Source organism: Ensifer sp. NM-2 (assembly GCF_003024455.1).
Taxonomy (GTDB): domain Bacteria; phylum Pseudomonadota; class Alphaproteobacteria; order Rhizobiales; family Rhizobiaceae; genus Ensifer; species Ensifer canadensis.
In genome coordinates this window covers 284,772-341,057 of sequence record NZ_PVZR01000005.1, presented here as the reverse complement: position 1 = coordinate 341,057, position 56,286 = coordinate 284,772, and the positions used below count along the sequence as shown (strand labels likewise).

Genomic DNA, 56,286 nt, shown 5'->3' with positions numbered 1-56,286 from the left:
CCGGCGAGCGTCTTCACGAGGTGCTGGAAACCCGAAAGGCTGAAGCTCTTAGAGTCCTTCACCTTGCCCTCGGCATCTCGCTCAAACACACGTTGCCATTTCCCTTGACCATTCGGCTTCTGACGGAGCGCTTCGGACGCGATCCGCATCGCGAGCCCTTCCTTGAGCTCAATTTCCAGTTCGTACCGGTAAGTGCCTTGCTCGACCTTTTCGCCGTCCAAAGCACGCTGATGGACCTCGGGTGTCAGGTTCATCGCGCCACTAAGCTCGATCGCGAACTTAATCGGCCGATTGGCGGAAGCCGCATCGTTGAAACGCTCGATGCCAGTAAAGCCTGGGACCGTACGCACCACGCTGTCGCGGATCATCGTCACTACGAATTCGAGCGCGCGCAGCACCGTCGTCTTGCCCGACGCATTCGCGCCGTACAAGGCGACGACTTTCGGCACGCGTGCGACCGCGCCATCGAACAGGGGGCTATAACGACCCTCAGGATCAGGCACTTTTGCATCCACTGTCAGGTCCAGAATCTGCAGATCACGGATGGAAAAGAAGTTTTCGACTTCAAGCTTATACAGCATAGCGCGCCTCATTTGGCGCTAAAATAACATTATTGACGATTATTCGTCAATGATCGGATTTAAGGCTGCTTGAACTGCCCCCACTTTTGACCAGCATAAGCAGGAAGGCTCAAAGCACAGACTTGAGGATGAGGTTATGTCTCACGAGTTTCGACAGGTTGACTTGATGATCGTTGACGTCCGGCGGCGACGCTGGACAACGGAACGCAAACTGCAAACCATCGAGGACAGCTATGCCCCAGGGGAGACGGTTTCCTCTGCGGCTCGGCGGCATGGAGTTGCACCAAACCTTCTCTATCGCTGGCGTCGGCTCTTGAGCGAAGGAGGTGCGGTGGCGGTGGACTCCGACGAGTCCGGTATTCGGCAATTCCGAAGCGAACAAGGTGGAAGATCGAGTGCCCTCCCCCAACAAAAACGCCTTCGGCAGCCTATCATTACACTGGTTTATGCCTGACTGGTACTGATATAGCGGTGCAATTAGCAGTTTTAGCGCTGGGGGCGTTATGTCATTCAATCGTATTATCAGGGGACTTGGTTGGCCGGAGGCCCCGCAGGGCGATGTGGAATATCCATCTGACCGTGGGCCCACCCACAACGATTTTCTAGTCGATGGACGCACCGACTATGCGGCGTTGACTATGCTTCCTACGTTGTTCATGTCCGAGGGTCAAAACAGCGAAGATTTCGCTCGAGTCGGATTAGTTCAAGTTCTAGGGCAGGGACCGTCAACACTTTCCGTGCGATACCAATATGACCTCGCGGTACCGCCCATCAGCCAAGATCGCCTTCATACCGTCGCTGCAGAGCTTGGGTTGTCGACGCATGGTAGGCAGTTCGACTGGACGCGAACCCATTGGAGCGTCCAGGATGGCGACCTGTATCGAGCTTTCTTCCGATTAGCCGCAACCACTCGCAATGAACCAACCGTCTTCACCTTTAACTCGCCACCACGGATCGACAATCGACAGGTCTCTGCGATGATGCCGTTCGATGCGGGATTTGCTTCCGTTTACCGAGCGATTGAAGCGGCTGCGGTCGAGGCCGGGATGAGATGCAACCGTGCGGACAACATATGGGAGCACCATACCGTAATCCAAGACGTGGTGTCGTTGATCGACAGGTCCCGCATTGTCGTGTGTGATTTGTCTGGTCGAAATCCGAACGTGTTCTATGAAGCGGGAATCGCGCACTCTTTGGGTCGCGAGGTCATCCTCATTACTCGCCAACCAGAGGACGTGCCGTTCGATCTCCGGCACATCCGGTACATCCACTACCTCAACAACGAGCAGGGATTGGCCACGCTCCAACAACAGCTCGCTGCCAGGATGAGGCATTTACAATGAATTGCCCGGCCACGGGTGCCGTCTACTTCAACGAAAATGCAGGGCGACATCCGGAAATTTCCGGCCTATGCGCGACAGATACGCCGGCAGCACGCCTGTCTTTGCCGGATAGACGGTTCCGATCCTGATCGTGCGAGCCACCTCGGCCAACAGTCCGACATCGCCGATGATCCTGACCGCTCGATCGTAGGACACCCTCTGCCCGTGTCAGCTCCACCCGCCGCGTCGAGCGCTCGAACAGGTTGACACCCAACCGCGACGTAGAAACGGCGCCTTTCTTCGGCGTACGCGAATGTTTCGGGGCGGGGGCTCACAAGGTTGAGCAGCTCGTCGTCTTCGATTCGGCTCGGCACGCCGTAGTTGCCTCGCTGACATACTCTGGTCTCTCCGCCAAGGTGTCTACCCAGTTTACAAGCTGGGGCGGGCAAGGCGGCCAGCGAAATAGCGGTTGGGGCTGTATTTTTCCGCCCCTGTAAGCGAACCAAATTTTGCAAAAGCTGCGGCCGTTTGGCGTTTCGGATCTGACTTTCTCGTGGGTCCGGATTACTTTCCCTTGCGTTTACCGCGGCGGTGTTTGGGCGGCGAGAGCCGCGATGGAGCGACGTAAGGCGGCGCCTGAGGCGCAACTATCACCATGTTGCTGCGCGGACGCATTCGGTGACGACGCACCACCTCAACTGTGCTCTCGCTGCTTAGAATTTGCGCGACAGCATAGCGGGACCCATAGATGTTCAACGAGCGGGCGGCGAGAAGCATATCGTCCACGGGCAGAAAATGCCCCTTTACCCAGTCCAGGATGTAGCTACGTTGCGTCGAACCGACGTTGTTGAACACGAATGCGACCGTGATGTTCCAGTATCTTGGTTCGTAACGGATGAGTTTTTCCAGAAGAAGCCCCAGTGCGCTCTCAACGAGGCCGGGCCGCCTGCCGTTCCGGGAACGTGCGATCTTCGTAAAATTGATCACCACCTCAGCGTGGGCGACAATATCCGCGTCAGGGGTGCCGATGAAGTCAGCCGCGGCCTCGAAATCTTGAAGCGAGTCGTCCTTTGCAAGGGACAGGAGTTCGGCAAACAAAGGTCCATTGACGGTCAGATGACCGTGGCGAAGCCGGGCAAGATCGACGGTCTTCGCAACGTAGCGCTCGCTCGTAAGCGCTCCAGTGCCGACCGAGTCCACGAGAACGCTTTGAAGCCAGACGCCTGGAACCGACCATGCATTCGCTGCAATCTGCCGGAAGTACATGTCTTCAGATAGAAGGACGTGCCCGCGATTTGCTAGTACGGCCGCATCCATAACGTTTGAGCCGAAATTCGCGATGAATACCTCGGCAATGGGATTTCGCTGATTTGGGGCAGTAACGGCCTCTACGATACAGTTGGCTTCTATCTTGTCACGTTGTGCGCGGATGTAGGTTTGCCACTCCGCGAAACGTTCTCGCGGGACTTCGTCTCTGTAGAATTCCCCGTCGCGCCAGGATAGCGAAAACTCCCGTTCAGAGAACTCATCGTCGCCCTTCAGAACGACTAGGTCGTCGAATACGGACTGGGAAACGTAGAGGCTCCCGAACGTCTCCTTCAGGACATCGAAGATATCCATAGATGCGGCGGTCCACGCCGCATAGGTGTCCAGCACCGCCCCCCGGCCTCGATACTCGTCGATGATTTCCTGAGCTTGTGATTGCTCGAGATCCTGCCCGACACATGAACGGATTTTCTCGCCGATGGCCCTGAGGTAATCTGCGAAGGCAATTGGCGATCGCTCGAACTTTCGGGCAACCATATGGAAAGGAACATGGTGCTTCAGGTACAAGTCTGCGCGAGCTCGCTCGCTCTCCGCCTGAGACCTAATCTGGTCCAGGATGGGCCCGAGATCGTCCCCCTTGGTCGTAAAGGCATAGAGACCGCCTGCATCAGGGAATCGCGTCTGGTAGTTCTCCAATATGTCGTGGAGCGCGTGAAGATACTTGTGCTTTAACTCCTCGATCTTCCAGACAGGCTGATCTCCTAAAGAACGTTCTTCGCTAAACGTTTCTCCCACTTGCTTCCCGATGGCGAGGCTGGCGAGGGCGTGGCGAGGCGAGACATACCCACCAGTTGGGTCGTCTTCTCCATTCTCGATAACCCAGGCAAGGCCCCTGTGGTCCTCTCTGCTGAGCCGCACCCATGTATCGAGGGCGACAACCGGGCTGGGCGGGATCGATATCCGGTCCTCAGAACCAAGGATTAGGATTGCGTACTTCCGTGCGACTTCCGCGTTATTGGGATTTGAGCGCAATACACCGTATGCGTACTTCAAAGCCTCCTCGCCTCGCCCCACGCGACTGAGCTCGTGCGCAATATCAAGCATTTCCCCCGGTTCGCCTGGCATCGTCATGAGCTTGTTGATCGAAAGGGCCGCAGCAATTTCGCTAGCGCGCTCCTGCCTCCGCAAGAGCACGATTAATGTGAGGACAGCGTCAATGTCCGGCTTCGTGTTGAGGAGGCGTCGTGTAAGCTCTTCAGCTTGGGCAAGCGCACCGTGGTTAAAGTGCATCCTTCCTTCAGCGCGCAGATAGAAGGGCTTGGTGCGTATCTCGGTCGGGAGGCGATCGAAAAACGCAATCGCTCTTTGCCGGGTTGGTCTCTCGTTCACAAGACCCAGGGTAAGTGATCGCAGTTCCGCCGAGTCGTGGTCTTCGTCTATCCGTCCGTCAAGCAAGTCAGCTGCATCACTCCAGTGCCCCTTCCTCGCTGCGTAAGTCCCCGTCATTATCCGCCCGGAATGGTGCGTGGTGTCATTCACCGCATTGATGGCATTTTCCCACGCTTCCTCCGCCAGTCCGTCCATTTTCAGAGTGTCGCAATACTGCGCTGCCAGGATACTCAGTCTGGGATCGTCCGATGCGTCTCGCACCAAGTCTTTCACAGCCGTTTCGAGGTCGGCAGGGGGACATAGGGCGAGCTTGGCAAAACGCAGCGCCAGATCGCAAATACGCCTCTCCGACTGGGGAACAGTTTCAAGCGCCAACGGATCGATCGCCGACAGCGTTTGCCAGTCATTGCTCGCGACAGCAGACTGAAAAATCATCAGTGTTTTATCAGGGCCCTCAGTCAGCTTCGGCAGAAGCTCGTCGATGATCCGATCGCCAGTCTCATGAGCGGCGCCGGCTGCACGGAGAATAAAGGCACTATCATTACCAAAAAGCGGGATGCCCTCCCTGATCAGCTCCATCGCCGATTTACGATCTCCGATAATGCGGTAGGCCAGCAGGAGGTTGCAGCAGACTGCGCTGTCTGCATCGTCGACCTCGCCCTCGGCGGTCTTTATCCGTTTCCATACATCAGAGAGCTTCGTGATCGCTTCCTCCAATTCGATCCGCTGACTCTCGTTGAGTCTGCCGGAATGGAGGTACTCCTTGTCCTCGCAGATCGCATCGATGACGGCTTCCGCGGAAAGCCGCTTGGCGAACGGATCATCAGGAAAGCGGTTGCCAGCATCGACCGCTACGCTCCTCCACTTCAGCGACAACCGGTGTCGATAGAAATGAGCCAGGGAATTCAAAACACCCGGCGTTTCGCGGTCGCTTTCGGGAATGAGTGATAGCGGGTCATCGATAGTGTCATCGAACCTGGCAGCCTGAAGGACGTGCGCCGACAGGTGTTCGTCGGCCGCCCTGGAGAGCAGGTTCTCCCGCCCCATTGCAAGGACACCAGGATAGTCGCCTTGCAGCAGCAGGGCAAAAGCCTTGTTTGCGATCGCCTTCGGCTCGGTCGGCGCGTGGGAATGGGCTTCCAACAGAAGCTCCACAGCTTCTTCGCTCTTTCCCGATGCTAGCAGACAATTCGCGATGTTTGCCTTGATCCTAAAAAGGATGCGCCCCGAAGCCGTGCCTTCAACACGCTCCAGCAAACGCTGGAACTGGGCCAGGGCGGTTATTGCTTTTCCGTCGTTTGCGATTGTCCGGTAGCCGTCTATCTCCGCGTCCAACTGAACTTCGACGGCAGCTACGCTGCCCTGTGTACTCTCCGCAATGGCAGCCAGTATCTGTTTGTTGGATTCTCGCAAATCGTTCCCGACCTGCACAAATCCGCTCGCCACCTCCCCACGGGTCAAGTCCTGTACCGAGCGTACCTCTGTGATCTCCGCTCGAATTTCGGCCGAGTACACACCGTAACTCGGGTCAAACGCGCGCATCGCGTCCGGGAACTGGGCAACCTTCTCCGAGATGGTCCCCCACCCCCAAACGTAGAAGAGGATGTTGCGGCCATTATCGGCCTGTTCGACTGCGAGTTCGTCGGCTAGTACCTGCAGGTCATTGTCGTCCGGCGCGGTGGTGAGGATGAAGTATTCCGTTAGAGCCGGTTTGAAGGCCAGAGCTTTTCTAAACTCATCTCGGACCTCCGTATCTGTAAGCTTCGTACGGTCGCTCTTGAGTTTGCATTGTATGCCGACGGGTTTTCTGAGGTTTTGTTTTCGATACCCGCGAAGGTCGACACCATTCTGGGCCTGCCCACGGCGACCAACCTTGATGACATTGGGATCGTCTAGGATGCATTGCCACAAGATCAGGCAATTGCTTTCGAAGTCCTGTTCGTTCGCCGGTTTCGGTATCTGGGTTCCTGCTGTCGATGCCATGCTTCTGTGTCAGTTCGAACGAGACGGGAGCTTCCGCACCTAGAGATTGCACGATTGTTTATTTACTTCCAGCGAATGCTCCACTTGCGTTCGCGCCTTCCACAAACGGTATTGGGGTTCCAAGTAGCCGCTTTCTCGCGCAAGGTCGGACTCGACACTTCGAAGGCGAAATGGGCGCGCCCGGCCGAAATAGATTACCGCATTTATGCTGCGCCGCGACCGAACACCTCCATCCGCAAGAATTGCGGATGGTTTCCCTCGTATGCGCCCTATCCAATTAGCCGATACCCTTGAGCATCCGGGATTGGCGAAGCCGAACTGCGAATGCCCATCGTTTCCCATCATCTGCATGCTCTCAGGGGGGAATGTGGGTTTTACTTTACCGTTTCAAATCGAAAATTGTCATGTGTCGGTTGGGTTTAGACGCTAAACGCCGTACGATTTCCCGCCAACGATTTCAGCGCTCCACTTTTTTTCAGGCCATTGCAATATCGAACATCAACGGCAGCTTAGGACTTTGCGAGCAGCGATAATCGATGAGCGTTGATTCTGGAGCTCGGGCGTGACAGTGCGACTCAAACCGCAACGTCGGCCGCCGCTTCCGGCGCAATTTCCCCAAGGTACCCAGGCTTTGAAAGCTCCCTCCCCTTGCTCGGCCTGAAGTCGTTACGTGAAAGTTCGGCGTCGTATTTACCGCTGAGCCCTTCAATTAAAATCGTAAAGCAAAAGCCACACCCAATCTGCCCCATTTACGATTTTTGGTAACCGGGGCAGATTTGGTGGCGGACTTTTCGCCGGATTGCTGACGGAAGTGTGCATAAGTGAAGAGTGGCCTTGTCGAGTGGCGCCCAGGGGATTCCGTGCCGGGGGCAAATCATGATTCCCTTCAACCATGGCCAAGAAGCGACTTGCCTCGCCCGAACATGCCGACACGCTTTCGCTGAAGGCGTTGCGCGAGCTCGTGACGGGTCTGGTCGATGAGGTCAGCAAGCTGTCAGCGGAGGTCACGACCCTTCGCGCCGAGAACGCCGCCCTTCGCGAAGACAATGCGGCGCTGCGGCTGGAAAACACCCGGCTTAAGGTCGACAACCAGCTTTTGCGCGACGAGATCGCGCGGCTGAAGAACCTGCCGCCCCGACCGCCGTTTCGACCGTCGGGCATGGACAAGGCGACGGATGACAAACGCGACGCGCCGCAGGCAGCCAGGAAGAAGCCACGCGGCCCGAAGCTCGATCTAAAGCGGGTGAGCCGCGAGGAAATCCTGCGCGTCGGTGTTCCGCCCGGCTCGCGCTTCAAAGGCTACAAAAGCTGCCATGTGCGAGAACTGATTGTCACAGCCGAGCTCGTGCATTACCGGCGCGAATGCTGGATCACGCCGGACGGCGAGACAGTGCTCGCGCCGTTGCCGCCAGGGGTCGTCGGCGGCTACGGCCCAAACCTCAGGCGGTTTTGCCTGATGCTGCACGCGCAGGGGCAGGTGACGATGGAGCGGCTGACGACGTTATTGAACGATGTCGGCGTCAGCGTCTCCAAGCGCCAGGTCGTGCGACATTTGACCCAGGGACTGGACGGCTTTGCTGCCGAGGATGCGGCGGTGCTGCATGCCGGCCTTGTCTCGGCCCCCTACATCACCGTCGATGACACTGGCGCCCGGCATCAATGCGATAACGGCCACACCACCCAGATCGGGGCCGAGCACTTCACCGTCTTCCGCACCACCGCTTCAAAATCCCGGCTGAACTTTCTGTCGCTGCTGAGAGGCAGCTATCACGACTATGTCTTGAACGACGCCGCCTTCGACTATCTGGACAACCGCCGCGCCGATCCGGCACTCGCGGCCAAACTCCGCAGCCATGAAACGCGGCGCTTTTCCAACCAGGTACCGTTCCTCGAATACCTGGCCGGCAAGGGTATCGACATCTTCGACAGGCAGGCGGTCCGCGTGCTCGCGGAAGCCGGCATCTGGGGATCCATTCGCCATCACGGTCTTCTTGGCGACACCGTGATCGTCTCCGACGATGCCGGCCAGTTCCGGGTCGGCAACCACGCCCTGTGCTGGGTTCACGCCGAGCGGCTGCTGCAAAAACTGATGCCGGCAACACCGCGGCAGGTCCGGAAGGTCGAGACGGTGCGGGATCTCGTCTGGCGGTTCTACCGGACGCTCAAGAGCGTCAGGCGAAAGGCCCCGCCCGGCCTTGCCGCCGCATTCCACAAACGCTTCGCGCGGATCTTCTCGCTGCGCACCGGCTATCAAGAGCTCGATAAGCTTCTGGCTCGTCTCTCGCGCCGGAAGGACGAACTGCTCAAGGTGTTGGAACGGCCGGGTATCCCGCTGCACACCAATGCCTCGGAGAACGATCTGCGCAGCTTCGTCACCAAACGAAAAATCTCCGGCGGCACGATGAGCCGGGATGGTCGCGTCGCGCGCGACACCATGCTTGGGTTGATGAAGACCTGCCGGAAGCTCGGCCTGTCGTTCTGGCACTATCTAGGCGACCGTCTCGGCCTCGAGGGCCAGGCTATTCCGCCGCTGGCTGCCCTGGTCGCAGCAAGAGCCTAGGCGTCCCTCCCCTACGATCGACTGGGCGTTGCCCCACCACCGCCGACGCCGGCGTCTTTGCTCTTCTTCACCCTATGGTATGATCCACATCGCGACGCGCTTCGCCCATCAAAGCGGCACGGCCACCAAATTTGCCCCGGTTACGATTTTTGCGCCTCGATTGGGGTATTCATCGTCGGTTAACCATATGAATTAACGTCTTAAATTTCGCCAACGGAAGTGAATTTCCTTCATGTTTCCGTCATCCGGACACCGAACTTCGCAGCCTCTCACTATCGATAGGTTTCAAGTATCGATAGTGAACCATCTGAAGACGTTCTCTTGGCATTTCAGTCGTCATGGCTCACTGAAAATGCCTGGTTTTCCGGGATTCTGGGGCGATTTCGCCCAGGATGGCCGGACTCCCAACACAGACTCTCGAGATCAACTGACCAGACTTTATATCCAAATTTTGGTCAGTAAGTGGATCGTTTCACCCAGCGTTTCCAGTTGTGCGGAGCCTTGCCCCATTGTCGCAATGGTGAGCCGCAAAGGCGCCGGTGTCTGGTTGCCGAGGGCGATCACCCCGCAGAGCGCGAGGATATTGGTAGCTGGGTCTCGGGGTGTTACTCGTCCGTGTCGGCCGAGGAAAACAGCTCGTCGATGTCACGGTGTCCCTCGATGATGTTGACCACCTCGAAACGTTCGTCGACATAGCGGAAGAAGATAACATATCCCTTGAACGCCGAGCTGCGGATATCGGCACGTAATTCTGGCCGTGATCGGCCGAGCGTGCCGGGGAGGTCGGCCAGTGTCCGACATTTTTGTCGGAGTTCCCCGATAAAGCGACGGCCCACGACCAAGCTGCCGCTTCGAGAATATTGAGCAGGTCAGTGAGTGCCGAAGGCAGCATGCGAAGCTGCGGCACGCTTAGAAGCCTTCCTTGGTCAGCTGGGCGGCCTTTGCCTCCAGCGCAGCATCAATTTCTGCATCCGACGCTTCACCGCCATCGGAAATCGACTTATTGAGCAGGGTAGTCAAAGCCCTCAGCTTCTGTTCCCGTTCCTCGACCAGGCGCAGACCTTCGCGCACAACTTCGCTGGCGGAACCGTAACGACCGTCCTTCACGATGGTGGATACAAAGGCTTCCCAGCGGTCACCAATAGATACGTTCATGTCGCACCTCCTATTGCTTGGTAGGATGCCACAATAACGATCTTTGCGCAATTACTGACATTGCGGCAATACCTCCGATGCAAATGATCAAACCTAGATTCGGGTGGCGTGACGGTTAATCTCGTTCATGAGCTTGACGAAAAGGGTGCGTCACTCCGTGTTCTTGAGCCCGAAGTCACGACAGCCGGAAGCATGGGTCGAATGGTCATCACCATCCTCGGCATGGTCGCCGACATGGAACTCAAGTTCATCAAGGACCGGCAAAGAGCTGGTATCGACGCGGCGAAAGCTGGCGGCGTCTACAAGGGGCGGAAGAAGAACGTTGACGATGACGAAATCCGCAAACGGATAGCTGCTGGCGCGAGCAAGACGGCGGTCGCTCGTGATCTGAAGGTTTCCAGGATGACTGTCTACCGAGCCTTGGAAGGTCAAGCCTCGCCGTCAGACTCTATGTGATCACGAGATCGCTATCTGTTCTTTGAGTTGGCCAAAATCGCAGCTTCGAGCCGCCTGGGCCTAATTGGTGGCTGAACGGTAGAACAGGACCCGGCCATTCGGCATCAGTTGCAGCAGGTAATCGAAATCGCTCACATTGGCCGTCAGAACGGTAAGACCAAGCTTTTGCGCCTGCAGGAACAGGACGCAGTCGTGAAGAGCGCGCAGCCGAGCATCGCGGTGGTAGCCCTGCAGACGACACAGCATGCCGGACAGTAAAGCGGCCCGCCCCAGAACATCGACATCGGGTGCAAACACACGATGGGCCGGCATCGCCTTAACTGTAGTCCTGATTTGTTGAATGGCTGTTTTCGTGCCTTTGTGCACCGGATCGAGCACGCCGACGGTGTGCATCAACTCCTGGATGGCGACGGTGGAGTGATTGCTGTGGCGGATATCAAGCAAGCTCGCCACAACTTCTGGCGCTCGCCCTTGCAAGCCATCGATGTAGACACACGTGTCGAGTAGCAGTTCCAGGCCGGCTTCGGCCGGCTCCTCGAGGAAAGGCAGCTCTCTGTCTTGGCGCCTTGAAAGGGTCCGGCCAGGATCAAATCTTGCCCAGCGAAAGGCGGCATCGAAATCAAAATCGGACAAGTCAGAATCCGAGTTTCAAGTCAGGGTCAACCGTGCCGCGAGTCTTGCGAAAAACAGATCCGAAATCGTCGTCAAGTGCTACCGCCGCCAATGCGAACTCGATCAGATCAGTGTCGGTTTCGATGCCGGTGTGCCTCTTTGCCTGTTCGATGAGAGCGGGACTGATCCTCCCGCCGATCCTTTTGCTCTTTTCGCCCAGGAGACCGGAATGTTCAGCCGCTTTCATGACCGCATCAACACGCTCCTTGCTGCTAGCAGCGAACCTGCCGGCCTTCACTTTGCCCACGACCTTTTCCAGCACCGCCTTTTTTTCCGCCGCCCGCTCTTCGGCACTGCTATGTTTTCCCATGACGAAGCCTCGTGTCTGACAAAATCAAATTTCGTCTAACATAATGCTGTTCATCCTCGATTTCAAGCCGGAGCCAACGAGGGATACCGGTAATCAATAGCCCGCAAGGAGTTCGGCGGTGACCAAAATGAAAGCCACTGACGCGGTGTTGGTTCGGGCTGAGCAGCTCGATGCGCTCGATGCAATCCTGCCCTTTGACCGCCGTGACCAGCTCGCTTCCCTGCTCACGGACGACGATGTTGCGACGCTGAAACACCTTGCCCAGGACGGCATGGGGAACAATACCCTGAGGGCGCTTGCTTCTGACCTCGGCTATCTCGAGGCCTGGTGCCAGCTCGCCACTGGCACTCCCCTCCCCTGGCCGGCGCCCGAAAGCCTGCTGTTGAAATTCATCGCCCATCACCTCTGGGACCCGGCTAAGCGGGCCGAGGATCCAGGCCATGGCATGCCGGCAGAGGTGGAAAGCGGCTTGCGTTCTCAACGCCTCTTGCGCGCCGACGGGCCACACGCCCCGCAAACCGTTCGACGCCGGCTAACAAGCTGGTCGATCCTCACCCGTTGGATCGTGCGCTGCTTCTGGCCGCGTTCGCCTCCGGCGGACGCCGCCGATCTGAAGTGGCAGCGATGCGCGTTGAGGATCTCAACGATGAGGACCCGGTTCGGACCGATCCAAACGACGAGAAATCCCCTCCCCTCCCCTGCCTGTCGATCCGGCTCGGCCGCACGAAGACGACGACGAGTGATGACGACGAACATGTACTGTTGATCGGCCGGCCAGTGGTTGCGCTGAAACGTTGGCTGGAGGCAGCCAATATCGAAGACGGGCCGGTGTTCCGACGCATTGACCAATGGGGGAATATCGACCAGCGGGCGCTGACGCCGCAGTCGGTCAACCTGATCCTGAAGGGCCGCTGCAAACATGCCGGGCTCGACCCGACGCTATTTTCCGCGCATGGCTTGCGGTCAGGTTATCTGACCGAGGCTGCCAATCGGGGCATCCCGCTCCCTGAAGCCATGCAGCAGTCGCTGCACAAATCGGTGACGCAAGCGGCGCGCTATTACAACGACGCAGAGCGCAAACACGGACGGGCAGCGCGGTTGATTACGTAGCAAAACTTCGGAAGCCGAAGCGTTCTGTGGCTCAGAAAGATGTCCATTGTTGCAGGAAATGGTCCTATCGGCTGTCAACGCCGGCTGAGCAACTAGCGTGCAAGATATCAGACCCAGCCAGCGCTCTCTCTTTCGATGCCTCGGCCTTTTCCTTCTTTTCGGAGGTACACTAAAACCTGCAGGTCCTGTTCCTCGACGAGATGCACGTAGATCCGACCACAGCCTTGGATGTGGCACAAAAATTCTCCGCCCTTGCCGGGTATCCGCTTCCGTTGGCGCGCTCTGGAGTCGCCGCCAGATAATGGCCGAGCTGAAAATAGTCAAAGCTAGATACGGTTGACGTGACGGAACATTATCGATTGAAAGCAGTCAAATATGTCGATAAAATCCGATTTCATCGACACGTTTAGGCGACGTGTCGTCGCCAACGACATATCCGGAGACAAGTTCAGCCGGACCAAAGGAAGTTAGTATGCCGTTCTGGCCCGACCGCCCCTACAACGATCTGCCAGCATTGCCGCCAGGCCAAGACATTGAAACGAAAGTTGTCCTCAAAGCCTGCATTGCCGCGCGCGCAGCTCTGGCGGAACTCAAGGTAGCCGGAGAACTCATTCCAAACCAGTCGGTGCTGATCAATTCTATCCCGTTGCTCGAGGCACAAGCGAGCTCAGAGATCGAAAACATCGTTACGACGACGGATCGCATGTTCCGCTTTGCCGGAGATGCGGGACACTCGCCCGACTCCGCAACAAAAGAGGCTCTGCGTTACCGCACCGCGCTGCACCAAGGCTATCAGTTGCTTAAAGAGCGGCCAGTTTCAACCGCGATGGCAATCGAAGTCTGCCGGACGATCAAGGGAATTGACCTCGACATACGCGCCACGCCAGGAACCGCGCTCTACAACGAGGCCACGGGAAAAGTCATCTACACGCCTCCTGAAGGTCGCGATCTCTTGAGGGAAAAGCTTTCGAATTGGGAGCGTTACATCCACGAGGCCGAAGACATCGATCCTTTGGTCCGGCTCGCAGTCATGCACTACCAGTTTGAGGCGATTCACCCCTTTATCGATGGCAACGGTCGAACCGGGCGTGTCCTCAATCTCCTTTACCTCGTCGACCAGGGTTTGCTTAACATACCCGTGCTCTATCTCAGCCGCTACATCATTGGGAACAAGCGAGCCTACTACGATCGGCTCCAGCGGGTGACGACCGAAGGCGCCTGGGAGGATTGGATCCTCTATATACTCGCGGGCATCCGCGAAACTGCGGAATGGTCAAACGAGAAGATCCATGCGATCCGCGATCTCCTCGATGAGACAGGCGCGCGTATGCGTCGCGATCTGCCCAAGATCTATTCCCGCGAGCTGGCGGAGGTGATTTTCGTCAACCCCTATTGCCGAATCTCAGACGTCGTTTCAGCCGGTATAGCAAAGCGTCAAGCCGCAGCGCTCTACCTGAAGGCCTTGGTCGATGCCGGAATTCTCACAGAGGTAAAATCTGGCCGCGAGAACCTTTACATCAATCCGGCTCTGCTCGAACTCCTCACCGGAAACGACCGCAATGAAGTCTGATGCTCGTGTCCGGATGCAGGGTAAGGTTCGGCACAGCTGAAAGTGCCGCCTCCCCAAAAGGTGGAATCCACCCGATCCAATCTGGACGATTCGTTCACTTTCTGCGTCACGACGCCTTGCGCCCCGGGGCGCTGTTCGCCCGCATCAACGCCATCAGCACCGGTCCGAGCGAAAACTCCCCTCGCCGCGCCTTTTCCGTCAGGTTTCGCAGATATCCGCCGGCGGAATTAATGTGCCCTGCCTTTTCGAGAATGGAGGCCATCGTCGCGGCCGCATTCTCCGGCCCCATGCTTACAAAATCGGCCTCTTGAAACGAACTCCGACGCCGCTTCCATTCTCCGGGATGAATTCGATACCAGCGGATTCTAGCGCCTGCCGAATAGCTCTCAAGTTAGCACTCGTGAGAGAGGTCGCTCCATCCTCCACCTCCGCGCGGCTCACCGTTGCCACCCCAACGCCGGCTTCTTTTGCAAGATCCTTTGCGCTCCAACGAAGTAGCGCGCGCGCTGCGCGGACCTGGGCTCCGGTGATTTCGTTCACATCATCTGATTTCGAATTGATCAATTTGATCTCGTGTGCTACCTAAGCGTTACTTGAGGCTGAGTTCACTCTCGAATGCTGTCATCAAGTGAACTGCGGCTGGGTTCGGTGCGGGAACACCGAACACAGCCTGACCACAACCTAAGCTGTAGGGAGCTCGGATCATGGCTGATTCCGACAATAGCAGAACTTTATCTGCGGTCACGATGGAAGACTTCCCTTCCCTCGGATCGACGGCCCCTTTACCCACATATCAAGAGCTTTCCGCGACCAAGACCCCGACCTTGGGACCGTTCGATGACGATCCCGTACTCGCGGTTTGGCATCAATGGCGCATTGCGTGGCAGCGTCTGGACGAATCACAGTTGCATCAGCAGCGACTCGAAACGTCACTCCTCTCGGTAGCCTCGACAATCCGGGACGCATCCGGATCCGCGCCAACGGCGGCTTCGCGGGCTTACGACGAGGCCCTCGAAGCAGAGGACCGGGCGTCTATTGCAGAGGACCGGGCAGCGGAGGACTTGTGGAATACTCCGGCGCAATCTGTTGCCGGTGCAACGGCCAAGCTCCAAGCCGTTGTCATCAGGTCGCAACCGTCCCCCACAAGCCAAGAAGATCCATGGCCACAAATCCGCTCCGTCATCGCCGATCTCCTGAAGATCAATAGCGCCTCGGCCGGGAGACCGGCGCATTCAGCTTTTGTCGTCCCAGCGCCTGTCGATGTTTCAGGGCGGCGGAACAGTGATGTCCCAAGTGCGCGTGTGATCCCCGGTTCGCCGTCAGTCTGACCGCGCGACTACGCCTTGCATGCATTTCGCGCTGGAAGCCACGCGTTGGGGAGTACTCCAACGCGGCGTTCCGACTCTATCAAGATCCAAAACAAGGAACCGCACATGAAACTGGGAAGCCCTATTCGCCAACGCCTATTTTCGACACTGGTGATCTCGGTCATGCTCGGAAGTGCTCCTTAACGCCGGTCCAGGCACAAGACCTCGGAGAGCTGCGGATCGCCACGTCCTACAAGCTGATGACGCTCGATCCGCAATACGCCTATCTCAACGAGAACACCTCGCTGCTGTCGAACATCTACGAGCGGCTCGTCGATCAGGAGAGAAGCTGGAGCTGAAGCCTGGCCTTGCTAGGCGACCACTGTCTGGCACCCAGTGGGAGTTCAAGCTCCGCGACGACGTCCGCTTTCATGACGGCTCAACCTTCACTTCGGACGATGTCGTCTACACGATCGAGCGCATCCGGGACTTTCTCAAACCGCTAAGCGGCGGCTTTCTCTCCTATGTGAGCGCCATCAAATCGGTCTCGGCACCGGACCCTCTCACCGTCATCATCGAGACCAATGGCGCCGTTCCCAACCTACCCCTCGTTTTCTCCTCCATGTTCGTGATCAACCGGCCTCCGAGGGTTTTCAGACGACGGAAGACTTGAACGCAGGTCGTAGCCCTGTTGGCACAGGACCGTACAGCTTCGAAAGCTGGGCTCGGGCGAAACGTTGCAACTCATGCGAAACGACAGCTACTGGGGCGGCAAGCCTGACTGGGCGAAGGTAGCGTGGCGGCGCTCAGCACTGGTGAAGTCGATGTAGCCGATCCCATCCGGCTCGCGATGTTGCTTCCGTGAAACAGCGCAACGCGAAGGTTGCGAGTGTGGAAGCTGCCCGCGTCAACTTCGTGCAGTTCGATGTCGCACGAGAGGTGCTTCTCGGTGTGACCCCTAAGTCGGGCGAGCAGATCCCCAATCCATTCAAGAACCCCTTGGTCCGGCCGGCGCTTGCGCTGGCTGTCGACCGGGGCATTCTGATCGACAAGATCCTGGCGGGCTATGGTACGGCGGCGGCACAAGTGTTCCCACTGGCCTGCCGGGCACGTCGGCGAAACTGCAGCCACAGGAGCCGAACTACGACGAGGCAAGGGCCGCTTCTGGCCAAGGCCGGCTTCCCTGATGGCTCAATCTTATCCTCGCCGGACCCGCCGGCCGCTATCCCGGCGACGCCGAAAGCCTTCAGGCTGTCGCACAAAGCTGGGCCGGAATTGGCGTGATCGCCCAGCCGGCAGCAGCACCCTTCTCGGTGTTCAACACGAAACGGGCGCCCGGCGACTATGCCGTCTGATACGACGGCACCTCCCGCGAGGCGGCCGACTTCATTCTGCACGCGCTTCTGGCGTCGCCGAGTCCGACGAGCGGGACCGGTGCCTTGAACTTCGGAAAGTATCGCAACGACACTTTCGACCAGATGCTCGCAAAGGCGGAGGGCATTGAGGTGGGGCCGGAGCGAAACGCGGCGCGGCTTGAGCAACCGAACTGGTGATGGCCGACCAGGTGAGACGAACAAGTCCTACATGGATGCGGCCAGATTGCTGCGGCTACCGACCTTCCGGATCATCTTCCGGGCATTTGCTGCCCAACAGCATCGCGCCGCCGGTCACCCTGATCCCGATCGAGGTCGGTCACGCTGTAGCGCTTGAGGCAACGCTCTCCTTCCTTCGATGGAATCGAGTTTGATGTATCGAAGAGCGGCCGCCGCGGCCACCTGCTTGGTCGCGTGCAGATGATCTTCCAGGATCCCTCCGTATCCTTGAACCCCAGGATGAGCATCGACGAGACGCTTGGCGAGAGAATTCGGTTTGGCGCAAGGAAAGGCCCCAGGGGAGCGCCATCCGCATCAGCGCTCCGGCGGACAAAAGCAGCGCGTTTGTATCGCCCGTTCCTGGCTACCTCAGATCACTGTCGCGGATGAGCGACATCAGCGCTCGATGTGTCCGTTCGGGCCGAATTCGTCGCGCTTCGAAAGACACGATCGCCGAGCGGGACATGACGATGATCGTCATCTCCCATTATCTGGCGGTCGTCCAGGAGGTCTGCAGCACCGTCTACATCTTCAAGGATGGTCGGGTGGAAGACTTCGGGCCCGCCGCGAAAGTCTCTGGATGTCGCCTTTGAGGTTTGTCTACTAGCAGCGGCCAACCCACCGCCCCCTCGACAGGGGCAGGTTCTCGACACCGCTGGCGCCGGCCCCCTGGCTTGCTGACAGATGCTCGCCGGTTCGACAGCTCTGGCGGGGCGGGGTCAGAGATCCCATGCTCTAGAAACCCTGACAGCTGTCAGGGTTTTGTGTGAAGTCATGGTACCGCTCCGTGATCATGAACGCTGCGAGAGCTAATACCTTTCGCCCTCAACAACGACATCAAAACTGGCCCCAGCGAAAATTGCCCTCGTTTTGATTTCGAAGTTAGAGCCCGCATGTATCCGCCTGCCGAGTTTATGTGCCCTGCCCGCTCGAGGATGCAGGCGATCATGACAGCCGCATTTTGCGGTCCGATCGCATCGCACGCTTCCTGATAAGCCGATGGAGTAACACCAAGCATCGACCTGACGATGACGGATGCCGACGTCAGATCCCGCCAGCTGGCTACCCGCCCATTCGGGCCGTATGCAACGATTTCAGGGCATGCCCGCAACACCATGTCCAACGGAAACACCTTCAGCGCTACGTTAGCCGGTTCCCTGTTTTGGCCAGGCATAGCTCGCTCTTCGACATCAGAGCCCGGTTCAAGTTCATAGAGGGATTCGGTATTTGAACTCTGTTTGTGGTGCTCATTCTGATCATCATTGGCGCTCAAAAATTCCGCTTTTTGCTTTATATCCAATACGTTGAGGACTTCTTCACGCAGCATCTCCATTTCCTCGAGAAGGCCATGAAGATCGGACAAGAGGGGTGCACGTGGGATTCGGCGCACGAGCTCGAGGTAAACGGCCTCCAGCTTCTGCCAGTGGCCGTCGGCCCCCTCTCCGATTGCTGCGGAGATGAGCTTGCGGACGTCACGCCGGCATATCGTGAGATCTTCCTTGGCCCTGCGGTATGCGATCCTGTCAGCGCAAACCCGCTGTGCCATCTGGGCGAGCTCCTCTGCGCGCATGAGCAGCGGCGATAAATCGAATCCAAAGGCACTCTCGACCGAGCCGCTCTTGTTTTTGCGTGCGTAGCGCTTGCCGTTGGCACTGTCCCTTCGGACAATCAGCCCAGCTTCGACGAGCTGCGCTAAGTGCCGACGAAGCGTCGCGCCCGCGATACCGTGGGCTCTGAGGGTCAGTTGAGCGTTCGATGGAAAAACGACAAGTTGGGAACCCTGCCTTAATTCATTCTCGGGATAGAAGCTGAGGAGCGCTTCCAGGACCGCCAAACTGCGATCCTGGACGCCGAGGAATTTCCGCGCCTCGGATGCATCCCGGAAGACCTTCCACTTGTCTGTCGTTTTGTCGGATCTGATTTCTTTCGTCGCTATCTGCCGGCTCACCAAGGCAAGCGTTATCGGCCGCCGCCCAAAGGGCGTCGTCACATGTCTGCTCTCCATTTTCTTTCACCTTTCAAGAGGCAAAAGAAATCCGCTCACCAAATTAACGGTGCCAAGACTCTTGACTGGGATTCGGGGAAATGCGATTCTCGAGTTGTCACACTTTGAGAGAGGCTTCCACGACGGCAACGTTTAGGGGGCCTTTTTCTTTTGCAGCGCTTCCTTTCCTGTTACGTCTCGAAAACCCTGACAGCTGTCAGGATTTCTCCTGTTCATGTTCACTGGCAAAGCGCTCAGCAAGGCTGGGCAACTCCGCCTGTAGAAACTTCAGAAACTCAGTCCCCAGCGATCCCTCGGCTGCAATTCGGACCTCTTTTGGAGACGCCACCAAGGTGGCAAGCAGCCTACCGCGTTTATCCGATATCGCCGGCGGATCCCTCCTTGGAGGGACGGGCTTGACGGTGTTCAGAAGACGCTGGAAACGCTGATCGGAGGTTTCAGTCGCGTCTAATTTCTCCACCAGCGCGGCCCGGAGTGTTTCGATGGCCGTCGGGACATCGCTAACCATCTTGGCAAGTTCGAGCCAACGTGGCCGTCCGATCTTTGGGGCACGGCCGATAGCCTCGATGATCTCGGCAGGAACGGCCCTGTATACGTTCCGCATTCGCGCCAATTCGGCATCTTCTATCGCCAGAGCAGCGTAGATATAGCGCGGTTTGATTCCTGCCTGGTCCATCCGCGATGCAAACAACGCCCGCTCGATCCAGGTGAGATCCTGGCGGTTCGCATTTTCGATGCCTTGCGCGAGGACAAGATCGAGATCCGAAATTTCGACTTCGAGGGCCAGCAGGGGCCTGCCAAGCTGTCGAGCAGCAAGCCAACGGCGATGGCCGTAGACAATCTGAAAGCGATCGGGACTGGAGGGATGCTTGCGGACCTGAACCGGAACCTTCTGTCCCTCTGTTTCGATCGAGCGCTTAAATGCCTCGAAGGTCGCCCCATCATCATCATCAGGCAGTCTGTCCGGGTACGGGGAGGGATCAACGTGTGAGGGATCCAAGTGCCGAACAGCGGCTGCACCCGAGTCAATGAGGGCTTTCAGCCGGTCTCGTTCTGATCGGATGTCGTCGATTGCACGGTGCGCGGCGGCGACGACACCGGCTCCGACACGGTTGCCGCCTAACGGCACCGGGGTAGCCGGCTTTTGCCCGACCAATTCGGTTTCCAGCTCCGATGATAGCAGCCCAAAACTGGCGACGATTGATTTGCGAGGAGATTTGCTCATGTCCGTCCCCAGCTGTCATTGATCAGGCGAACGATTGCCTCATTAACTGCGTCAACAGCTTCGCGGGCACGCTTTTGCGTATCGCGTCCAATCTGTCCCATCTCGAGTTCATAGAGGGAGCGCTTTGCAAGCCCGGCGGCCTCGACCGCAGTACTCTCAATGGCAGTCGGCAACAGTACGTCGGAGCCGAACAGGTGCCTCAGCATCGCGACGACCTGGGATTGCGGGGCGTCATTGGGGTCGTGCCGTGTTATCAGGTATCGAATGAAATCCTGATCCAGCTGGGCTCCGCTCTCGTTCAGAACGCTGATGAGATCGCCCATCATTAGGAGGAACTGGTTCATCGATGCGACATCGAGCATTGCTGGATGGACAGTTATGATCATGCTGGTCGCGGCGTATATCGCGCTCAGCGTGAGAAACCCGAGCGACGGCGGCGTATCCAGAATAACGACGTCGTAATCGGCCTCGACCTCGGAGAGTGCAAGCTTCAATCGCTCGAAGAAGATAGCGCCAGAACCCGATTTGTTTGCCAGAACACGGGGTGTCTCATGCTCATACTCCATGACTTCCAGATTTCCCGGAATCAGGTCGATGCCATCGAAGTATGACTTGCGGATAATATCGCGGATAGGTCGACGTTCCGCCTCATCATAGCGAAGCGCGGCGTAAATTGTTTCGTTTGGCCCAACATCGACCTCCGGCTGCGCGCCAAACATGGCGGACAGGGACGCCTGAGGGTCCAAGTCGAGCGCGAGGACGCGATAGCCGTGGAGAGCGAGATAATGACATAGGTGGACGCAGGTCGTCGTCTTTGCGCTGCCGCCTTTGAAGTTGGCAATCGCAACAACTTGGAGATGCTCCCCGGCACGGCGGCGTGGGAGGAACCGCAAGGCCTCTGCGGGTTTCTGCTTGGCGAACAATTCCCGCAGCTCATTGATCTGGGACAGAGTGTAGACGCGATGATTGTTCTCGAGCCGATTGGGCACGGGTCCACGTCCTTCGGTGGACAGGAGCTTGAGGGTGGAATCCGGTATGGACGTCAGTTTCGACACTTCATTGGTCAGGAACGAACGCAGGGCCTTTTCCGACTTTGGCGGATACATGCGAGTTCTGAGCTGCTGCAATTGCCCAGACAGAATCCCGGCATGCCGCATGATTTTGTCGCCGGCATCTTCCTTGGTGCCCACGACGGGTTCTACTCGGTTTGCTATCGCCATTTTTACCTCTTGGCGGCCTTCGGTCGGTTTGAAGGCCGTTACCCGCCAAGGATAGACATGTTTCTCCGAGGCGGTCCAGAAGTTTAGGGTTAACAAAAGGTTAACGACACCGGCCTTCTGGCACAGGACTGCAGGTGGACTTTCTGGTCTTTTCCTAATCTTTTCCGTTTGTTAGCGCGAATACGCTGCCAATTGTTCTACTGTGAATCATGCACGAGCGAAGGTCATCATCGAGCAGCGACAGAGATCTCTTCGCACCGCATTGGGACCCGAACACCTGTTTGGAGCCTGTATAATCCAACCACAGCGCAGCGATTCTATTTCGTGCTCATCTCCACCGCGATTTCCGTAGTCCAGAAAGGCATGCGGGTCATCGCGATTTCGGAAGAGCAGGGCACCAACAACTCCCTCGACCCCATCAGCGGACATGATCAACAGCATCGGGGAGAACCGGTTCCATTCACCGGCCAGCGGCGATCGGCACGCCGTCTTTCGCTGAAGGAACTTCAGCAGAGCACGGAGCTAGCGAGGGAAGTCTATGGAGGCCGCAAGCTTGATCTTTCCATAGCCTTGGGCTGACAAAGAGAGTACCCGGCGGTTTTGGTCACCGAGTTCTCAGCTGCGGCTCAGAAGGGAATGCCATCGCCGTCAATGGAGCGGTCGTGGCTTTCGTACTTGTCGGCACGGCTGAGGAAGTCCACCGTCTCTGCGATAATCTCGCAGCCATAGCGCTCGTTGCCCTGCTGGTCGGTCCATTTGGTGTAGTGGATGCGGCCGCGAACCAGGACCTTCATGCCCTTCTCGCAGTATTTCTGGATTGTCTTGCCGAGGCCGTTGAAGGCGGTGATGCGATGCCATTCGGTATCCTGAACCCGATAGCCGTTCTCGTCTCTGACGGCCTGCCCTTCAATGTGGCGGAAGCGCGAGGTGGCAAGCGTGAAGTGGGTGATGCTGTTGCCGCCTTGGCTGGTGCGGGTTTCGGGCTCCTGACCGATGTTGCCGGCGAGAATGACGATATTCTGCATTTGATGTCTCCGTTGCTTCTGTCCGAGGGACCGTCCCTCCGACGAGACCCGACCAAGTCCCGTCGGATGGCGCCTGCACCGACGCAGTAGTTAGCGGAGGCCGACCCCCAGGAGCCCGGAGTGGTGCGGGCAGGCGCTTGCGCCAACTCGGTCCGAAGCCTGGGGGTTGCGGGCGGAAGCCGAACGGGCTTAGGGGATCAGTCAGGTTGGAGGGATTGTCCTTCGGCAGAGTCAATCCGGACGTTCAGCGGAATCTTCGTTCTTGCCGGCATCCGCCGCGACATGCTGGAAAAGGCTCACCCTACCGCAGCGGAGATTACTGCCCTTACGATCCGCGCTCCGGTTCTTGCTAAAGGCGGAGTGATGTGGGGTGAAGCTTTCAGGGTAGTCAGAGCCATTTCTATCGGGCGACGGAATTGGACGCGGGCCTTTCTCGCGAAGCGATATTGCAGAATGCGCCAAATAGTCGAGGCAACCGAATTGCTGGTGTCAGCCGACTTTGAGGATGAATTTAGATCAGATCCGGCTTCCGCGACTTGACGATTTCCCAAGCGTCAGACGTTGGTCTCGTCGGCGGCTCGAAGCCGGTCGGGTCAGGCCCACGAATGCGCATTGAGGCAACAGTTGCTGCGGATTTCTGCAGGCCACGTGCGCAATGGCAACCTGGTGGTGGTCGGGCGCGTGGTCAGCGCGAAACTATGATTGGTTGCGACGGGGCGGGGAGGGCGGCGCGCAAGTGCCGGTAGAACCGTTTGTCAGCTCGCCCGGCCGAAGTCGAAGCAGGCCGAGCCGAGGCAAATTGAAACTTCGTCTCAGCCGCCGCGCTTTGCATAGGGCGTCGGCCTATCGAACACCCGATCCATCTCGCGCTGCACTTCGAGCCGACCACCCTTGGCCGTTTCGTTCAGCGTCAGCATGATGGCATAAGGCAACTGCTTGCGCTCGATATCGCGCAACGACCGCTCAAAGCGGGAGAGATCGAACTGGATTTGACCTTCGATCACAGGTAGTCCCAACGGGCGAATTGCAAAAGTTTTCAACCCAGAGAATGCTGAGCTTCACTCTCAGGAGGCAAGCTGGTGGGTTGGACAGGCTTTATCACATCGATTTGCGTCATCGCCGTGCTGTGGGCCAGCCTGCTTACAACGACGTCCATCTCTCGAAGCGACCAATTTTTGCTGGGAACCGCTTTGTTGGTCGCCACGTGGGTGTGGGTCTATTGGCACCGCAAGTTCAGCTTTCCCTTTTTCCGATGGGTCAGCGGAGGCACCTGTTTAGCTGCAATGGCGGTCGGCGCTTTCGCGCTCCTGTATAAAGACGGCGACCTCGGCTGGATTGCTGGTTACTTGTTCATCGTAAGCTTGGTATCAGCGGTCATCACCAAGGTCGCTGACGACACACCCTCCCCACCAAAAGAAGATAAAGCCGGTGGTGCGCCCCAGCCCAGGACGCGCGTGCAGAGGCAAGTATTGGTCACTTGCACCACCTGTGCGGGCAGTGTTCTTTACGGTGACTGCCCTACCTGCAACAATGTCCGGTGGTGGTACGAACTCCGCTACGTGGACGAATAGCGCAGCGCCGGGATTCGAAGACAAGTGCGATAGACGCTCACATGAAACGGATACCGCCGCGCATGCAGCGTCAAAGCCATTGCGCGGAACCAATCGCGAATTGCACGGCTTGCACGCGCAAAAATCCGTGCAGTACGTCCGCTTTGTTCTCATTTTTCAGAGTGGGAAGGCCCCCTTTCGCCCGCGTCGTTCGCAGCCGGAAAGGCGCCATTCTCCCATGCCGAAGCGCCGGAAGCGCTATGGGACAAGGTAGTAGATGCCGGGATGGCTCAGGCGCTAGGCACTCGCCCCGATTGAGTGTGCCTCCATCGTCGTCGATACCCGGTGTCGCCTGAGCAGCCGCTATTCAGGGCTAGATGCCATCAGCTCGGCCACCTGAATATCGCGCGCCAAAGACATAGAATCCCGCTCTCCATTGCAGTTTCTCCGGCTCACGTTCTCCTTTGCAAAATTTTCCATCTCCTCGATTGCGAGTTTCATCAGTTGCGTGTGGCCTTTGACGCGATCCACAAAGAGCTGGCGCGATCCGGCATGCGATCCGCCGTTGGCCCAGGAGGCGGTTTCTTTCTCCATGTTTTGGCCATTCCGCACTAGCGCATGAAAGGCGGAAAACGTCTAAGCTGCAAAGGTCCCAAGCTGAGCGCCCTAAGGAACCATTTTCCTCACTCAAGGTTATTTAACCAATACCTAATTTAGTGAAGTCGAAATGAATGTGGTACGTGAACTTCTAATAACCACCGGTCTGGCCGTGGTGTCGGCAGGTTTCTTAGCAATAGCCGTCCCGGCGCAAGGGCAAATCACTGAGCGCTCTATTTTCCCGGGTCAGTGTAGCCCGCGTGGAGCGGCCAACATCATCAATGATGGCGGAGGAGAAAAATGTCAGCCGATCCCGGCGATAAACGCAATCGCAACAGGTAACACGGGTCGGACCCGCACCAGTCGGGGCGGCGGCGGTGGCGGCGATCCTGGTAGTGGCGGCGGTGGTTCCGGCTCCGGCGGCGGCGGCGATGATGGCAATGGCGGCGGTGATTCCGGCTTCGGCGGTGGCGGCGATCCTGGTACTCGCGGCGGTGATTCCGGCCACGGCGGCGGTGGAGATCCTGGTACTCGCGGCGGTGATTCCGGCCACGGCGGCGGTGGAGATCCTGGTACTCGCGGCGGTGATTCCGGCCACGGCGGCGGTGGAGACCCTGGTACCCGCGGCGGCGATTCCGGCTTCGGCGGTGGCGGCGATCATGGCAGTGGCGGCGGTGATTCCGGCTTCGGCGGCGGTGGCGATCCTGGGTACTGGCGGCGGTGATTCCGGCTTCGGCGGCGCCGGCGATCCTGGCAATGGCTCCACGGGTGAACCCGCGCCGCGGGCGACGGGTTGGTCCGCTGAAGGCGCATCCCTTACCTATCACTAAACTACAAAAAGAATGCGCCTGATTGCCTCGGCGAAACTCACGCCGAGAGCCATCGCCGCAATACCTGTGATCCTGGGCGCACCGACCCCATCAGCTTCCAACGCTTCACGTCATCGGTGACCGGTTTCATCTCCGCCGCGTCGGCAACAATTGTTGCGCTTGACGTTTCGAGATGACCAACGCGACCGACAAGCTCATCCATGCGGCGATGCACGCCTGCGCGACTTTCGGCCGCCTTATTCTCCGCGCGGTCGGCGCCCTCTTCGATCCGGCGCAATGTGTCCTGCAAGGCGCGCATTCCTGCCGTCGGTTCGCGAAGGTGGCGACCGACCGTCGCTGCTGTTTCTGTGGCTGCCATCTACTGCCCTTCCCGTGCCTTACACATCCGGCATTCGCCCAGACGCCGCCGGCGCAAAGGCCGACCCATTCGAGAGGGCAGGCCGAACCTTGCCCGAAGCCGAGAAATGCTCGCCAGCGCGAAATGTGCTGAAAAAACGGCCTCTTCAAAAAAGATGAAAAGGCCAGTTTTCAGAAGCATGATGGAGTGCCACTAAACCACTGAACATGTCCGATGTTCCGAAGACGCACCATTTGGGTTGGGGAGAGACCTCCAATTGAGCGGCGCTACGGCGCCATCGCAAGCGCAACTAACCATGCGGCCAGAGCCACCAGGAGCCAAAGCCTTGCCTGTCTGAATCGCCGGCGGCGCGCACCTTCCCAATCGTAGGACATGATGTTCTCCTGTAACGCGGCGGGAGAATGCCTCAATCTAAACGAGAAAAAAAGATCAGAAGCCATGCTGCGTGTGGATTGTTGTCTCGTTAAACGTAAAAGACGCTTTCTTATCGCCAGGCCGCTTTGTCGAAAGCGCCAATTGGGATTTTCAGATGCGGCCTGCCGTCGCTTCCTGGCTCGGGAAGGCGGCCCGCGCGAAGATTGACCTGAAGGGCGTGAAGGATGAGCTTCGGCAAAGGTAGCTGGGCGTCCTTTTCGACGCGAAGTTTAACGAAGTCTTCAAGCGAAAGACCTTCGAGATGAATGTTGGTCTGTTTTTGCTCCGCCACCGTGCTTTCCCACCGGGGAGCGCGGCCGTGGGCCTGGTAATCGTGCCCGGTAAACACCCGCGTAGTGTCTGGAAGAGCTAGGATTCTTTGGATCGACTGCCAAAGCGAGCTCGCATCTCCACCTGGAAAATCGGTGCGAGCCGTGCCGCTATCGGGCATCAGAATGGTGTCGTGAACAAAAACGGCATCACCAATGATATAGGTGACGGAGGCTGGGGTGTGACCTGGCGAATAAAGGACCCTCGCATCGATCGAGCCGACATTGAAGGTGTCGCCGTCCGCAAACAACCGGTTCCAATGCGCTCCGTCGGCAGACAGGTCCGGCCAATCGTAAATAGTTCTCCAGATTTTCTGAACCTCGACGATCCGATCGCCGATGGCGATTGGGGCGCCGGTCTGCCCCGCGAGATAATAGGCGGCCGAGAAATGATCTGCGTGGGGATGAGTGTCGAGGATCCACTCGACCGAGAGCGCGTTTTCCATGACGTATTGGAGGATCGCGCTGGCATTCATCGCGCCGATTGCGCCTGCCTTTTCATCATAGTCGAGTACGGGGTCGATAATGGCGCAGCTGCCCGTTTCAGGGTCGGACACAACGTACTGGATGCTGCAGGTGCGCTCATCGAAGAAGCCCCTGACGTTCGGTCGCTGCGCGAAATGGTTCTCCAACCAGGCGATGGCTTCGGTCAGGTCAAAACCGTGCAGGTGGCCGAATTCCTGGACCTCGGAGCGACGCATGCGGCCAGCAAGGACCTCGCCGATCGCGTACAGATGGAGGGCACGCCTTCCTGACTTGCAGTGCGCCACGACCGGTCCCTCGGCTTCATCAAGAGCTTCTTGAAATGCGGCAACCTCGGATTCTGTTACCGTGGGGAGGGTCACGGGGATGAATGTGTAGGACATCCGAGCTTTCTTCGCCGCGGCAGCTTCCTGCTCGCTGCCCGGCTGCTCCTCGTCCTCTCCATCGGGCCGCACATTGATCAGCCCGGTAAAGCCCTGATCTGCAAACGACTGGAACTCGTCCGTCGCGGGCTGAGCCATGATGCTGAGCTTTTCATTGACCTTGGTTATGATCATGAAGTCCTCCTGGAATCCGATACAAGCTGAACGCCGCCAGCGCTTGTGTGTTCCTCGGCCGCTCCAGGATTGCCATCCATGGCCAGCTCCCACCCTGGGCCAAGGTCCGGAGGCCCAGAAATAAGGCCCAACGTCTGAAACTCGTGTCCGCAGCGTTGAAAAACACGTCGGGCGGACTGACCTAGCTCGATCCTTTTGCGCGGTATCGTTTCACTCGGGCATATGTCCCGCAGATGTCGTCCGAGCACCAATGTCTTCGTCCGGATCGCGAGTGATCGAGAAACAGCCAGCCACAATTGTGACCGGGGCACTGCTTGATCGCGCGACGGGTGTCGCGGGTTGTAAACAGGTCAACGGCCAAGCAAGCAATCTTGGAAGCGATGTCTTGGAGGTCTTGCACGGATTCGCTCCAGGCGATCTGTCCATCCTGTCGTATCAGGATGGTTCGGCCGGCAAGCCATCGTTTCGCCATGCGACCGATCAAGTGCAGATCCTTTTTCGGCGGTGCTTGGCACCGGACCTCGGCTTGCGCGATTTTGTAAATAGCCTCTCGTAGGGCTCGCGCCTCTTCAAGTGCTTTTTCCGCGATTTGTGGATGCGCCGCGGCTTTTGAACCGAGCCGAGCTTCGTCGGCGGTGCCTATGACGCCAAGCCGAGTCGCCCACTCGATCAAATGATTGAACGAGACAAGAGCATCGGGCCCGAGGCGATCCTTGCGGCTGTCCACGGTGTTGACGTAGTCGAGCACGGGATGTCCACCAAGGAGGCGAAGTTCGGCGATCGGTTTGGGTTGCATCCATCAATTATCGAACTTGGGAACAAAATTGGCAAGATGAAGTTGTAACGGTATAAGCTACTTTTAACCGTTACAGTGCTGATATGACCTCGCAGCGAAACCTCATCGGTTTTCTTATCCTGTGCCTCATTTGGGGATCCACTTGGATCGGCATATCCGCTGGCGTGCGTACCGTGCCGCCGGTGATCTTCGCAGGCACGCGATTCGCAGCGGCAGGTGTTTTGCTGCTAGCAATCGCCACCTTCAGGCACGGCTTCATCGTTCCCGCTCCTGGCGAACGCTTGCGGTTGCTTGCGGCCAGTGTGCTGTCGATCACGCTTTGCTACGCTCCCCTGTTCTGGGGCATGAAGTATGTGGCTTCTGGCACCGCGGCGGTGCTCGAGATGTCGCTGACGCCGCTTGCCTTGCTCGGCTTTGCCATTTGTCTGCGCGAAGAAAGCTGGAACCGCACACGAGGCGTGGCGATTGCGGTCGGAACAGTTGGTTTGGCGATCTTGTTTCTACCGGATGCGTCGCTCGACCCGGATCAAAGTTCAGACAATGCAATGAAAGTCCTGGGCGCCGCAGCGGTGGCTTGGGCTGCGATCTCGTCGGCCTGGGGGTCTATTCTCTCGCGCGCTCTTCTATCTCAACACCATCCGATCTTGATAGCAGGATGGACAACGCTTGTCGGGGGGCTCCTGCTCATCACCACATCGATCGCTTTCGAGCCAGGTGGCGCGGCCGCCTTGACGAGAGGATGGGAGAAGGAAGCGATGGCAGGCTGGATTTTCCTGGTGATTTTTGGCTCGGTCGTCGGATACACGATCTACATGCGGCTTATCCGGTATCGGATCACGTGCCGGGAACTTTGCTTTCGTGTCCCCGGTAATCGCCATCATGACTGGAATAGGGTTCAATGGTGAAATTATCGGAGTTCTTGATCTTTTCGGCATGACATTGATGCTTGGGGCCGCCTATCTATCATTGCGTTCTCAAGCGGCGGACCGATCTATCGAGGGCAAGAACCGGCAAGAGTTGGAATGCACTGGCGATCCATATGGGGCTGGTTATCGGCCGCCATCGTGAGAACCGCCCATGGATTGGGTCGCGCTTAGGAATTTGCTGGCGCGAGGCCGAGGATGCAATCCCTTCCGACCGAAACCCTGCGGTTGGACGCGCCGCAGTGAGACACCGAGCCGGCTTTTCGGGAAAGCGCTCTCGAACCGGGTCGCGAATTGATCAGGGTATGTCCATGAGGCGCAGCAGCCAGCGTTTCCTGTCGCGTTTTGCTCGACCTGCTTCTGTTTCGGCAATGGCGACTTTGAGTGCGCGCGCCACAAGCTCATCAGCCTCGTCTGCATCCGGGAAATGGATGCGCGCTGAGGCCCGCAACGTGGCGAGTAGGGCGCTGTCTTCGTCTGAAGTGATCTTCATCTTATCAGAACGTGAAGAAGCGGCGCGAGTTCCGAGCGACGTCCATTCGCTAGCGCGCAAAGTCTCCAGCATCGGGCTGGAGGGCAAATCCCGTATCGCGTGGAAGCCGGCAGGAAGGTTTGCCTGCGGAGGTCACCGGGCTGCCTCCCCATCATCGTACATTAGACGTAAGGGGAGGCCGAAACATACGAAGATATGGTTCGATGCTGTTTTCGAGCTCACGACAAATACGTTCGTATTTGCCAATCAGGAGCAGATCAGGGCAGCCGCAGAAGCGGAGTGTATCCAGCTGCATCGATGCCTCTGCGTAAGCGATGCAGATTTCGGTTAAGGCCGGGCTTTTCAGCTCCGACAACACCGGTACGATGGCAAGCGCAGCTTCAACCTTGCTTTGCCAACCTTCTCCAATTTCATAGCCAACTCCCTACCGGCCCGCCCGAAACGCAAGCCGAGAGACGAACCCGGTTGGCTTAAGAAGGTTCCGCAAGCTCGATGCCGGCACCCCATGCGATGAACTGCATATCAGCCATCAAAGAAAGGGCCCCACGCAGGGGGCCAGGAGTGGATGAAGACTTTACCTGGCTTCATTGGACGCATTTTTGGCAACACTAGGCCGCTCTTTGCGGACTGTTGTCATTGCGTTTCGATGTTCGCAGATGCTCGAACGTTCCTGTGGCCGGCATACCAGCTTCCAGGCATGCAGCGATAAACGCTTCTCGGGCCACCGCTATCGGTGCCGATCTGTTGAGCGCGCCACGGCAGGTCCTAATCGCTCGTTCGTAGCGTTGTCCACGTCGAAGTGGCCATTCATTCTCGAGAAAATCAAGAGCATCGTAGACCGAGGAGAAAACTCGGCTTGTACCGTTTTGCAGCCGCACCAACAGCGGCACCGACCATGGCATCTCCGGAATGTGCATTGGTTCCTCCTTGACATTCTACCGGATGAAAAGAAGACGAAATCGATATTGGAAACACACATCGCCACTTCAAGGGTATGAAAAGAAGACGTCGAAAAAATTTTGTTGCCGCTTGGCCGCCCCCTTTCGGCTCGGGCGGCTTCATCTCCCCGGCCGTGGCGTTCGCCCGTCGCCTGAGTTTTTCCCGCGTCGCTTATGATCTTTGCGAGCCTGTGAGTTGCCTGAGCTTGCAAGGGTGTTGCGCAGCTGTGCGTTGCCGATCGCGGTCTGACGCGGTGTTGGAAGCAAATCCGCACGTACATTGCCTCCACCCAGCCTCGACATCCAGCATTCGCACTGGCCCCAGGCGCCTACTGAGTGCTAACGATAGTGCCGTAGATGACGATGAAGGCGTAAATAGCGAAAGCACTGATCGCAACCCCGACAATGAATAGCGCAAGCCGGCTACCCGCCAACACTTTTTGCCTTTTCTGCCAGGGCAAGTCTGCGGAGGGAGGAAGGTCTGTGGGTGTGTCGCTCGGATCCATCGCTCCTACTTGCTCTGATCAATCGCGTGAGGCGCTGGCTGACCATCTGGCTCAGCTGGCGTCCAGAACATCAAGTATGATCCGGCGATAATGAGCGCGATGGCGAATATTGCCGCAACGAACGTCATCATGCCGGTCTTTGCTCGCTCTTCGGTGCTCTTCATGAGGCTACCAACCTCGTTCACTGAAGAATGTTCCGAAGCCAAGGTCTCGCACATCCCTACTGCCCTCAGCGCAATCTTCTAATTTTCGCCTCGTCGATGGCCGCGATGAATGTGGATCGAGCCTGCTTCACGGGCATGTGCCAAACTTAGCGTCAGGGCAGAGATTAACCGCCGTTCCATAGCGAAATCCGGACTGAACTGGCCAGCAACCGGTAAGGAGACGAACCGGTGTGCCGGGTCCCACGCGATCTGCTTACCGTGTGGCTGCTGCAGCTCACAATGACGCATTCTACCCAGGTTTCGCGCATGTTCGGCCTCCGGAAATCGTCGCCTACCACACGTCAACGACTACAGTCAGTTCCGGAGTGAAGGGGATGCTGAGTGTAGCTTCTGGTCCTCGTGAGGCTCCCGATTGTCAACCTTGGGAACGATAAATGATGCCGGCAAGTTATTAGCGTTCTGGGCAATCCGAACGGGGAACGGACGGTTCCAAGCATATCGAGCGCGAACGCGGTTGAACGGCCATCCGCCTTCATGACCTGCGCTCCTGCCCCTGGCCTGTTAACACCGCCTCAATTCCGGAGTTGTACATGTACAACCAACCGGGAATGACTTTTGCCCTGATAACACTGGCGTAAACTGAGTTACGGGACAAAACCGCGCGCAAATGCTGCAAATGCGCAGTTCTTGGGCCAACTATAGCAGCCCTAACTCTTTGATATAGTTGATATTTATACGCATACGGAAACTAATGGCAAGTTACGTTCCGTCAGTCGGACGTCACGGCGGCTTTCGATCCATCCATTTTTTGGCGCATCGAACGCTAGGACTCACTTTCTAGCATACAACAGGTGGCGACGCCACCCGTGAGCGGGTTTGCCTGCAACGACGAAACAAGCCTGCGAGCAATGTTGCCTGCGCTCAAAGGAAGGCTTCCTGGCAAAGGCGGATCGCGCAAACTCGCAGAACTGTCGGTAACGTAGGCTAGCCGCGCATGTTCCTTGGACAACTTCGGTTGGATTTTGCTCCAGCTACTGGACAGAATATTCGGCATCTGCCGCGGCAAAAAATCAGGCAACGGGCGCGTCGAAGAAGTATTCGGCTCCAAACACCGACCCGCCTGACGAACGCAACCTCGTGCGAAGCGAGCGGGCGCTGTCCACTCTTCTGCCGTCTGTTGTACACGTACAACTGCCCAGCACCAAAGGAGATTGAGATAAGTTGTACATGCACAACGCAACCGAGAGGGTTGCAGCCCATGTTGGAATCGGGTTACTCCTGATCAGCGCATATTGCCGTCAAAACCGCAAATAAGCGCGGATAGGACAAAAGAGAAACCGATGCTCAACAAACCTCTGAAAGCCGCTGGTGGACTACGCTCCCTAATCGCTTCTGACGCAGAGGAACTGTCGCGTCAATTGCAGGCGCATCAGCAACGCACCTTCCCACCGACCGCACGCAAGACGATACGCAGCTTCACACCCGCCGAAGCCGCCGACTTCATCGGAATTCATCAAGGCTACCTCAGGCAGATTGTTTCGGAAGGGCATGGCCCAGAGCCGCTCCCCAATGGCAGACGGTTGTACAGCGTCGAAGATATTCAGGAGCTGCGCCGTCTGCTGGACGAGGGCGGGAAGGGACCTCGCCGCTATATCCGTCATCGCCAGGATGGCGAAAAGCTTCAGGTCATTTCCGTCATGAACTTCAAGGGCGGCTCGGGTAAGACGACCTCGTCTGCCCATCTCGCTCAATTCCTTGCCCTTCGCGGCTACCGCGTACTTGCAATCGATCTCGATCCGCAGGCATCGTTGTCCGCGCTCTTCGGCCATCAGCCAGAGCTCGACGTGGGCGAAAACGAGACGCTTTATGGCGCAATCCGCTACGACGAAGAGCGAAGAGACATAACCGAAATCGTTCGAGCGACATATACGCCCAATTTGCACATCATTCCGGGGAACCTGGAATTGATGGAATTCGAACACGAGACCCCCAAGGCTTTGATCGCTCGTGGTCGCAGCGATTCCATGTTCTTTGCCCGCATCGGCGAATGCCTGGCCGAAATCGAAAGCGCCTACGACATCGTCGTTATCGACTGCCCTCCCCAGCTTGGATTTCTAACACTGTCGGCGCTCTGCGCGGCGACCTCGGTTCTCATCACGGTTCACCCGCAGATGCTCGACGTCATGTCCATGAGCCAGTTCCTGCACATGACAGGCGACCTTCTCGAGGTCGTCGAGAACGCCGGCGGAACAATGGACTACGACTGGCTGCGCTACCTCGTGACGCGCTACGAGCCGAATGATGGCCCTCAGTCGCAAATGGCGGGCTTCATGCGTTCGATCTTCGGAAATCGCGTTCTCGAAAATGCGATGGTCAAGTCGACAGCGGTGTCGGATGCCGGCCTTACCAAGCAGACGTTGTACGAAGTCGATCGGAGCCAGTTTACCCGCGGCACATACGATCGTGCACTCGAGTCACTGACGGCGGTAAACGCCGAAATCGAGGACCTCGTGAAGCAGACCTGGGGAAGGAAATAAGCGATGGCGCGCAAAAATGTCTTCGGAATAGAACAGGGGGACCTCCCCTCATCGCTCGATGTGCAACATGAGCGCCCGCTCGCCGAATTGCGCCCTTTGGCCGGCTTTGAAAAGCCGTTGAAGCGTGCTTCACCGGTTGGCGCCATCTCGCAATCTCTCGGCGGCATCAACGAACGCGCGCAACGCGTCGAGGATCTTGAGAAGCAGTTGGCAAAGGGCCAGGCCGTCGTAGAACTGGACCCGGAGCTGATCGATGTCTCCTTCGTTTCGGATCGATTGGGCGTTAGCCAAGATGATCAGGATCTCCTGGAGGCTCAGATTCGCGAGCATGGCCAGCAGGTCCCCATCCTAGTCAGGCCGCATCCGACAAGCGATGGCCGTTATCAGGTTGCATACGGCCACAGGCGCCTGGCGGCCGTTCGTCAGATCGGCGGCACGATCAAAGCCGTGGTCAGGGAGCTGAGCGACGAGCAACTGGTCGTCAGCCAGGGACAAGAGAACAACGCGCGCACCGATCTTTCCTTCATCGAGCGGTCCTTCTTCGCCTCGCGCCTTGAGCAACGCGAGTTCAGCAGGGACGTCATCATGTCGGCCCTGGGCGTCGACAAGGCAGCGCTCTCACGTATGATTGCCCTCGTTACACGGCTACCGGGCGCCCTCATCGAGGCGGTAGGGCCGGCTCCAGGCTTCGGCCGAACCCGTTGGGCCGATATTGCGGATCTGATGGAAGATAAGCCAAAGCACCAGGTAGCGTTGAAGCTGATCGAAGAGCCGGCTTTCAAAAATTTCTCGTCAGACGACCGCTTTCTTGCCGTGTACAACTGCCTGAAGCAGGTGCCAGAGCCGGCTAGAAAATCGGTGTGGAAAGACGGTTCGGGCGAAAAGGCCGTGCGGGTTTCGGAAAATGGCGAGCGCCTTAGCATCGTATTCGATAAGCGCGTAGCAGCCGACTTCGGTTCCTTCGTCGAGCATAAGCTCGATGAGTTGTACGCAGAGTTCCAGCAAAGGCAGGCTTCAGGAGGCTGATGAATAAAGAAAAAGGCCCCAAACGTTTCCGTCGTGGAGCCCTTCTCGATCTGTAGCAAGGTGAGATTCGCATTTCCACGAGATTCAGTCAAGAGTCTTCAGCATCCCTTTGATGCCTGGATTCGTTGAATCGTGCTCTGTCGCCTCACAAAAATGCGGCTTTCGCATCGATTGGTCGCGCCTTCACGTTCTTGACGGGCACCCCGGCAATGGTCAGCAGGGGTGTCCGCTCACGGTCGTTGCCAATGTTCAACGCTCTAAAGCAGCAGTGATCTGACAGTTCGAGCAGCGGTCGCTCCACTGATAGTTGTGCCGAAATGGCAGTAGCAGATCACTTCGTGCAATTGCTCGGCACTCACTTCGAAAAAGCGCCTTGCTTCGCCGAAGGTATCGTTTTTCAATCCGGCCGCGCGCAATACCGGGTCTTCGGACGCAACCGAGATCGGCGAGTTATCGCTACGCATCTTGTCACGCAGACGAGCCGGCTGATACTCGATTTCGAAAAGCGTGGAGAGTAGCCGCTGCGGCTTCTGCTCAAGACGTCCCGCCCAGCGCTCCCAGCGGTCGTTGCGAGAAAGGGTCATTTGCTGCAGGCCCTGTTCGACCTGCGCTACTGCCGATAGTTGCTCGCGTGTTTGGTGCCTCATGTTCGCCTCCATTCAGACGATCAAACCGGCGCCAGCCATTTCCGTCCTCAAAGCGGTACGCTTGTCTTGGCGAATGTGTAATCGCGCCGCGACGTTAGGCTCTCCTTTCAAAGGGACGTATGCGGCTTGTGCTAAGCGATCGAGCCACTATCGCCGATGGCCGGAGTAAACGCATGCGCGTATGTGTGACGACGGCACCGTTGGATCTTCAGAAGAGCTGAGAGGCGGGTTGGTAGTGTCTGGTTTCGATAAAAACAATCGGGACGAGAGCGCAGGCGCTTAGAACAACGACGCGGCCGATGCGTGCTGTCCAACGGAAATAGTCCATTTCAGTTCGTTTCCGATCAAAAGTGAGACGGCAATGGTGAGGCAAGTTGCGCATGAATGAGGGAACCTTACTGGCAATTAACTTCCGTTTGGGGAATTTGCGGTGTTACTTCAGTGGGTTTGTGCCTCTTCCGATTTCAATTGAAGCGCCATGCTGAGGTAACCGGGGCAGATTGGTTGGCCGTGCCGCATTGATGGGCGAAGCGCGTCGCGATGTGGATCATACCGTGGGCTGAGGAAGTGCGGGACGCCCGATCGTAGGGGAGGGGTGGAGCGGCTAGGCTCTGGTCGCGACAAGTGTGGCCAGCGGCGGAATGGCTTGGCCTTCCAGACCGATCCGATCGCCGAGATAGTGCCAGAACGACAGGCAGCTTTCGGCAGGTCTTCATCAGCCCAAGCATGGTGTCGCGCGCGACACGACCATCCCGGCTCATCGTGCCGCCGGAGATTTTTCGTTTGGTGACGAAGCTGTGCAGATCGTTCTCCGAGGCATTGGTGTGCAGCGGGATCCCCGGCCGGTCCAACACCTTGAGCAGTTCATCCTTTCGGCGACAAAGACGAGCCAGAAGCTTATCGAGCTCTTGATAGCCGGTGCGCAGCGAGAAGATCCGCGCGAAGCGTTTGTGGAATGCGGCGGCAAGGCCGGGCGGGGCCTTTCGCCTGACGCTCTTGAGTGTCCGGTAGAACCGCCAGACGAGATCCCGCACCGTCTCGACCTTGCGGGCCTGCCGCGGTGTTGCCGGCATCAGTTTTTGCAGCAGCCGTTCAGCGTGGGCCCAACACAGAGCATTTGCCGACCCGCAACTGGCCGGCATCGTCGGAGACGATCACCGTCTCGGCGAGAAGACCGTGATGGCGAATGGATCCCCAGATGCCGGCTTCCGCGAGCACGCGGACCGTCAGCCTGTCGAAGATGTCGATACCCTTGCCGGCCAGGTATTCGAGGAACGGCACCTGGTTGCAAAAGCGCCGCGGTTCATGGCTGTGGAGTTTCGCCGCGAGTGCCGGATCGGCGCGACGGTTGTCCAGATAGTTGAAGGCGGCATCGTTCAAGACACAGTCGTGATAGCTGCCTCTGAGCAGCGACAGGAAGTTCAGCCGGGACTTTGAAGCGGTGGTAGATGGTGCAAGTCCATTACGATGAAAGAGTGGCGATCCACATCGGCCCCGAGTCATGCGCGGGCAGTCGTGAGGCTGTACGTGAAGTGTTGACAGGGGAGCATGCAGGCCAGCCATTGAGCCGCGAAAGACTGGACATTTCGGGTGCCGACGCATTCCACCTACGCGGAAGGCAATACGAACAAGCACATTATCGCAAGTGTCTGTTCGACCCGGCGTGGTCGCAGACCCTGGCATGCATGGACGCTCCTTGCACGGGAACCGGGGGGCCTCGTGATTGGCCAGCGTGGCGTAGCCCCATGTTGGTCCGCATCGGGAAGGTGAGGAACCTTAGCCGATGATGCACGATCATGAGGAGTCTGATTCCGCCATAGTAGCGAAGAACCCTGCGAACAAAGTCGGTCTGCCGGCGGCGGAGCAGGAGGAGCGAAGGGCGGGAACCGAGGGGAATCCGGATCAGCACAGCACGCGCCGGGCACAGGACCGGGAAAGTGTGTCCCATGCGCTGGACCGCATACGGCAAGCCGCAAAGCAAAGGAAGAAGGAGAAGTTCACCGCGCTCTTCCACCACATCAATCCAGAGATGCTGAGGACGGCGTTCTACGCACTCAAGCGTAACGCGGCCCCCGGCGTGGACGGACAAACGTGGCGAACCTACGAAGCAGACCTCGATCAAAGGATCGCGGACCTGCATTGCCGGGTTCAACGGGAAGCGTATCGCGCCCTACCGTCAAGGCGGACGTATATACCGAAGCCAGACGGACGGCAGAGGCCGCTTGCGATTTCTGCCCTTGAAGACAAGATTGTCCAGAGGGCGACGGCGGCTGTGCTGAACCAAATCTACGAGGAGGACTTCCTCGGGTTCAGCTATGGGTTCCGACCGGGGCGCGGCCAGCATGATGCGCTGGACGCCTTGTTTGTCGGGATCGAAACGCGAAAGGTGAGCTACATTCTCGACGCCGACATTGCGGGCTTTTTCGACGGCGTCAGCCAGGACTGGCTGGTCCGCTTCGTAGAGCACCGCATCGGCGATAGGCGCATCATCCGCCTGATCCGCAAATGGCTCAGGGCGGGTATTCTGGAAAACGGGATCGTTGCGGCTAGTGAAAGGGGAACCGGGCAGGGATCGGTGATTTCGCCACTGCTTGCCAATATCTACCTGCACTACGTCTTCGATCTTTGGGCGGATCGTTGGCGACGACGTGAGGCCACCGGCGATGTGATCATCGTGCGCTACGCGGACGATATCGTGGTTGGCTTCCAATACGAAGCCGATGCCCGGCGTTTCTGGGACATGATGCGAGAACGGTTGCAGGAGTTTGCGTTGCAGCTTCATCCGGACAAGACCCGACTGATAGCGTTTGGCCGCTTTGCGGCTACCACCCGCAAGAAGAAAGGTCTTGGCAAACCGGAGACGTTCGACTTCCTAGGCTTTACACATATCTGCGCAAGGGATCGGCATGGCCGGTTTCAAATCCGACGTAAGAGTCGGCGAGACCGCAGACGAGCAAAGCTGAAGGAGATCAAGAGCGAACTGCAACGACGCTTGCATCACCCGATCCCGGAACAGGGAAAGTGGTTGAGGCAGGTGATCACCGGATACTTCGCCTATCATGCCGTACCGACCAATCATTGGTCGCTCTGGGCGTTCCGGGAACATGTCAAACGGCTATGGCTGCGAGCGCTGCGGCGACGCAGCCAGAAACATGTCCTGACATGGAACCGGATGTCGAAGATGGCCGATGAATGGCTTCCGCTACCACGTATCCTTCATCCTTGGCCGAATGCGCGTTTTGCCGTCAAACACTCAAGGTAGGAGCCGGATGCGGGAATTCCGCACGTCCGGATCTGTGCGGGGGCGGCGCTCAGCAATGAGCGTCCCTACCGCGAACAGGCTTTTGGCCGACCCACTGAGGGAAGTGTGCATAAGTGAGAGCGAGCCGTTTTTGGTGGCGCCAGGGGGATTCCGCGCTTGGGGCAAATCATGATGCCTTCGGCCATGGCCAAAAAACGACTTGCCTCGCCCGAACATGCTGACACGCTTTCGCTGAAGGCGTTGCGCAACCTTGTGACGGTTCTGGTCGATCAGGTCAGCAAGCTTTCAGCGGAAGTCACTACCCTTCTGTTGCCGGTACCGTCCCGGCCGGGGACCGGGCCTTCAAATGTGCTGCACCCGAGTCCGCCGCAATGTTCACGCAATGCTTGGTTGATAGCCTTTTCCAACGATACATCTTATCGCCTTCCCGATCACCATCATGCAACTCGCAAGGCCACACGGATTGTGGTGGTCGGAGCTCCGGGAGCCACCGCATGAGGGAAGTCGTCTCAAAAATGGGCGCGGGGCCGTTTTCGGCCTTCGAGCGCATGGTCGCGTGGCGCTATCTGCGCTCCAAGCGCAAGGAAACGGTGGTTTCTGCCATCTCGATCATCTCGTTCATCGGCATCATGCTGGGTGTGGCGACGCTGATCACCGTCATGGCGGTTATGAACGGCTTTCGCGCCGAACTCCTCGCCCGCCTCCTCGGCATCAACGGTCATCTGATCGTGCAGCCGCTCGAAAGCGGTCTCGACGACTATGAGGAGATCGTCGCGCGCTTCAACGGCATTACCGGCGTGCGCTATGCAATGCCGCTGGCCCAGGGGCAGGTGCTCGCAAGCGGCCGGATCGGTTCGGGAACCGGCGCGCTGGTGCGCGGCGTGCGCGAGGAGGACATCGGCAAGCTGGACCTGGTCTCGAACAATATTCGCCAGGGCACGCTCGACGGCTTCGACGCATCGGAAGGTGTGGCCATCGGCAAGCGGATGGCCGAAAGCCTAGGTCTATCGGTCGGCGACGGCATCCAGCTTGTCGCGCCCGAAGGCGACGTAACCCCGCTCGGCGTCACCCCGCGCCAGAAGATCTATACAGTGGCTGCGATCTTCGAGGTCGGCATCTCGGAATATGACAGTTCGATCATCTATCTGCCGCTCAGCGAAGCCCAGCTCTTCTTCAATTCTGAAGGCGTCGTGCAATCTATCGAGGTCTTCGTCGACGACCCGGATGAGGTGGACCAGTTACGCCCGGCCGTCGGGGGCGCGGCATTGCGGCCCGTGTTTCTGACGGACTGGCGCCAGCGCAACCACACCTTTTTCTCGGCCCTTCAGGTCCAGCGCAACGTCATGTTCATGATCCTGACGCTGATTGTGCTGGTCGCCGCGCTCAACATCATTTCGGGATTGTCCATGCTGGTCAAGGACAAGGGTCCCGACATCGCGATTCTGCGCACGATGGGCGCGACGAGCGGCGCGGTCATGCGCATCTTCTTCATGACAGGGGCGGCAATCGGCGTCGTCGGCACGATCGCGGGCGTCGTGCTCGGCGTCATCGTGTGCATGAATATCGAACTGATCCGCCAGTTCTTTTCGTGGCTGTCGGGGACGACGCTGTTCAATCCCGAGATTTATCTCCTTAGCCAGTTGCCCGCACGCATGGACATCGCGGAAACCCTATCGGTCGTCCTGATGGCGCTGGTCCTCTCTTTCCTCGCCACGCTCTTCCCGGCCTGGCGGGCAGCCAGGCTCGATCCCGTCGATGCGCTCAGGTACGAATGACGATGGCGAAGAGGTTCTGCAACTCAAGCCCCTCTCCTCTCCTCACCGCCGATGTCCCGCACTTGCTCACCCTACGGCCCACAAATCTGCCCCGGTTACATGCTGAAAACCCACACCTGAATTTTGACCTAACGTCTCACGCCGGGAGCAGGGGAGGGCTCTCAAAGCCCCGACGCCTTCGTGAGATTGGTGTGGCAGCGGTCGCGTCGGCGCGATATTTGCTGCGTCCTTTTTCAGCGTGCCGCCGATGCTTTGCACATATCGCTCATCAACCCGTCGAAACGCTAGACCCGCGGGCAGCCAATGGCCAAAGAATTCAAGTCCTCGCTCAGCCTCGGCGGCGTCGCCACCCGCGACGTCGGCAATCGCGGTTCCTTCGACTAGGTGCGCGTCACCTCCTTGCCATTGAGGCGATCCGACCCGACATCCCTGACTTTGTCGTCCTATCGGATCATCTCGTCAGATTGACGAATGTGCTAGTGTTAAGCTCAAAGGAGTTGAACCTATGAGTGTCAAATCGTCGATCTCGCTGACCGACCAGCAGGATGCGTTTGCCCGTTCGCTGGTTGAGAGCGGCCGGTATTCCAGCATGAGTTCCGTTCTTCAGCAGGGCCTCGAACTGCTTTGGCAAAAGACGGAAACTGAGGCCGTTGAAACGGCAGCGCTTCGGGAATTGGTCCAGCGGCGATTGAACGGACCGATGATTTCTGCCACGGAAATGGAAAGCCGCGTCGCGGCAATGATCGAGCGGAAGCGACGGGTTGTTCGTGTGGGCTCTTGAATATTCTAAAGATGCCGAACGCGATTTCGAGTTGATCTTCGATCATCTGTTCGACGCCTATGTCGAACTCGGGGACCCGCCTGGCGAGGCTGTGAAGCGTACCAGCTGAACGGATCCGCAAATTGCGTGTCGAAATCGATCGCCTCGTCGAGACGCCCTATATCGGGACTCTGCGGCCCGATATTCATCCCGAGATGCGGTTTCTTCCGCGGGACAACACGGCTGTTTGGTTTCTACCGGTTGAACATAGCCGCACAATTATTATCGCGGCCATCTTCTACGGTGCGCAGGACCACATCAGAAATATGCTCGCACATATGCTGGCGGGATAAGGTCCCCACAGCCCCGCGGCCTTCGTCAGATTGAACCTAAATCCGTCGCGTCGGCGCTGGGATTTGCGGATCATATCCGCGCTCGCATGGCCGATCTTCTTTTGCACATGACGCTCATCGACCTCGCCCGAGGGGGGCCAGGCCGCGCGCAGCGAATGACCGGAGAATTTGGCCGCAGGCTCGTTCCCACTGAGGTCGCCATGCAGGCCGGCGGCCAGGGCCGCGGACTTGACAAGGCGGGCGACCGCCTTGTCATCGAGGCGCTCCAGCCCAACGTCTTTGCCGCTTGGTGACGCGGCGGAATAACTTAGCCATCGCCGCGGCTATCGAAGCCTCCGTGGCTTCAGGTGGTCCAAAGCAGAGACTTATGCACACATGTCGGGACTGGTCGTGGACAATACCGGGAGAACCAATCCTAATTCTAGGTAACGAAACCTGTCGTTCGAGGTGGGCCAAAATCACCGGCAATCACTCGGATAACATGTTGCTGGATAGCAGCTGCACTGGCCCTCGCTGATTTCGAAGTGACGTCCAAATCCGAGGCAAACGGGTGTTGGGGATCGAAGACCCGAGCTTTTCTGCTTCTCTGTCTGGAGGCTCTTGTGTCAATCGACTTTAGTCGCTCACGACGTGTGGGAGTAGAAACACGGCGCGCCAACTCGTCCTCATCGCAAAGCAATCTTATGGGAATGAGCGACGCTGCACTTTGCTGCGCCGCGCCGGCTATCTGTTCAAACGTGCGAATACTGCCTTGATTGCCTTCGACAAGGGCCTGCGTGAAGATGAAGCTTGCCGAAGTGGGGCTGTAGGCCACAATCGCGTCCAGAACTACCTGTCGGATTCTTCCAGTGTATTCCGATATCCCGTTCGGGAGGGGCGTAATCCCGTCATCGTCCAGGAGGCGGAATATCGGATTGTTGAACCAATGGTTATCGATGACTTTTGCAGAAACGAGGGTGCTTAGTTCATTAGCAATTGTCAGCTTCCCGACGCCAGGGAAGCCCATTAGCAGAACGAAAACGCGCATATCAGCATTAGCCTCGTAACGGTGTTCCACGACAACAATAGGTAATTTCAAGAGCACCGCAATCTCGTCCGCGCCATCAAACATGCCCCAGTTACAATTTTTAGGCCGCAGCTAGATTGGAAGCAGCAGGATCGTAGCGGTGCGGCGGCGCTTCACCAAACAACAGACCCAGAGCGGCCTGAATTCCTGGTCGCACCGGATCACCCTTATTAACGTTCTGGCTACCTCGACCAATCGCTATCTGGCGCGATCGCCCCTACCTCGGTTGCTGCAATCCAGTATGACTTGACCACATGCTCGTTGAATTCGAAGAGCTTTGATCGTCGCGCGCAGCGTCGCCAATCCAGCCGGTCAGGGAATATTTGGCGCTGATTGAGAGTGTGCGCGGATCGCAAAGTTCCAACTAGCGTCTTGGAAAGATCGAAGAGCGATTGCGACGCATGAAGCACCAACATTTCGCCAACAGAGTAACTTTCTCAGCGCCCTGCGAGGCAGCATCTCGGTCGGAACAAAGATCTATCTAAGCCGTTGAAATGACGGAAGCTACAACAACGGATAGGCAGCAATGGAAAACTTGTTCACGCGCTTCGCCAACACGATTGCCCATTGGGCTGGGAAGCCTGTTATCTTCGTCGCGGCCGTGCTTTTAATTGCTGCGTGGGCTGTAAGCGGGCCCTTTTTCGGGTTCTCCGAAAACTGGCAGCTTGTTATCAATACGGGCACTACCATCATTACGTTTCTGATGGTCTTCGTGTTGCAGAACACGCAAAATCGCGACAATGAAGCAATTCAAGCGAAGCTAGATGAACTCATTCTCACGAGCCAAAATGCTGAGAACCGGTTCATAGGCATCGAGAAAAAAGCAGAGCGGGAAATCAGCGACGTAATTGCCGAGGTCGAAAGTGCAGCTTGCCGATCCGCCTCCTAAAGATGGCGGAAGGGAAGGGCCGGGGTAGCCGGCCAATGGTTCAGGCAATCGTCATTTGCAGGCTGGTCTCTGATAACGCGGCGGCCGATGCGTCGACCATCTGACTAGAACCAGCGGCGCAAGTTAAACGTCCGCTCCCCCACCCTCGTCTGCCGATTTGCGCGGCGATTCGGCGACTTCGCCCACGCGCAGTTTCGGCACCATCTTAGCAGATGCCCCCTACTGAAGATCGACCAGGGGTGCTGGTCGCGGAATCCCTCATCGCTGATTTTATAGAAATGCCGGATAGAGACGGGCGTTCACTGCAGGGACCGGTTCCGCGCATGATGAACTCAACGGTAAGACATCTCTTACCGTTGACGAGGCATGACCAAATGGACGTGCCATTCGTGGTCTGGGGTGGACTTGGACTTACGCGCCTTCGAGGATTGGAGCGGGTTACCTCGAGTGGACAAGCGTGCCCACGCTCGACGCGCGCCTGTTCAACGAGGCGAACACGCGTAAATAAGAGAGCTTGTTCGTCTCCGCCCGAAACGAGCTGGCTCTTTACCAACTCACGCTTTGCACGCGATTGTTCTCGCCAATCGTCAGATTTAGCTGTATATTTAGGCATTGCTGATATTGCTGCGGCCTTCTTACGCCACAGAACTTCCAAAGAAGGCCGCTCTTTTCCTGGTGTCCCGGCGTGAAGGCGGCTACGCTCTCAGTTAGCTCGCCAGCTTCAGCGCAGCCTGATCGTGAATGCCGCTTTGAAAATGGCTGATCAGCCGCGCTGCGAGCGCGATTGCTTCTTCGCTATCAAAAGCGAGGTGCCTTTCCTGAACCATTTCCCGGAAGACGCCGTCTATTTTCTCGACATCGTCAGGCGTTATCATCTCTGTGCGAGATCCAACCGATTCGCTCATAGCCCTAATCCCAGCCGGCCCAGGGCTGAATAGGCCGACGTTAGCCCGCTTCGAGTATGCGCCGGCGCAGGCGGGATTCAATTGTGAAATTGCGGGGAGATCCAGACGGTCTTTGGGGTAGAGGGTAGCCAGACCGTCCGGACTCCGCGTTGGGTTGCCTCCACATTTCGCCAACGCTTATGCAATTTAAACGCGGGTCAGAGGGCATTGTTCCGTTTGCTAATGTATGGTGACTATCGTGGGCGAAGCGTCCCCTTATGGGTTGTGGTTAAAGTATCCGCCCACGGTGTGTTGCGAGGCCAGCCGCACAAGCTGTGCACCCCGATCAGCCTCGTATGCCATTTGAGCCCATCCCCGAGCGTGTCGAGCCATGCCTCGCTGTGTCTGCCAAAAGGGTTCCGTACGCTGGCGATTAGGCATTCGAAATCAAGTGGAATGGATACCACCTGGGCGACACATATCGAAGCGAACCGCGCATCCCTACGCGTGCGGCCATGACTGACGAGAGACGGCGGCGAAGGTACTCGGCCCCACGACCATGATCCTCGACGGCGAGGCCGTTGTACTCGATGGGACCGGCCGCTCGAACTTCGGGATGCTACAGGGGCGCTGCGCGGCCGTGGAACTGGCTGGGCTAGACATTCTCGAGGCGTGGATACGGAGCCTGCCCCCTATCATCCGCTGCCATGGCGGCAGGCTGATTTAGACACTGTCGGCCCTGCAGCGCTCGGTAACATCAGCCGGTGACGCAATAGGGTGCAATTTCTCATTTCGCCTCACACAGGATCGTCGTCCCGAAAAAATAGGCCCCCGGGGCAGGGCCTTGGAGAGATGTACATTCGTGGGTGCCAGGCATGCGCAGCCAATTAGAGTGTCGTTTGAATAAGCGGTAATCGAAAGATGCGATGTCTGGATATGGTTACACAGCCTTGGTTTACGCCCCGCTCAAAGAGGGAACAAACGCACATTCTCATCAGTTGAAGGACAATAGACGCATAGGAAAAAAAGGCGTTGGATCGGACCGCTCGCATGGAAGCACCGCCACTTGAGAGAAAGCTCGCAGCCATTCTGGCGGCCGATGTTGAGGGATATTCCCGGCTGATGAACGCCGATGAAGAACAGACGCTGGCGACGCTGACGTCGCATCGCGCTGTCGTTGATGGGCTCATTGAAAAAGCTCACGGTCAAATATTCGGAACGGCTGGCGACAGTGTATTGGCTGAGTTTCCCTCGATCCTCCATGCCTTCAATTGTGCTGTAGCCATTCAGCAAGCGATGTGGCGCGCCAACCAAGATCTCGCAGAGGATCGAAAGATGAATTTTCGCATCGGAATAAACATAGGCGACGTTCTGGTGAAAGACGGCGACATCTTCGGCGACGGCGTCAATATCGCCGCCCGCCTGGAGAGCCTCGCGGACGTGGGCGGTATCTGCGTTACAAGGGGTGTACGCGATCACCTGCGCGATCGCGTCGATGCTACCTTCGAGGATATGGGAGAACACCGGATCAAAAACATTGCCCGCCCTCTCCGCATCTTTCGCGTTATATTCGACCGGCAAGGAGAGCCAAGTTTTAATTGGGAGCCGCTTCCCCCAGAGACGCCGGAGGGCTTCTCTTCCGTTGAACAAGCATTCTCCCAGGACAATGATAGCAATGATGAGGCGCGCAGCGTAGAGATCGCCTTTTGGGCATCGGTGCAGGAGAGTGATGATCCAGCCGAGTATCTTCTTTATCTGCAGCGGTTCCCGAACGGCCAGTTCGCTGAACTGGCAAGCGCTCGCGTCGAACAGGGTGGATCTGGGGAACCCGACCCCGGTATCGAAGTCTCCTTCTGGGAAACCGTGCGCGACAGTGGCAATGCGGAAATGATCAAAGCTTATTTGACCAAATATCCGCGTGGCCAATTCATCGATCTCGCCAAGATTATGCTGGCTGAAACGCAGCGAAATTCATAGCGCCCCAGAACTTCAACCGCGAGGCGGCAAATGCGTCTTGTCCTCGAGGTTGCCGAATGCTGCAAGGCGGGCATCGACCACGTCGCGTCCAGTTCGACTAACGACGGTGGCGGCCGCTGGCCGGCTCAGGAACGGGAACGGGAACGGGAACGGGAACGGGAACGGGAACGGGAACGAAGACACGTCCGACGCGTTAAATCCAGGGGAGTTTGCATCCTCGATTATTGTGATCGATGGCGACAGGCCACTCCCAGGAGGTTTCAAATGGATATCACCACCTTGCTCATCATTGTTCTCATTGTTCTCGTCCTAACCGGTGGCTTTTACGGACGCGGGCGCTGGTATTAAGGCTTTGCGACGAAGGTTGTTGAAACCTTGTGCAGCGAGGCGGCATGCGGAAGAAATGGCTGAGCGGGGTAGGCCTTTGTTTCAGTTCCGTTCAGCCAGGATCTTCTGCATTCGGGCTAATTTGCTTTCCGCAATCTCAAGTCGCTGAAGCAAAACGTTCGGTCGTGCCACGCCATCGTCTTGAGGAAAGTCCCCGATGATTTCCATTGGGTGAGCATCCAATACTGTGCAGACTTGAATGAGAGTTGGCACCGAGATGCGGTTCGTGCCGCGCTCATACTTCTGAAGCTGCTGGAACGTCAGGCCAACAGCAGAAGCGACCCTCTGCTGGGAAAGCCCCCGTGTTTGACGAACTGCTCTGAGCCGCTCACCGATCTGCTGGGACAACCCCATTGACGTTTCGGTCGATATCTTACCCACGTGCGCGCCCTCCCTTGGGACCCGGCCCATATGATAGCATACATCTTGGCCCGCAACTCATAGTTCTGCAGGAATGCCATCGAGGCTGGCAATGATCGGCAACGGGGCGGCCATATCTTTGAGTTGAACTACGCCTGCCATTTCCGGTCGAGGTTTGCTGTAATCAGCTCTGTCGTTCAAAGGTAGTTGAGGGTATCCGCCTTGGCCAACCCGATCAACCACTCGTGGAAGTCGACCGGAGAGCACCGTGCTCAAAAAACGAGAGAATCCGAGCGCTGGCAGCTGCCGGCAAGGAAATCGGCGGCGGTTGACCCGGATTCAGGGACCCCATGCCTTGGCGTTTCGTACTCGCTCTATGCGCTTCAAATTATGCACGACGGTCCGCTAACGGATCATGCCTGGCCACATCAGCCAGAACCTTAAGACTATCGACTTCCAGCTGTTGGCACAGCGTTTCGTAATCCTCTAACATCTTTAGATCTGGCTTGCGCTGCCCGCGCACCTCATCGCGGCTCAATACCGCGATACCGTAGGCTTCCATCAGATCATTAAAAGCTGGAAAGTTGGCGTCGGAAATCTGCTTGCTATGTTGCGGCCACCGGATCATCAGGCGGGCTCGCCCAACGTTCTGGAAATCCATCATCTGCTCCCTAATGGAACGCAAGAGACCGTCGCGTTGCTTGGCCAGGGCCTGGTGCGTTCGACATCGTGTGGCCGAACTAGACATAGGAATGCCTCGCCAAGGCGGGGCAGGTCAAGGATCACCAATCCTGACGTCCATACCAATTGTCTATGTCTTGGCGGACCCGGTCTTTTTCGAGACCGTAGCGTTCTTGAATCTTGCCCTCAAGCTGGTCGCGCTTGCCGGCGATTTGATCAAGGTCGTCATCGGTCAACTTGCCCCACTGTTCTTTTACCTTTCCCTTAAATTGTTTCCAATTCCCCTCGACGCGATCCCAGTCCATTTGTGGTTCCTCCAGTTGCTGCACGATTGGAAAACGCTTGCTTTCGGTTTTTGTTCGAACGGGTCGGCAAATAAACATCAGGACTGTGCGACGGATGCATTCGTTCATGGAACGACGGCGCCCGATCTTGCCCAGCAATCGCGGCAGCCTTGTTCGACGCCCGGCCAAAATTTGAGTTGGTTCTCGAAGTCGTTGCTCGATGCCATTGAATGTCGGAAGCGGCGTGACACGGCAGGGGCGCTCGGCTGCGCTCATCGTGTGTCAACCGCAACGACGCCGATGCGCGCAGCTGCGTCGCTCTGCCAAGAAGCAACTCTGCGAACTGGCCAGAGGAACAAACACCGCACTGGAGAATTGCCATCTGAAAATGTGGAGTTATTCGGTGGCGGAACGCTCTCCTGAAGAAATTGAGAAACGGCGAACACGGCGTGCGGAGCGTAGGCAAAAGCAGCGGATTGCCAATATCGAGCGCGCGAAGAAAATGCATTCGGCCCGTCTTGCCAGGGAGGGTAATGCCGGCTCTGATTCCGTTCAGCCCCCATTGAACGGCGTCCATATCGGTTGCTCCGGCTGGTATTACTGGCACTGGAAAGGGAAGCTTTATCCGGCGGATGCACCTTCGAAAGAATGGTTCTCCATTTACGCTCAGGAATTCGACACGGTCGAGCTCAACGCGCCGTTCTATTCCTGGCCCACACTTGCGACAGTCAGGACCTGGCTGCGCCAAGCGAATCCCAAGTTCGTTTACACGGTAAAGGTCTGCGAGCTCATCACCCACGTAAAGCGGTTTGATGATACCCGCATCTTAATTGCGGACTTCGCTTACATTGCCGATCTGCTCGGCCCAAAGATGGGCTGCTTTCTTTTTCAACTGCCTCCCAGCATTCGCTACTCCCCCGAGATGTTACGCACCATTATTGATCAGCTCGATCCTCGGCAGAGAAACGTTCTGGAATTCCGCCACAAGAGCTGGTGGAACGCCGAGGTTTTCAGCGCTTTCCGAAACGCGGGGATTATCTTTTGCTCCTGCAGCGGCCCTCGATTGCCCGAGGAACTCGTGCAAACCACCCATGATATTTATATACGCTTTCATGGAGTCAAGCAGTGGTACCGGCATGACTATAGTGACGCTGAATTGGCGGTATGGGCTGAACGCATCCGACAAAGTAACGCGAAAACTGTTTGGGCCTATTTCAACAACGATCGCGATGGCCACGCTATCAAGAATGCAAAGCGGCTATTGGAACTGCTGCAGTGATAGACGATACCCGGTTTGGCGGGTGGCGCCCGCTGTGCATTGGAATAGAGATATCTCAATGGAAATCGGCGGGGCACGCAGGCTAGGCGTGCCACGCTAATTCTCATCGAGCGCCAGCAGTTTCTTCATCGCTCGAGTTGCTCAGTGATGGGTATGCTGCTCGTTGCGCTTGCGGGTCGCAGCCGCTTTTTTAGCGGACGCTGAACGCGCTTCCTTTGATCTTGCAGCCGAGGCTTGGCCGCCTTTTCTACCGCCCTTTTCTGACGAGGCATGGCTTTCCTCGTGACCGCGACCAGAACCGGACTTGTTGCCGCCGCCACTTTCCTTGTTGACAGTAGCCCAGGCCCGCCGTTCCGCTTCGTCCTTCGAAACACCGCGGTCCTCATAGCCTTCTTCGATATGCTCAGCCTTGCGCTTTTGCTTGTCGGTATAAGCGGATTTGTCGCCGCGAGGCATCAGATTTCTCCTTCTCCGGTTTCGTTCTTTTCCTCGAACTGCGAACGGCAGTTAAGGTTCCCTCTCGCCGTCCTCGGAAGGGTCATGTTGCCTATTGGCCGGGTTGGGGAAGCGCAGTTAGCTACGATTTCCAGTTTTTGGACTGGCTTATTACGAGCATCAATGTGTCGAGTCTTGATCGCATTGGCCCGAACCGCTCGTAAAGTTCGTGCGCACGCCCATCGCCAAGATCATAGACGGCAGCGAACTCGTGGAGGGTATAGATGTCGCGAGCCTGCGGCAAAGCTGATGTATCTGTCTGAGCTACCGTTCTCATCCCCGAAGAACACCGAAAACGGATGGAAGTTCCACTGGTTCGGCTCGTAGAAATATACCCGGTGGGATCGCTTATTTTCAGCCGCCGCGTCGATCCCGTTCTTGCCTGCGGATCGCGCTTGGGTTATCGGCGGCGGTGTTTAATAAGCTTGCTGTCCGCGCAAGAACCGATTTAAGTGTGCTTTCCCCAAAGAGCAACCAGAGGAGGCGGCCCAATGCTTAAATCAAACAAAACAACAGCGCTCGCTGGTTCCGAGCTAGGCTCTTTGCACTAGGCTTCTCAAAGCGAGCACATCATCTGCACCGCGTAAATGGGCCGCTCGTGTAGAAGGGTATCGTCCTCCTGAGCCTTGTCCGCCCGCAAGCGGGATGTTGGTGCCGCTGTTTCGAACAGCGACCGTATATAAGTTGGATTTGGCTTGGCAACGAGCCGCGTCGCGCAATCGGGCTCAGACCGTGGATGCCGCAATAACCGACGGAGTGCAAAAATGTCACCCTGACGACAGTTCCGTATTGACCCTCCTCATATAAGCAAAGACCACCGAGAACGACTTATGCACTTGAATTATAAAGGAACTTTCAGCCAAGCTTTCTGGTCATCACGCTAGCGACAACGCCTGGTCATCACTTGCGGAACATTGGTTCTAAATTGGCCTTGAGAGAGATGCCATGGCAAATACACAATGAGGCATATTTCGTTACCGACGCTTCTATGTTGTGGACTGGACGGCCCGACGCCAACCTCGTCATCATGCTATTTTGCGGCCATCCGGTCCTCCGGGTTTTACGCTTTCCCAGGCTTCTTCAATTCCGACCCGCGCTGCGCGAGAGAGGCCAGCAACCACGAGATCAGCGGCTATAAACGGATGTTCACGAACCAGCTTTTTGACAATTTTAACCGCCGCGGCAGCTTTGGCCTGCTTGACCAACCCCTTGCCCGTGCGGCTTCGAGCGAACCGTTCCAACCGGCTGGAATGGGGCGGCGCTGTCGCTAGTGGACGACGACGCCCTTCCGAGGGTTTTCGCGCTTCGCCTTTCGGTATTTTTTTGGGATCGCTGCCATTGCGGTTTCCCGCACAACATCTAGCGCGGCATCTGATCCCTGCTGGAATGCCCGACCAAGCAGCCCGAGAGCCCTTCGACCCTTCCGTTTTCCGGATTTGGCCGCGTCCGAAATCTCATCCTTTTCCTCAACCATGATGGCTGCAGCTGCACCCGCGCCCGCTATCAACGCCTTTGCAAGTACATCTCGCCCCGCCTTGCTCGCCAACAGGGTTTTCAAAAGAGCGTTCTTGCGAATAGTCCTTGGCACTTTGTAGCCCGCGACCTTCTTGGGGATTTTCATCTTCGCCATGTCATCCTCCTTGCTCAATTCCAAACGCCAATCGTGACCTCTGGTTCCCTACTCAAACGGGCCGAGCACGGATATCATTGAAGGCGGCCAGTTCACGCCGAGACGAATAACCTCGCCCCGACGACGCCAACGCGATCAAACTGATGGAAGCAGAAGGCGATTCACTCGCTGGCGAACAATCATCCCGAGAATCGCGACGCCGACCGCTCCCAGGTCGGTCCAGATGATGTAAGCCGTTGCTACTGGCAGGCCTCGCCCTGGCCACCATGTTCAGGAAGCGCTGCGTTACGGCAGGACAGCGGTAATCGAGCTCGCGAGGCTTAGCGCAGAACGGAATCGCGATCTCGCCGAGCTCTTACTGGGGCCACACGCTTAAGAAAGCGTCGCTAGCTACAATATGGTTCAAAGCGGGCTTACGTTCTCCGCCTTCGACTTTCCGGTCTTTCTGTCCTGACCCAATTCATAGCTGACCTTCTGGCCCTCGCGCAGCAGGTCCCCCGTTGAAAGCGCCGAAACATGCACGAAAACATCCGTGCCGCCATTGTCAGGCGAGATGAAACCAAATCCTTTGTCTTGATTGAAAAATTTAACAGTACCCGTCGGCATGAAATGGTCCTTTTGAATGGCTAAACTTCTCGATCACGATCTTACCGCTGAAGGAGCAAGGCGGCAATCCTCCCTCATCCTACTATCCTGGCGCAGCAATCACGGGCGGGAGTGCAACTGCATTTGATTCCCATAGCAGTGCGATCCGATCTCTCTGGAGAAGGGTTGCTCGGAGTCGAATAGCGTTTGCCAAGCTGTCGCCGTCCGAAGAGAGGCGCATTTTCATAAAATTGCCGTTCCCGTTTTCACCGGATTGGAGGATCGGAGGGCTAGGAAAGGTCACTGACACTATCTTGGGAAAGAACCAACTATGCAACCGACCCATGATGTGGCTGTCTGCGTAGACGAAGCCATGGGGTGGCTCGCTCAAAGGCTGACAACACTGCTCCACTCGAATTACGGCGGTAAAACGATCTTCGACATGCTGGTCATTGAAGCGACCCCCTGTTTCCCTGCGCTGAAGCAAGCCGATATACGTTGTGTGGTCCACTACCTTATCGAGGACCGCCTCGACCGCCTTATCGCGTCAAATCGCTGTTCGCCGCTCAAGTTCGGGGCCAGAATCATTCCGTTCCCGCCCACACGTGAGCGAAATCACCGGAGTACAGGCTAAAATCTGAGCGTAGGGCAGGTCATCTTCTGGTGCGTACGCACCACCGCCTGGGCTTCCTGTGGGACCTGCCTCAACATAACTCCAACACTCACATGGCGATTGTTCGTATGTTCTAAGCGCGTTGGCTAGTGGCCCGAGTTGGTGGGGACTCCAAGTTCCTTCATTTTCCGGTCGAGTTCAGCTTTTTGGGGACCGAATTTGACGAAGATCTCACGGGCGGCGAGCGGTGTCAGGTGATAGGCAGCGATGAACTCTTCCAGATCGTAGCGATCGGACCAGGGACCGACGAGCTTGCTATTTTGATGGCTGGTATTATCACCTCGCATCATGGGTCTCCCAATTCGGGCGCACTCGGAATCGGCAGACAATCCGCTCTTCATCCTAAGCGCGGTTAGCCTTCAATCACGGTGAGAAAACGTCCCAGCAAAGGCTGAGACCAGAGTGCGCGATTTGATTACCTTCGTTAACACAGATAATCGTACATAGTTCCGGTATCGCTAATATAAACGCCCAGTGCGCTGCTGTCCTGTGCCCAGACAATGGGGCGCTCCAGGCCCTGGTGGATTGATCCGACCTCCTTTTGGGACTTCCCACGTTGCCGACGTGCGGGTCTTCAGGATGCTGACTGCCTCATCGGACCACTTGAACCTGGCCGACGCAAGCCCGGATCGGGTTGGCCAACGGCCGACACGGTGGGCACAGCAACCAGTGGCTCAATACCTTCGATGGCCTTTGCATGCTCACCAAACCCTGCGACGGGTCCTTCCACGACCGGGTGAGGTTTTTGCGGCTAAGAAACACTCAGGCGGGCGTTGACGCGGGCTGTAGTGTGTAGCCAAGCGACTTTGCCCTTCGATCGAGATTGTTGAGGGCGCGTCGGCGGTAACTCTCCTCGTAATAGGAGGCTCCCGGATCGCTGTATTCAATGCCGTGCCGCAGCGTATTGTAGAACAAGACGGCGATTTTGCGGGCGGTTGCGGTGACCGCCTTGGCCTTGCCAACACGTGCGGACAAACGCCGATAGAATGCGCCCAGCCCGGTCTCAGTGCGCCCGACCGCAACCGCGGCAAGCCGCAGTAGCGCCGCGGCTGCCGCAATGAATCACGGAGTGCCAGATGTCACCCTGAAGAAAGTTCTGTGTTGACCCTCCTCATATAAGCAAATGCCACCAACCGAAAGCGCTGCGGCGCTGACAGCTTTGGGCCCAAGCGCAGCTAGTGGTCATCGTCCGCAATGCGCCACAAGCAGCCATGCCGTTTTGGCGGTGTGCTAGTTGCGTCGCGTCGATGGGTGTAGACTGCCCACACTATTGCATGTTCATGCAAGGCAACGATGATGAGTATCCCTGAGCTAGGCCACAGGAAGCTGTTGGCGATCCTGGCTGCGGATATGGTAGGCTACTCGAAGGCGATGGAGGCCGATGAGGTCGGCACCATCAGCCGACTGAAGATCATCCGCGCCGAGCTGATCAATCCCGCCATCTCCCAACGCCACGGCACCGTTGTCAAGCTGATGGGAGACGGATCACTCGTCGCGTTTGACAGCGTGGTTGATGCGGTTGCCTGCGCAGCGGAGTTTCAGAATGCCGTGGCGGCGCGCAACGCCGACCTACCGGAGCATCAGCGCACCGTATTCCGTGTCGGGATCAATCTGGGCGATGTGGTGTTGGTGGACGGCGATGTGTATGGCGATGTGGTGAATGTCGCCGCGCGGCTGGAGCAGTTGGCTGAGCCGGGCGGCGTGATGGTGTCGGGCACGGCCAACGATCATCTCCAGGGCAAACTCGACTGGCCGCTCGATTTCGCCGGCGAGCAGCAGGTCAAGAACATAAGCCGCCCAGTGCGAGTGTATCGGCTGAGACTCGACGGCAAACGGGCGCGTCGCCCGCTTCTCGGAATGATGCCGCGCTGGGCCAAGACGGTTGCGGCGGCGATCGTGGCGCTGGTTCTGGCGGGCGGCGGGGTCTGGTGGTTCTACCAGCCCGAACCATTGAGCTCCAAGCCGTCGGTGGCAGTACTGCCCTTCGACAATTATGGCGGCGACGAGGCTAGCGGGCGTCTGGCCGATGGCCTGACTGAGGACATCATCACCGACCTCGCGCGGTTTCCCGAATTCGAGGTGGTGGCGCGGAATTCGACGGAAGTTTATAAAGGCAAGCCGGTGGATGCCCGCCACGTCGCAAACGCGCTCCATGTCGGCTTTGTACTGGAAGGCTCGATCCAACGGCAGGGGGGCCGGGTACGGATCACCGCTCAGTTGATCGATGCTAAAACCGGCCACCATCTTTGGTCGGAGAATTGGGACCGGCCCGCTGAGGACGTGTTCGCCGTTCAGACCGAAATCGCAGAGCAGGTCGCCAACCGCCTCGGCGGCGGAGTAGGACTAATTCAAGCGGCTGGGCGGGCTGCAGCCAAACGTAAACGGCCAGAAAACCTCAATGCCTATGATTTCTACCTTCTCGGGTCCGAGAAAATAGAAAAGCTCACCAAAGCCGATGAGGAAGAGGCCATCACGTTTCTCAACCGCGCCGTCGAGCTGGACCCGGAGCTGGCACGGGCCTGGGTAGAACTTTACCATGCTCATGAAATATTGGAGTTGTTTGGTGTCAACCCAGAGAGCAACCGAAAGTCCGCTGACGATGTGGCCGAACACGCGGTTCGGCTTGATCCGAGCGACGCTGAAGCACACGCGGTGTTTGGTATGAGCCTTGCTAATAAGGGCGACATGGGCCGCGCCAAGTCTGAGCTGGACACGGCTCTTCGTCTAGCTCCGGGTTCGTCCGAAATCCTGACTTTCTATACCGGCTTTGCAGCACGCTTCGGTGAACCCGAACGCGGCGCTCAAATGGTCGACCAGGTAATGAGGCTGGACCCGAACTATCCGATGTGGGCGTCCAACTTCTTCGCACCTGCCTATTTTATGGCGGGCCGATATGAGGACGCGGTGAAAATGCTGGAGCGCATGACGCCAAACAACTACCAAAAGTGGACTTGGGTGGTCCGTAGCAGCTCTCTCGCGGCACTCGGTCGAACCGATGAGGCGAATGCTTCGGTTATAGAAGCTCTCAAGCAGCACCCGGACCTGACTGT

At 57.5% G+C, this 56,286-nt stretch carries 51 protein-coding genes and 12 pseudogenes (2 of these 63 running past the window's edge); 27 read left to right on the top strand and 36 right to left on the bottom strand.

The genetic code is table 11. From position 1 onward, the window contains the following. On the bottom strand, positions 1-581 hold the 5' end (the start) of the coding sequence (locus C6558_RS13425; protein ID WP_107027341.1) for an ATP/GTP-binding protein. Its footprint begins 649 nt before the window's first position; the window shows 581 of its 1,230 coding nt (coding positions 1-581); it begins with the start codon at positions 579-581; its stop codon lies off the left edge, out of view. Between the two features lie 136 nt (positions 582-717). On the opposite strand from C6558_RS13425, the pseudogene C6558_RS13420 reads away from it, so the two are divergent. Both C6558_RS13420 and C6558_RS40745 read left to right on the top strand, forming a co-directional pair. Continuing rightward, a pseudogene (locus C6558_RS13420) lies at positions 718-979 on the top strand (transposase); the annotation flags it as partial. 105 nt (positions 980-1,084) lie between these two features. Then, a complete protein-coding gene (locus C6558_RS40745) occupies positions 1,085-1,924 on the top strand; it encodes a hypothetical protein (protein WP_245449162.1) in 840 nt (279 codons plus the stop codon). A 36-nt stretch (positions 1,925-1,960) separates the two neighbouring features. Here C6558_RS40745 and C6558_RS40740 read toward each other — a convergent pair. Together C6558_RS40740 and C6558_RS13405 are read right to left on the bottom strand one after the other, a co-directional pair. Then, a pseudogene (locus tag C6558_RS40740) lies at positions 1,961-2,177 on the bottom strand (LysR family transcriptional regulator); the annotation flags it as partial. Between the two features lie 290 nt (positions 2,178-2,467). After that, positions 2,468-6,541 (bottom strand): lipopolysaccharide assembly protein LapB, encoded by a 4,074-nt coding sequence (locus C6558_RS13405; RefSeq protein WP_107027340.1) that lies wholly within the window; start codon positions 6,539-6,541, stop codon positions 2,468-2,470. 892 nt (positions 6,542-7,433) lie between these two features. Here C6558_RS13405 and C6558_RS40320 point away from each other — a divergent pair. Further along, positions 7,434-9,101, top strand: a complete 1,668-nt coding sequence (locus C6558_RS40320) for a transposase (protein ID WP_199197011.1) — start codon at positions 7,434-7,436, stop codon at positions 9,099-9,101. A 605-nt stretch (positions 9,102-9,706) separates the two neighbouring features. On the opposite strand, the gene C6558_RS13395 is transcribed toward C6558_RS40320, so the two are convergent. Both C6558_RS13395 and C6558_RS13390 read right to left on the bottom strand, forming a co-directional pair. Continuing rightward, positions 9,707-9,937 (bottom strand): type II toxin-antitoxin system RelE/ParE family toxin, encoded by a 231-nt coding sequence (locus C6558_RS13395; protein ID WP_245449161.1) that lies wholly within the window; start codon positions 9,935-9,937, stop codon positions 9,707-9,709. A 73-nt stretch (positions 9,938-10,010) separates the two neighbouring features. Continuing rightward, the gene (locus tag C6558_RS13390; protein WP_057214015.1) at positions 10,011-10,256 is read right to left on the bottom strand and encodes a type II toxin-antitoxin system ParD family antitoxin; all 246 of its coding nucleotides are present in this window, start codon (positions 10,254-10,256) and stop codon (positions 10,011-10,013) included. A 114-nt stretch (positions 10,257-10,370) separates the two neighbouring features. Between C6558_RS13390 and C6558_RS13385 the strand changes: the two are divergent. After that, positions 10,371-10,682: pseudogene (locus tag C6558_RS13385) on the top strand (recombinase family protein); the annotation flags it as partial. Between the two features lie 90 nt (positions 10,683-10,772). Here the strand turns inward: C6558_RS13385 and C6558_RS13380 are convergent. Then, positions 10,773-11,345 carry a type II toxin-antitoxin system VapC family toxin gene (locus C6558_RS13380; protein WP_107027339.1) on the bottom strand — a complete coding sequence of 191 codons (573 nt, stop codon included), beginning with the start codon at positions 11,343-11,345 and terminating at the stop codon, positions 10,773-10,775. Between the two features lies 1 nt (position 11,346). Further along, positions 11,347-11,694: a hypothetical protein gene (locus C6558_RS40735; RefSeq protein WP_245449159.1), complete on the bottom strand. Its 348-nt coding sequence runs from the start codon at positions 11,692-11,694 to the stop codon at positions 11,347-11,349. A 127-nt stretch (positions 11,695-11,821) separates the two neighbouring features. Between C6558_RS40735 and C6558_RS13370 the strand changes: the two are divergent. The 3 genes and pseudogenes from C6558_RS13370 to fic all read left to right on the top strand — a co-directional run bounded on the left by C6558_RS13370 (position 11,822) and on the right by fic (position 14,374). Continuing rightward, positions 11,822-12,804: pseudogene (locus C6558_RS13370) on the top strand (tyrosine-type recombinase/integrase). A gap of 39 nt (positions 12,805-12,843) precedes the next feature. Next, a pseudogene (locus C6558_RS41620) lies at positions 12,844-13,106 on the top strand (hypothetical protein). A 170-nt stretch (positions 13,107-13,276) separates the two neighbouring features. Next, positions 13,277-14,374, top strand: a complete 1,098-nt coding sequence (gene fic / locus C6558_RS13360) for a protein adenylyltransferase Fic (RefSeq protein ID WP_107027338.1) — start codon at positions 13,277-13,279, stop codon at positions 14,372-14,374. A gap of 106 nt (positions 14,375-14,480) precedes the next feature. Here fic and repC (C6558_RS13355) read toward each other — a convergent pair. Further along, positions 14,481-14,678, bottom strand: a pseudogene (repC, locus tag C6558_RS13355) (replication initiation protein RepC); the annotation flags it as partial. Further along, the gene (locus tag C6558_RS13350) at positions 14,666-14,914 is read right to left on the bottom strand and encodes a helix-turn-helix domain-containing protein (RefSeq protein ID WP_107027399.1); all 249 of its coding nucleotides are present in this window, start codon (positions 14,912-14,914) and stop codon (positions 14,666-14,668) included. The pseudogene repC (C6558_RS13355) and the gene C6558_RS13350, both read right to left, overlap by 13 nt. A gap of 164 nt (positions 14,915-15,078) precedes the next feature. On the opposite strand from C6558_RS13350, the gene C6558_RS41615 reads away from it, so the two are divergent. From C6558_RS41615 to C6558_RS41600, 5 genes and pseudogenes are all read left to right on the top strand, one after another. Beyond that, positions 15,079-15,702, top strand: coding sequence for a hypothetical protein (locus C6558_RS41615; protein WP_371412265.1), 624 nt, complete (start codon positions 15,079-15,081; stop codon positions 15,700-15,702). A gap of 328 nt (positions 15,703-16,030) precedes the next feature. After that, entirely contained in the window at positions 16,031-16,354 is a 324-nt protein-coding gene (locus C6558_RS41610) for an ABC transporter substrate-binding protein (protein WP_244494640.1), read from the top strand. Positions 16,355-16,542: 188 nt separating this feature from the next. Beyond that, complete coding sequence (locus C6558_RS41605; protein WP_371412264.1) at positions 16,543-16,965, top strand: ABC transporter substrate-binding protein; 423 nt, start codon at positions 16,543-16,545, stop codon at positions 16,963-16,965. Between the two features lie 282 nt (positions 16,966-17,247). Continuing rightward, a pseudogene (locus tag C6558_RS13335) lies at positions 17,248-17,410 on the top strand (ABC transporter permease subunit); the annotation flags it as partial. A 13-nt stretch (positions 17,411-17,423) separates the two neighbouring features. Beyond that, a pseudogene (locus C6558_RS41600) lies at positions 17,424-17,836 on the top strand (ABC transporter ATP-binding protein); the annotation flags it as partial. Positions 17,837-18,045: 209 nt separating this feature from the next. Here C6558_RS41600 and repC (C6558_RS13325) read toward each other — a convergent pair. The 3 genes from repC (C6558_RS13325) to repA (C6558_RS13315) all read right to left on the bottom strand — a co-directional run bounded on the left by repC (C6558_RS13325) (position 18,046) and on the right by repA (C6558_RS13315) (position 21,723). Then, positions 18,046-19,278 carry a plasmid replication protein RepC gene (gene repC, locus C6558_RS13325; RefSeq protein WP_107027336.1) on the bottom strand — a complete coding sequence of 411 codons (1,233 nt, stop codon included), beginning with the start codon at positions 19,276-19,278 and terminating at the stop codon, positions 18,046-18,048. A gap of 196 nt (positions 19,279-19,474) precedes the next feature. Next, on the bottom strand, positions 19,475-20,503 hold the full coding sequence (repB, locus tag C6558_RS13320; RefSeq protein ID WP_107027335.1) for a plasmid partitioning protein RepB: 1,029 nt from the start codon (positions 20,501-20,503) through the stop codon (positions 19,475-19,477). Next, the gene (gene repA, locus C6558_RS13315; protein ID WP_107027334.1) at positions 20,500-21,723 is read right to left on the bottom strand and encodes a plasmid partitioning protein RepA; all 1,224 of its coding nucleotides are present in this window, start codon (positions 21,721-21,723) and stop codon (positions 20,500-20,502) included. Before repA (C6558_RS13315) ends, repB (C6558_RS13320) begins: the two co-directional genes overlap by 4 nt. Positions 21,724-22,047: 324 nt before the next feature. Here repA (C6558_RS13315) and C6558_RS13310 point away from each other — a divergent pair, with 324 nt between their 5' ends. Then, entirely contained in the window at positions 22,048-22,302 is a 255-nt protein-coding gene (locus tag C6558_RS13310) for a hypothetical protein (protein WP_146160893.1), read from the top strand. Positions 22,303-22,349: 47 nt separating this feature from the next. Here C6558_RS13310 and C6558_RS13305 read toward each other — a convergent pair whose 3' ends face one another. Next, a complete protein-coding gene (locus C6558_RS13305) occupies positions 22,350-22,748 on the bottom strand; it encodes a single-stranded DNA-binding protein (protein ID WP_057213992.1) in 399 nt (132 codons plus the stop codon). An 818-nt stretch (positions 22,749-23,566) separates the two neighbouring features. Continuing rightward, positions 23,567-23,752 (bottom strand): annotated as a pseudogene (locus C6558_RS13300) (hypothetical protein); the annotation flags it as partial. Between the two features lie 75 nt (positions 23,753-23,827). Between C6558_RS13300 and C6558_RS13295 the strand changes: the two are divergent. Then, complete coding sequence (locus C6558_RS13295) at positions 23,828-24,319, top strand: hypothetical protein (protein WP_107027332.1); 492 nt, start codon at positions 23,828-23,830, stop codon at positions 24,317-24,319. Positions 24,320-24,661: 342 nt separating this feature from the next. Here C6558_RS13295 and C6558_RS13290 read toward each other — a convergent pair whose 3' ends face one another. Continuing rightward, positions 24,662-24,892 carry a hypothetical protein gene (locus C6558_RS13290; protein WP_057213982.1) on the bottom strand — a complete coding sequence of 77 codons (231 nt, stop codon included), beginning with the start codon at positions 24,890-24,892 and terminating at the stop codon, positions 24,662-24,664. Positions 24,893-25,272: 380 nt separating this feature from the next. On the opposite strand from C6558_RS13290, the gene C6558_RS39915 reads away from it, so the two are divergent. Then, the gene (locus C6558_RS39915; protein ID WP_158268932.1) at positions 25,273-25,725 is read left to right on the top strand and encodes a hypothetical protein; all 453 of its coding nucleotides are present in this window, start codon (positions 25,273-25,275) and stop codon (positions 25,723-25,725) included. A gap of 37 nt (positions 25,726-25,762) precedes the next feature. On the opposite strand, the gene C6558_RS13280 is transcribed toward C6558_RS39915, so the two are convergent. From C6558_RS13280 to C6558_RS13270, 3 genes are all read right to left on the bottom strand, one after another. Then, positions 25,763-26,083: a DUF1515 family protein gene (locus tag C6558_RS13280; protein WP_244494635.1), complete on the bottom strand. Its 321-nt coding sequence runs from the start codon at positions 26,081-26,083 to the stop codon at positions 25,763-25,765. A gap of 484 nt (positions 26,084-26,567) precedes the next feature. Beyond that, the gene (gene blh / locus C6558_RS13275) at positions 26,568-27,866 is read right to left on the bottom strand and encodes a bifunctional sulfur transferase/dioxygenase Blh (RefSeq protein ID WP_107027330.1); all 1,299 of its coding nucleotides are present in this window, start codon (positions 27,864-27,866) and stop codon (positions 26,568-26,570) included. Between the two features lie 181 nt (positions 27,867-28,047). Next, entirely contained in the window at positions 28,048-28,662 is a 615-nt protein-coding gene (locus C6558_RS13270; protein WP_107027329.1) for a CGNR zinc finger domain-containing protein, read from the bottom strand. 83 nt (positions 28,663-28,745) lie between these two features. Here C6558_RS13270 and C6558_RS13265 point away from each other — a divergent pair, with 83 nt between their 5' ends. After that, entirely contained in the window at positions 28,746-29,567 is an 822-nt protein-coding gene (locus tag C6558_RS13265; protein ID WP_057213969.1) for a DMT family transporter, read from the top strand. A gap of 316 nt (positions 29,568-29,883) precedes the next feature. Here the strand turns inward: C6558_RS13265 and C6558_RS13260 are convergent, their stop codons facing one another. From C6558_RS13260 to C6558_RS39910, 3 genes are all read right to left on the bottom strand, one after another. After that, positions 29,884-30,150 carry a hypothetical protein gene (locus C6558_RS13260; protein ID WP_146160892.1) on the bottom strand — a complete coding sequence of 89 codons (267 nt, stop codon included), beginning with the start codon at positions 30,148-30,150 and terminating at the stop codon, positions 29,884-29,886. Between the two features lie 536 nt (positions 30,151-30,686). Beyond that, the gene (locus C6558_RS13255; protein ID WP_082557310.1) at positions 30,687-30,995 is read right to left on the bottom strand and encodes a DUF982 domain-containing protein; all 309 of its coding nucleotides are present in this window, start codon (positions 30,993-30,995) and stop codon (positions 30,687-30,689) included. A gap of 532 nt (positions 30,996-31,527) precedes the next feature. Beyond that, positions 31,528-31,686: a hypothetical protein gene (locus tag C6558_RS39910; RefSeq protein ID WP_158268931.1), complete on the bottom strand. Its 159-nt coding sequence runs from the start codon at positions 31,684-31,686 to the stop codon at positions 31,528-31,530. A gap of 1,340 nt (positions 31,687-33,026) precedes the next feature. On the opposite strand from C6558_RS39910, the gene repA (C6558_RS13240) reads away from it, so the two are divergent. Together repA (C6558_RS13240) and repB (C6558_RS13235) are read left to right on the top strand one after the other, a co-directional pair. Next, complete coding sequence (repA, locus tag C6558_RS13240) at positions 33,027-34,223, top strand: plasmid partitioning protein RepA (RefSeq protein WP_057213959.1); 1,197 nt, start codon at positions 33,027-33,029, stop codon at positions 34,221-34,223. Between the two features lie 3 nt (positions 34,224-34,226). Beyond that, a complete protein-coding gene (gene repB, locus C6558_RS13235) occupies positions 34,227-35,249 on the top strand; it encodes a plasmid partitioning protein RepB (protein WP_057213956.1) in 1,023 nt (340 codons plus the stop codon). Between the two features lie 257 nt (positions 35,250-35,506). Here the strand turns inward: repB (C6558_RS13235) and C6558_RS13230 are convergent, their stop codons facing one another. The 3 genes from C6558_RS13230 to C6558_RS40730 all read right to left on the bottom strand — a co-directional run bounded on the left by C6558_RS13230 (position 35,507) and on the right by C6558_RS40730 (position 37,276). Next, positions 35,507-35,896 (bottom strand): hypothetical protein, encoded by a 390-nt coding sequence (locus tag C6558_RS13230; RefSeq protein ID WP_057214144.1) that lies wholly within the window; start codon positions 35,894-35,896, stop codon positions 35,507-35,509. Positions 35,897-36,360: 464 nt separating this feature from the next. After that, a complete protein-coding gene (locus tag C6558_RS13225; RefSeq protein WP_244494634.1) occupies positions 36,361-36,969 on the bottom strand; it encodes a transposase in 609 nt (202 codons plus the stop codon). Positions 36,970-36,988: 19 nt separating this feature from the next. Then, positions 36,989-37,276 (bottom strand): hypothetical protein, encoded by a 288-nt coding sequence (locus C6558_RS40730; RefSeq protein WP_063997083.1) that lies wholly within the window; start codon positions 37,274-37,276, stop codon positions 36,989-36,991. Positions 37,277-37,682: 406 nt separating this feature from the next. On the opposite strand from C6558_RS40730, the gene ltrA reads away from it, so the two are divergent. The 5 genes and pseudogenes from ltrA to C6558_RS13195 all read left to right on the top strand — a co-directional run bounded on the left by ltrA (position 37,683) and on the right by C6558_RS13195 (position 42,046). Next, a complete protein-coding gene (ltrA, locus tag C6558_RS13215) occupies positions 37,683-39,158 on the top strand; it encodes a group II intron reverse transcriptase/maturase (RefSeq protein ID WP_057214141.1) in 1,476 nt (491 codons plus the stop codon). A gap of 168 nt (positions 39,159-39,326) precedes the next feature. Further along, the gene (locus tag C6558_RS13210) at positions 39,327-39,656 is read left to right on the top strand and encodes a hypothetical protein (protein WP_107027327.1); all 330 of its coding nucleotides are present in this window, start codon (positions 39,327-39,329) and stop codon (positions 39,654-39,656) included. Continuing rightward, positions 39,653-40,933 (top strand): lipoprotein-releasing ABC transporter permease subunit, encoded by a 1,281-nt coding sequence (locus tag C6558_RS13205; RefSeq protein ID WP_107027326.1) that lies wholly within the window; start codon positions 39,653-39,655, stop codon positions 40,931-40,933. The genes C6558_RS13210 and C6558_RS13205 overlap by 4 nt, the downstream gene beginning before the upstream one ends. Positions 40,934-41,438: 505 nt before the next feature. Then, complete coding sequence (locus C6558_RS13200; RefSeq protein WP_057213948.1) at positions 41,439-41,714, top strand: type II toxin-antitoxin system ParD family antitoxin; 276 nt, start codon at positions 41,439-41,441, stop codon at positions 41,712-41,714. Next, positions 41,695-42,046 (top strand): annotated as a pseudogene (locus C6558_RS13195) (type II toxin-antitoxin system RelE/ParE family toxin). Before C6558_RS13200 ends, C6558_RS13195 begins: the two are co-directional and overlap by 20 nt. A gap of 8 nt (positions 42,047-42,054) precedes the next feature. On the opposite strand, the pseudogene C6558_RS40725 reads toward C6558_RS13195, so the two are convergent. Both C6558_RS40725 and C6558_RS13185 read right to left on the bottom strand, forming a co-directional pair. Beyond that, positions 42,055-42,364, bottom strand: a pseudogene (locus tag C6558_RS40725) (integrase); the annotation flags it as partial. A 103-nt stretch (positions 42,365-42,467) separates the two neighbouring features. Next, positions 42,468-43,073, bottom strand: coding sequence for a chloramphenicol phosphotransferase (locus C6558_RS13185; protein WP_057214137.1), 606 nt, complete (start codon positions 43,071-43,073; stop codon positions 42,468-42,470). Positions 43,074-43,638: 565 nt separating this feature from the next. On the opposite strand from C6558_RS13185, the gene C6558_RS13180 reads away from it, so the two are divergent. Further along, positions 43,639-44,001, top strand: a complete 363-nt coding sequence (locus C6558_RS13180; RefSeq protein ID WP_082557309.1) for a low affinity iron permease family protein — start codon at positions 43,639-43,641, stop codon at positions 43,999-44,001. A 707-nt stretch (positions 44,002-44,708) separates the two neighbouring features. On the opposite strand, the gene C6558_RS13175 is transcribed toward C6558_RS13180, so the two are convergent. Continuing rightward, complete coding sequence (locus C6558_RS13175; RefSeq protein ID WP_245449158.1) at positions 44,709-44,876, bottom strand: hypothetical protein; 168 nt, start codon at positions 44,874-44,876, stop codon at positions 44,709-44,711. A gap of 1,059 nt (positions 44,877-45,935) precedes the next feature. Here C6558_RS13175 and C6558_RS13170 point away from each other — a divergent pair. Continuing rightward, positions 45,936-46,862 carry an adenylate/guanylate cyclase domain-containing protein gene (locus tag C6558_RS13170; protein WP_057213936.1) on the top strand — a complete coding sequence of 309 codons (927 nt, stop codon included), beginning with the start codon at positions 45,936-45,938 and terminating at the stop codon, positions 46,860-46,862. A 429-nt stretch (positions 46,863-47,291) separates the two neighbouring features. On the opposite strand, the gene C6558_RS13165 is transcribed toward C6558_RS13170, so the two are convergent. The 3 genes from C6558_RS13165 to C6558_RS13155 form a co-directional block, all read right to left on the bottom strand. Then, positions 47,292-47,630: a helix-turn-helix domain-containing protein gene (locus C6558_RS13165; RefSeq protein ID WP_199197009.1), complete on the bottom strand. Its 339-nt coding sequence runs from the start codon at positions 47,628-47,630 to the stop codon at positions 47,292-47,294. 367 nt (positions 47,631-47,997) lie between these two features. Then, on the bottom strand, positions 47,998-48,270 hold the full coding sequence (locus C6558_RS13160) for a hypothetical protein (protein ID WP_057213933.1): 273 nt from the start codon (positions 48,268-48,270) through the stop codon (positions 47,998-48,000). 121 nt (positions 48,271-48,391) lie between these two features. Continuing rightward, positions 48,392-48,595 (bottom strand): CsbD family protein, encoded by a 204-nt coding sequence (locus tag C6558_RS13155; RefSeq protein ID WP_057205291.1) that lies wholly within the window; start codon positions 48,593-48,595, stop codon positions 48,392-48,394. A gap of 199 nt (positions 48,596-48,794) precedes the next feature. On the opposite strand from C6558_RS13155, the gene C6558_RS13150 reads away from it, so the two are divergent. Next, complete coding sequence (locus C6558_RS13150) at positions 48,795-49,853, top strand: DUF72 domain-containing protein (RefSeq protein WP_371412263.1); 1,059 nt, start codon at positions 48,795-48,797, stop codon at positions 49,851-49,853. A gap of 141 nt (positions 49,854-49,994) precedes the next feature. Here the strand turns inward: C6558_RS13150 and C6558_RS13145 are convergent, their stop codons facing one another. The 6 genes and pseudogenes from C6558_RS13145 to C6558_RS13115 all read right to left on the bottom strand — a co-directional run. After that, positions 49,995-50,309, bottom strand: a complete 315-nt coding sequence (locus C6558_RS13145) for a hypothetical protein (protein ID WP_057213927.1) — start codon at positions 50,307-50,309, stop codon at positions 49,995-49,997. Positions 50,310-51,373: 1,064 nt separating this feature from the next. Beyond that, positions 51,374-51,553, bottom strand: a complete 180-nt coding sequence (locus tag C6558_RS40525) for a hypothetical protein (protein ID WP_146160889.1) — start codon at positions 51,551-51,553, stop codon at positions 51,374-51,376. Positions 51,554-51,615: 62 nt separating this feature from the next. Beyond that, positions 51,616-51,978, bottom strand: coding sequence for a hypothetical protein (locus C6558_RS13135; protein ID WP_057213916.1), 363 nt, complete (start codon positions 51,976-51,978; stop codon positions 51,616-51,618). Between the two features lie 402 nt (positions 51,979-52,380). Next, the gene (locus tag C6558_RS13130; protein ID WP_057224890.1) at positions 52,381-52,584 is read right to left on the bottom strand and encodes a cold-shock protein; all 204 of its coding nucleotides are present in this window, start codon (positions 52,582-52,584) and stop codon (positions 52,381-52,383) included. Positions 52,585-53,322: 738 nt separating this feature from the next. Continuing rightward, the gene (locus C6558_RS13120) at positions 53,323-53,523 is read right to left on the bottom strand and encodes a hypothetical protein (RefSeq protein WP_146160888.1); all 201 of its coding nucleotides are present in this window, start codon (positions 53,521-53,523) and stop codon (positions 53,323-53,325) included. A 475-nt stretch (positions 53,524-53,998) separates the two neighbouring features. After that, positions 53,999-54,286 (bottom strand): annotated as a pseudogene (locus C6558_RS13115) (IS110 family transposase); the annotation flags it as partial. A 246-nt stretch (positions 54,287-54,532) separates the two neighbouring features. Between C6558_RS13115 and C6558_RS13110 the strand changes: the two are divergent. Continuing rightward, positions 54,533-56,286: the 5' portion of an adenylate/guanylate cyclase domain-containing protein gene (locus C6558_RS13110; RefSeq protein WP_107027397.1), read on the top strand. 178 nt of this gene lie beyond the right edge of the window; only the first 1,754 of its 1,932 coding nucleotides appear in the window; it begins with the start codon at positions 54,533-54,535; the stop codon falls past the right edge of the window.

What these genes read in the sequence shown, in the direction of transcription:
- C6558_RS40745 (WP_245449162.1), top strand. Translation starts at nt 1,085, where the DNA reads ATGTCATTCAATCGTATTATCAGGGGACTTGGTTGGCCGGAGGCCCCG.
- C6558_RS13130 (WP_057224890.1), bottom strand. Translation starts at nt 52,584, where the DNA reads ATGCCGACGGGTACTGTTAAATTTTTCAATCAAGACAAAGGATTTGGT.
- C6558_RS13175 (WP_245449158.1), bottom strand. Translation starts at nt 44,876, where the DNA reads ATGATAACGCCTGACGATGTCGAGAAAATAGACGGCGTCTTCCGGGAA.
- repA (WP_057213959.1), top strand. Translation starts at nt 33,027, where the DNA reads ATGCTCAACAAACCTCTGAAAGCCGCTGGTGGACTACGCTCCCTAATC.
- C6558_RS13230 (WP_057214144.1), bottom strand. Translation starts at nt 35,896, where the DNA reads ATGAGGCACCAAACACGCGAGCAACTATCGGCAGTAGCGCAGGTCGAA.
- C6558_RS40735 (WP_245449159.1), bottom strand. Translation starts at nt 11,694, where the DNA reads ATGGGAAAACATAGCAGTGCCGAAGAGCGGGCGGCGGAAAAAAAGGCG.
- C6558_RS13210 (WP_107027327.1), top strand. Translation starts at nt 39,327, where the DNA reads ATGATGCCTTCGGCCATGGCCAAAAAACGACTTGCCTCGCCCGAACAT.
- repB (WP_057213956.1), top strand. Translation starts at nt 34,227, where the DNA reads ATGGCGCGCAAAAATGTCTTCGGAATAGAACAGGGGGACCTCCCCTCA.
- C6558_RS13405 (WP_107027340.1), bottom strand. Translation starts at nt 6,541, where the DNA reads ATGGCATCGACAGCAGGAACCCAGATACCGAAACCGGCGAACGAACAG.
- fic (WP_107027338.1), top strand. Translation starts at nt 13,277, where the DNA reads ATGCCGTTCTGGCCCGACCGCCCCTACAACGATCTGCCAGCATTGCCG.
- repB (WP_107027335.1), bottom strand. Translation starts at nt 20,503, where the DNA reads ATGAGCAAATCTCCTCGCAAATCAATCGTCGCCAGTTTTGGGCTGCTA.
- C6558_RS39910 (WP_158268931.1), bottom strand. Translation starts at nt 31,686, where the DNA reads ATGAAGAGCACCGAAGAGCGAGCAAAGACCGGCATGATGACGTTCGTT.
- C6558_RS13225 (WP_244494634.1), bottom strand. Translation starts at nt 36,969, where the DNA reads ATGCCGGCAACACCGCGGCAGGCCCGCAAGGTCGAGACGGTGCGGGAT.
- C6558_RS13280 (WP_244494635.1), bottom strand. Translation starts at nt 26,083, where the DNA reads ATGGCAGCCACAGAAACAGCAGCGACGGTCGGTCGCCACCTTCGCGAA.
- C6558_RS13150 (WP_371412263.1), top strand. Translation starts at nt 48,795, where the DNA reads ATGCCATTGAATGTCGGAAGCGGCGTGACACGGCAGGGGCGCTCGGCT.
- C6558_RS13255 (WP_082557310.1), bottom strand. Translation starts at nt 30,995, where the DNA reads ATGCACATTCCGGAGATGCCATGGTCGGTGCCGCTGTTGGTGCGGCTG.
- ltrA (WP_057214141.1), top strand. Translation starts at nt 37,683, where the DNA reads ATGCACGATCATGAGGAGTCTGATTCCGCCATAGTAGCGAAGAACCCT.
- C6558_RS13205 (WP_107027326.1), top strand. Translation starts at nt 39,653, where the DNA reads ATGAGGGAAGTCGTCTCAAAAATGGGCGCGGGGCCGTTTTCGGCCTTC.
- C6558_RS13155 (WP_057205291.1), bottom strand. Translation starts at nt 48,595, where the DNA reads ATGGACTGGGATCGCGTCGAGGGGAATTGGAAACAATTTAAGGGAAAG.
- C6558_RS13180 (WP_082557309.1), top strand. Translation starts at nt 43,639, where the DNA reads ATGGAAAACTTGTTCACGCGCTTCGCCAACACGATTGCCCATTGGGCT.
- C6558_RS13390 (WP_057214015.1), bottom strand. Translation starts at nt 10,256, where the DNA reads ATGAACGTATCTATTGGTGACCGCTGGGAAGCCTTTGTATCCACCATC.
- C6558_RS13135 (WP_057213916.1), bottom strand. Translation starts at nt 51,978, where the DNA reads ATGGCGAAGATGAAAATCCCCAAGAAGGTCGCGGGCTACAAAGTGCCA.
- C6558_RS13160 (WP_057213933.1), bottom strand. Translation starts at nt 48,270, where the DNA reads ATGGATTTCCAGAACGTTGGGCGAGCCCGCCTGATGATCCGGTGGCCG.
- C6558_RS13305 (WP_057213992.1), bottom strand. Translation starts at nt 22,748, where the DNA reads ATGCAGAATATCGTCATTCTCGCCGGCAACATCGGTCAGGAGCCCGAA.
- C6558_RS13200 (WP_057213948.1), top strand. Translation starts at nt 41,439, where the DNA reads ATGAGTGTCAAATCGTCGATCTCGCTGACCGACCAGCAGGATGCGTTT.
- repC (WP_107027336.1), bottom strand. Translation starts at nt 19,278, where the DNA reads ATGGAGAGCAGACATGTGACGACGCCCTTTGGGCGGCGGCCGATAACG.
- C6558_RS13145 (WP_057213927.1), bottom strand. Translation starts at nt 50,309, where the DNA reads ATGCCTCGCGGCGACAAATCCGCTTATACCGACAAGCAAAAGCGCAAG.
- C6558_RS13265 (WP_057213969.1), top strand. Translation starts at nt 28,746, where the DNA reads ATGACCTCGCAGCGAAACCTCATCGGTTTTCTTATCCTGTGCCTCATT.
- C6558_RS40320 (WP_199197011.1), top strand. Translation starts at nt 7,434, where the DNA reads ATGGCCAAGAAGCGACTTGCCTCGCCCGAACATGCCGACACGCTTTCG.
- repA (WP_107027334.1), bottom strand. Translation starts at nt 21,723, where the DNA reads ATGGCGATAGCAAACCGAGTAGAACCCGTCGTGGGCACCAAGGAAGAT.
- C6558_RS13185 (WP_057214137.1), bottom strand. Translation starts at nt 43,073, where the DNA reads ATGCGCGTTTTCGTTCTGCTAATGGGCTTCCCTGGCGTCGGGAAGCTG.
- C6558_RS13260 (WP_146160892.1), bottom strand. Translation starts at nt 30,150, where the DNA reads ATGCTGGAGACTTTGCGCGCTAGCGAATGGACGTCGCTCGGAACTCGC.
- C6558_RS13170 (WP_057213936.1), top strand. Translation starts at nt 45,936, where the DNA reads ATGGAAGCACCGCCACTTGAGAGAAAGCTCGCAGCCATTCTGGCGGCC.
- C6558_RS13290 (WP_057213982.1), bottom strand. Translation starts at nt 24,892, where the DNA reads ATGGAGAAAGAAACCGCCTCCTGGGCCAACGGCGGATCGCATGCCGGA.
- C6558_RS13270 (WP_107027329.1), bottom strand. Translation starts at nt 28,662, where the DNA reads ATGCAACCCAAACCGATCGCCGAACTTCGCCTCCTTGGTGGACATCCC.
- C6558_RS13120 (WP_146160888.1), bottom strand. Translation starts at nt 53,523, where the DNA reads ATGCGAGGTGATAATACCAGCCATCAAAATAGCAAGCTCGTCGGTCCC.
- blh (WP_107027330.1), bottom strand. Translation starts at nt 27,866, where the DNA reads ATGATCATAACCAAGGTCAATGAAAAGCTCAGCATCATGGCTCAGCCC.
- C6558_RS41615 (WP_371412265.1), top strand. Translation starts at nt 15,079, where the DNA reads ATGGCTGATTCCGACAATAGCAGAACTTTATCTGCGGTCACGATGGAA.